At 34.7% G+C, this 45926-nt stretch carries 23 protein-coding genes and 1 pseudogene; 9 read left to right on the top strand and 15 right to left on the bottom strand.

The window, feature by feature from the left end; all coding sequences use genetic code 11:
- Positions 1-396: 396 nt before the first annotated feature.
- Together pncA and BZARG_RS14820 are read right to left on the bottom strand one after the other, a co-directional pair.
- Complete coding sequence (gene pncA / locus BZARG_RS14815) at positions 397-1002, bottom strand: bifunctional nicotinamidase/pyrazinamidase (protein WP_008639864.1); 606 nt, start codon at positions 1000-1002, stop codon at positions 397-399.
- A 93-nt stretch (positions 1003-1095) separates the two neighbouring features.
- A complete protein-coding gene (locus BZARG_RS14820) occupies positions 1096-2496 on the bottom strand; it encodes a nicotinate phosphoribosyltransferase (RefSeq protein WP_008639866.1) in 1401 nt (466 codons plus the stop codon).
- A gap of 642 nt (positions 2497-3138) precedes the next feature.
- On the opposite strand from BZARG_RS14820, the gene nrfH reads away from it, so the two are divergent.
- The 3 genes from nrfH to ccsA are packed head-to-tail and all read left to right on the top strand — an operon-like array spanning position 3139 to position 8460.
- Positions 3139-3738, top strand: coding sequence for a cytochrome c nitrite reductase small subunit (nrfH, locus tag BZARG_RS14825; protein WP_008639839.1), 600 nt, complete (start codon positions 3139-3141; stop codon positions 3736-3738).
- A 12-nt stretch (positions 3739-3750) separates the two neighbouring features.
- On the top strand, positions 3751-5250 hold the full coding sequence (gene nrfA / locus BZARG_RS14830; RefSeq protein WP_040288943.1) for an ammonia-forming cytochrome c nitrite reductase: 1500 nt from the start codon (positions 3751-3753) through the stop codon (positions 5248-5250).
- Positions 5251-5310: 60 nt separating this feature from the next.
- Positions 5311-8460 carry a cytochrome c biogenesis protein gene (gene ccsA, locus BZARG_RS14835; RefSeq protein WP_040288944.1) on the top strand — a complete coding sequence of 1050 codons (3150 nt, stop codon included), beginning with the start codon at positions 5311-5313 and terminating at the stop codon, positions 8458-8460.
- Positions 8461-8552: 92 nt separating this feature from the next.
- Here the strand turns inward: ccsA and BZARG_RS14840 are convergent, their stop codons facing one another.
- Positions 8553-9338 carry an alpha/beta fold hydrolase gene (locus BZARG_RS14840; protein WP_008639855.1) on the bottom strand — a complete coding sequence of 262 codons (786 nt, stop codon included), beginning with the start codon at positions 9336-9338 and terminating at the stop codon, positions 8553-8555.
- 331 nt (positions 9339-9669) lie between these two features.
- On the bottom strand, positions 9670-10119 hold the full coding sequence (locus BZARG_RS14845) for a KTSC domain-containing protein (protein WP_008639848.1): 450 nt from the start codon (positions 10117-10119) through the stop codon (positions 9670-9672).
- A gap of 234 nt (positions 10120-10353) precedes the next feature.
- Here BZARG_RS14845 and BZARG_RS14850 point away from each other — a divergent pair, with 234 nt between their 5' ends.
- The 5 genes from BZARG_RS14850 to BZARG_RS14870 all read left to right on the top strand — a co-directional run bounded on the left by BZARG_RS14850 (position 10354) and on the right by BZARG_RS14870 (position 16737).
- A complete protein-coding gene (locus BZARG_RS14850) occupies positions 10354-11664 on the top strand; it encodes a TolC family protein (RefSeq protein ID WP_008639867.1) in 1311 nt (436 codons plus the stop codon).
- A 59-nt stretch (positions 11665-11723) separates the two neighbouring features.
- The gene (locus BZARG_RS14855) at positions 11724-12803 is read left to right on the top strand and encodes an efflux RND transporter periplasmic adaptor subunit (protein WP_008639849.1); all 1080 of its coding nucleotides are present in this window, start codon (positions 11724-11726) and stop codon (positions 12801-12803) included.
- A 113-nt stretch (positions 12804-12916) separates the two neighbouring features.
- Positions 12917-16111, top strand: a complete 3195-nt coding sequence (locus BZARG_RS14860; RefSeq protein WP_008639871.1) for an efflux RND transporter permease subunit — start codon at positions 12917-12919, stop codon at positions 16109-16111.
- Positions 16112-16185: 74 nt separating this feature from the next.
- The gene (locus BZARG_RS14865) at positions 16186-16491 is read left to right on the top strand and encodes a hypothetical protein (protein ID WP_008639846.1); all 306 of its coding nucleotides are present in this window, start codon (positions 16186-16188) and stop codon (positions 16489-16491) included.
- Positions 16492-16509: 18 nt separating this feature from the next.
- Positions 16510-16737, top strand: coding sequence for a YgaP family membrane protein (locus BZARG_RS14870; protein ID WP_008639860.1), 228 nt, complete (start codon positions 16510-16512; stop codon positions 16735-16737).
- An 88-nt stretch (positions 16738-16825) separates the two neighbouring features.
- Here BZARG_RS14870 and nhaA read toward each other — a convergent pair whose 3' ends face one another.
- The 7 genes from nhaA to BZARG_RS14905 form a co-directional block, all read right to left on the bottom strand.
- A complete protein-coding gene (gene nhaA, locus BZARG_RS14875) occupies positions 16826-18154 on the bottom strand; it encodes a Na+/H+ antiporter NhaA (RefSeq protein ID WP_008639835.1) in 1329 nt (442 codons plus the stop codon).
- 182 nt (positions 18155-18336) lie between these two features.
- Positions 18337-19500, bottom strand: coding sequence for an MFS transporter (locus tag BZARG_RS14880; protein WP_008639870.1), 1164 nt, complete (start codon positions 19498-19500; stop codon positions 18337-18339).
- Positions 19501-19557: 57 nt separating this feature from the next.
- Positions 19558-20472 carry a YeiH family protein gene (locus BZARG_RS14885; RefSeq protein WP_008639836.1) on the bottom strand — a complete coding sequence of 305 codons (915 nt, stop codon included), beginning with the start codon at positions 20470-20472 and terminating at the stop codon, positions 19558-19560.
- 280 nt (positions 20473-20752) lie between these two features.
- A complete protein-coding gene (locus tag BZARG_RS14890) occupies positions 20753-21787 on the bottom strand; it encodes a TlpA family protein disulfide reductase (protein WP_008639868.1) in 1035 nt (344 codons plus the stop codon).
- A gap of 28 nt (positions 21788-21815) precedes the next feature.
- Positions 21816-23225, bottom strand: coding sequence for a RagB/SusD family nutrient uptake outer membrane protein (locus BZARG_RS14895; protein WP_008639840.1), 1410 nt, complete (start codon positions 23223-23225; stop codon positions 21816-21818).
- A gap of 12 nt (positions 23226-23237) precedes the next feature.
- Entirely contained in the window at positions 23238-26759 is a 3522-nt protein-coding gene (locus BZARG_RS14900; RefSeq protein ID WP_008639853.1) for a TonB-dependent receptor, read from the bottom strand.
- 92 nt (positions 26760-26851) lie between these two features.
- Positions 26852-27985 carry a FecR family protein gene (locus tag BZARG_RS14905; RefSeq protein WP_008639857.1) on the bottom strand — a complete coding sequence of 378 codons (1134 nt, stop codon included), beginning with the start codon at positions 27983-27985 and terminating at the stop codon, positions 26852-26854.
- A 110-nt stretch (positions 27986-28095) separates the two neighbouring features.
- On the opposite strand from BZARG_RS14905, the gene BZARG_RS14910 reads away from it, so the two are divergent.
- Positions 28096-28650: an RNA polymerase sigma factor gene (locus tag BZARG_RS14910; protein WP_123767004.1), complete on the top strand. Its 555-nt coding sequence runs from the start codon at positions 28096-28098 to the stop codon at positions 28648-28650.
- Here BZARG_RS14910 and BZARG_RS14915 read toward each other — a convergent pair.
- From BZARG_RS14915 to BZARG_RS14930, 4 genes and pseudogenes are all read right to left on the bottom strand, one after another.
- The gene (locus tag BZARG_RS14915; RefSeq protein WP_008639842.1) at positions 28647-29492 is read right to left on the bottom strand and encodes a universal stress protein; all 846 of its coding nucleotides are present in this window, start codon (positions 29490-29492) and stop codon (positions 28647-28649) included. The genes BZARG_RS14910 and BZARG_RS14915 overlap by 4 nt on opposite strands.
- A 338-nt stretch (positions 29493-29830) precedes the next feature.
- Positions 29831-30802, bottom strand: a complete 972-nt coding sequence (locus BZARG_RS14920) for a PorP/SprF family type IX secretion system membrane protein (RefSeq protein ID WP_008639862.1) — start codon at positions 30800-30802, stop codon at positions 29831-29833.
- A gap of 36 nt (positions 30803-30838) precedes the next feature.
- Positions 30839-44659 carry a T9SS type B sorting domain-containing protein gene (locus tag BZARG_RS14925; RefSeq protein WP_008639833.1) on the bottom strand — a complete coding sequence of 4607 codons (13821 nt, stop codon included), beginning with the start codon at positions 44657-44659 and terminating at the stop codon, positions 30839-30841.
- Between the two features lie 76 nt (positions 44660-44735).
- Positions 44736-45926, bottom strand: a pseudogene (locus tag BZARG_RS14930) (PorP/SprF family type IX secretion system membrane protein); the annotation flags it as partial.

The following is a 45926-nucleotide window of genomic DNA, read 5'->3' on the forward strand; positions in this document are numbered from 1 at the left end:
AGCGAAACTTATTAAAAAGAGTGAAATCCTAAATGAGTATTAAAACCAAGACACTGAAGCCAAATTAAGTAAGGTTTACATTTTAATTACAAAGTAAAAATATAGCAGGTTATGACACAAAGAATTTCAAAATATCAAAGATTTAAAATGATGAACCCAATCATCCAGTTTTTTAAATATATTTATTTAAGTATCAAAATAATGTTTGTTGTTGCTGGAGGACATGGTGGCACACGTAAAGTAAACTGATGTGATGGTCAGTGTTTATTGATTGATTAGTGGAAAAGCACTCTTTTAAGAAGAGTGCTTTTTTTGTTCAATTAAGTTTTCTACAAAATAAATGTTTACCACTTTTTTTGGATAAAATTCGCGCTAAAGATTCACTTTAAAACGGTATTAAATGGCTTCAGAAGAAATAATTTGGATTCCTAAATCTGTTATTTTCTTTTTAATATCTTTAAAACCCTCAGAGTCTAATGGCTGCGAGGCATCTTCTATAAAGAAACAAGCGAAACCTTCTTTAAAGGCATCATAAATAGAAAAGTACACACAGATATCTGCTGCTAGACCACAAAGAAATAGTTGAGACGTTCCTTTTTCTTTTAAATAACCTGAAAGTCCTGTCGATTTTAAATGGCCATTATCATAAAATGCACTATAACTATCAATTGTCTTATCGGTTCCTTTTCTGAAAACAGCTTCCCATCTCTGTGTATTAAGATCTGAATGAAACTCCGCTCCTTTTGTTCCTTGCACGCAATGATTTGGCCACAAAGTTTGTTTTTTACCTTGAATTTCAATCTCATCAAACGCAGATTTCCCGTCATGATTAGAAGCAAAACTTATATGATTTTTAGGATGCCAATCTTGTGCTGCAACGATCAAATCAAATTTGTGCTGCATGTTGTTAATCACTGGAACTATTTTATCGGCTTCGGGAACAGCAAGAGATCCACCAGGCATAAAATCGTTCTGTACATCGATTATAAGGAGTGTTTTCATGGTTTTTGTTTTTTAGAAACGAATTACATTAATTCACACTAATTTAAAAATTTGTGGCTATTCATGTAATTCGTGTCTCAATATTTCTTTAAACTATAATTTATGCTTAGCCACTAAAATATCACGCTCTTTCTTCAGCTTATTGCTCAATCCTATTTTATAAATATGTGCATTTTGAAAACGCTTATATTCTTCAGGAAGCTTTTCTAATCGCGATTGTGAATAGTTTGCAATCTCTTGAACCGTTCGCGGTGGATTTACTTTTGCACCATTTACCATTACCTTTTCAAGCAGAGGTTCCCGATCAAAATGCTCAAAATTCAAACTTTTTGTAGCATCGAAAGGATGTATCATTTCATTAACGGATTCTTCACTAAAAACGGCAATGGAATCTGCTCCATAAAACATTCCGTTTGTATCTAAAACTCTATAAACTTGTTTTTTATAAGGAAGAGAAACCTTGATTATATTTTCAGAAAGCTTTATTCTTGGATCACCGTTGTATTCTGACAATTTATAAACACCTCCTAAAGATGCATCTGGCTTTCCAGTAACCAAGTTTGTACCGACACCAAAAATATCAATAGGCGCACCTTGTTCTTTTAAACTTTTTATTACAAATTCATCCAACTGATTGGAAGCTACAATTTTTACATAACCCAAATTAGCATCGTCCAAAATCTTACGTGTTTGCTTGGATAAATAGGCTAAATCTCCGCTGTCTAAACGTACACCTAGGAGTTTCTCTCCTCGTTCTTCCATTTCCTTGGCAATTATAATTGCATTTGGCAACCCACTTCTTAAGGTGTTGTAAGTATCTACTAATAACACACAGTTTATAGGTCTAATTTTAGCGAAGTCACGAAATGCTTTTAATTCATCTTCATAGCTTTGAATAAATGAGTGAGCCATAGTTCCAGAACATGGAATATTATAATCTTCAGCGGCTTTTACATTACTCGTACTATCAAAACCTCCAATAGCGGCCGCTCTAGAGGCATAATAACCACCTGTTGCATGTGCGCGACGTAGTCCCATGTCCAATAAAGTACTTTCATTTCCGGCGCTATATCGAATACGACTCGCTTTTGTAGCGATTAAGGTTTGGAAATTTAGAATATTTAGCAAAAGTGTTTCAATTATCTGCGCTTCAATTATATTGGCTTCAACCTGTAAAATGGGACGATTAGGAAAAACAACATCCCCCTCTTTACTTGAATATATTGTTCCTTGAAAGCGAAAATCTTTTAAATATTCCAAAAACTCGCGCTCAAATCCATGCTGCTCCAAGTATGTGATATCGGACTCTGAAAACTTTAAGGTTTCAAGAATATCTAATACATCTTCTAATCCGGCAAAAACGGCATATCCGCCTTTAAAAGGATTGGTTCTATAGTAATAATCGAAAACCGCACGCCCATCAGGTTTGGTGATAAAATAGACTTGCGCCATAGTTAGTTGATAGAGATCGGTATAAGCAGCTGTAATATTCATGAAAGAATAATTTTATTTCAATAATTAAATTGGGTTATTAATTGCGAAAGCTGATATTTTGTTAATTGTATGTATTTTCAATAGCTCACAATGGGTATTGTTTTATATACTTTCATTCTAAATGCTTTCTGAAGTGATTCTTTTAAATATATCTTTTGCTATTGTTTATCACTTCAGATTAACAAATTAATTCAAAAGGTTATAAAATTAACCAAAATAATACAGTCTGTAGACTACCTTAACAGAACTTTTAACATAGGTTGTATTTAAAGTCCTTTTTAAAACTGAATTAATAGATTAAAAACGTAATCATCAATTTTTTATGTTTCATACGGAGTTAAAGAGGTTTTTAGAGCACGTTTCTTATTTTTAGAACCATTCCAAAATACTTTAGAACGTATTGAAAAATTACTAAACTTCATTCTTTTATACTAAATATGCATCACAGTTTGACTTATAAACATCAATATATGGGCGTATAAAACTAAAAAGGTGACGATCTTTAAAAACCTTTAAATTATTTGAATACTGTTATTAATTTGTCATTCTTCATCTAACTTTTGCTCTTCATTCCAAATATGATATATATCAGCTTACATCCATATTAAATTTGTTAATTTGTACCTTACAATTCATTGTATTATGAAGTTTAATTTTAAAATACTTCCCGAAAAAGGCACCTCTTGGCGCACATTTGCTGTTTTTGCAATTGCGTCTGTAATTGGCTTGGGCTTTTTCCTGATGCGTGAAGCTGAAGTGGTTTCCTATTTATCAGATAACCCACAAGCTTGCGTAAATTGTCATGTTATGACGCCAGTTTATAATAGTTGGATGCACAGTTCGCATAGAGAATGGGTTTCTTGTAATGGCTGCCACGTGCCGCAAGACAATATTTTCAACTCCTACTATTTTAAGGCTAAAGATGGTTTATACCACTCGGCGGTTTTTACAGCCAGAGCAGAACCAGATGTTATAACCATGCGCGAGGCTTCACAAGAAGTGGTACAAAACAATTGTATTAGGTGCCATATTCAACAAGTAACAGAGGTAAAGTATGATGGCTGGTTGGATAATCATAAAGAAAATAGAACTAATAGAAATTGCTGGGAGTGCCATCAAGAAGTGCCACATGGCAGGATTCATGGCTTATCAACAGTAAAATATAATATAGCGCCATTACCTACAGATAAAGAGGAAATGGTGATACCAGAATGGTTAGCGAAAGAAATGGATATAGAATAAACTACAAAAAATATGAAAAATAAAGTACTCTTCGTCGTGACAATTGTAGTCGTCTTTTTATTAGGACTACTGGCATCAAGTATAATTAACAGAAAAAGTGAGGCCAAATATAAATATGTACCTAATGTACAGATTGGCGAAAATGAACCAAGAAACGAGGAATGGGGTAAAAACTACCCTAGAGAATATCAATCTTACTTGCAAACAGCAGACACCTCGTTTACCTCATACCAAGGTGGTTCATCTTCCATTGATATGCTAGAAGAAGATCCTAGAATGGTTGTGCTTTGGGCAGGATATGCCTTCTCTAAAGATTACAATCAAGGTCGTGGTCACTTTTATGCTATTGACGATCTTCAGAATTCCTTGCGTTCTGGCGCTCCAGAAAGTAAAGAAGATGGCCCTATGCCCGCAACTTGCTGGGCTTGTAAGGGTCCAGATGTACCTCGCTTAATGGATGAGCATGGCGTGGGAGAATTCTATAGCGGTACTTGGGCAGAAAATGTATCGGAAGTAGTAAACCCAATTGGTTGTGCCGATTGTCACGATCCTACTAATATGAAATTGCTTATTACAAGACCCGCTTTAGTTGAAGCTTTTCAAGCTATGGGTAAAGATATAAACAAGTCAACTCATCAAGAAATGCGCTCTTTAGTCTGTGCACAATGTCACGTTGAGTATTATTTCAATACTAAAAAAGAAGGTCATGAAGGTACACCTTATCTCACCTTTCCTTGGGAAAATGGATTTGCAGTTGAGGATATGGAAAAATATTATGATGATATCGGATTTTCAGACTGGACACATGCTATTAGTAAAGCACCCATGCTGAAAGCCCAACATCCAGATTATGAAATTTTTCTTACCGGCGTTCATGCCGACCGTGGGGTTTCGTGCGCAGATTGCCATATGCCGTATAAGAGTGAAGGCGGACAAAAATTTACTGATCACCACTTACAATCGCCTTTAAATAACGTTGCAAATTCGTGTCAAGTATGCCACAGAGAAGAAACTGATAAGCTTATTACCAATGTTTACGACAGACAGCGAAAAGCAAATGAAAACAGAATTAAATTAGAAGACGTTTTAGTAAAAGCACACGTTGAAGCCGGAAAAGCCTGGGAACTGGGTGCAACTAATGAACAAATGAAAGACATCTTGATGAGTATTCGCCACGCACAGTGGCGTTGGGATTACACTGCTGCTTCACATGGCGCATCATTCCACTCACCTGTAGAAATTGGGCGCGTATTGGGTAGCGGGCTTGCAGAAGCCCAAGAAGCACGTGTTATGTTAGTGCGACTTTTAGCTAATTTGGGACATAATGACCCTGTAGCAATGCCAGATATTTCTACCAAAGCAAAAGCACAAAAATATATAGGTCTCGATATGGAGAAACTTAGAGAAGAGAAAGAGGCGTTTAAAACCAATGTATTACCAAAATGGCTGGAAGAAGCAAAACAGCGCGAAGCAAAAATGGATTCTAAAAAAGTAGTTAGCACTGATAATTAATAAACTTATAAAACAGTTTAAAAAAATTTATTAACGACTTTTTGAGTCAGAATATTCTTTATGAAATCTATTTTTCGCTTTTTTTCATCATCCGTTTTAGCCTTACTTTTACTATTGGTCTTTGCTGCAGCCATGGCAATTGCCACATTTATTGAAAATGATTTTGGCACCGATACCGCTTGGATTAAAATTTACGATGCGCTATGGTTTGAGCTCGTTATGGTTGGTTTAGCTCTATGCTTTTTGGCCAACACGTTTAAATATAATTTATGGCGAAAGGAAAAATGGGCTGTACTACTTTTTCATTTAGCATTTATCATTATTATAATAGGTGCTGGAATAACCCGTTATGATTCCTATGGTGGTATTATGCGTATTCGTGAAGGTGAAAAGTCTAGTACTATTATATCAGATAAAAACTATTTAAAAGTTCATATTTCTAACAGTAACAAAACGAGACATCTTCAGAAAAAAATGGAGTTTTCGCCATTAAATGACAATAGTTTCTCAATAGAAACGGACATTGAAGATACACCCGTAGTAATTTCTCTAAAAGAATTTGTTGCAGATGCCGTACCTGAAATTATTGATGATTCGGAAAAGGGAACTCCGATGTTGCAAATGGTTACCACTTCTGGAAACGGGAGAGAAACACTGTTTTTAACCAAAGGAGAAGTCGAAGTTATTGGCCTACAAAAACACAAAATCGGATTTGAAGCCCAAGAAAACGGCATTATAAATATTACAGAAGAAAACGGCGAATTTAAAATCTGGGCGCCTCACCCACTCGATTTCTTTGTAATGTCCGATCAAAAGGCCGGTGTTATAAAAGGCGATACAATTCAACCTATGACGCTTAAAACGCTTTATAGACAAGGTGATTTATCTTTTGTACCATTATCTTTTCACAAAAATGGTAGTATGCAATTAATTAGTACCTCTGAAAAACCACATAATAATGATCCAACCAAAGATGATGCTGTAGTACTCCATGTGAAAGTAGGCGATAAATCTGAAGATATAATGATCCTTTACAGAAAAGGATTTTTACCGACCACGCACGAAATTAATGTTGACGATATTACCTTAAGTTTTTCCTACGGTGCTATGCCTATAGAAATTCCGTTTGCCGTGAAACTAAATGAATTTCAACTGGAACGTTATCCCGGTTCTGAAAGTCCATCATCTTATGCCAGTGAAGTAACTGTTTTAGATGGCGACACAGAAATGCCTTTTCGAATTTACATGAATAATGTTTTAGATTATGGTGGATTTAGATTTTATCAAGCTAGTTATGACACCGATGAGAAAGGAACCTTATTGGCCGTAAATCATGATTTATTGGGAACAGTTACGTCATATATTGGTTATTCCTTGATGACAATAGGTATGTTTTTTACACTTTTTGGAAAACGAACACGATTTACAACAATTAGCAAAAAGTTGAAGAAAATTAAACAAATTGCACCTATACTTCTACTAATGCTTGCGAGTTCATTCGAAACATATGCACAATCACCCATGCAAAAGGACTCCATTCCTTCGGTGACGGAAATTGTAATTAATCAAGAAATTGAAAAACAGCATTCAGATTTGTTTGGTCGTATTATGGTTCAAGATATGGATGGACGTATAAAACCAATTAACACTTTGGCATCCGAGTTTTTACGGAAAATTTACGGTAAAACAACTTTCAACTATAAAGCAGACGGCAAAAATATAAAACTAGATGCAAATCAAGTATTTTTAGCCATGCATGTTTCTCCAGGCGCTTGGCAGAAAATACCGGTGATTAAAATTGATGCTATAAAAGGGGGCGATTATTTTAAGCCGCTTAAAATTACTGAAGATGGTTATATCTCTTTCGACCATTTAATTAATCCGGATGGCGATTATGTTCTTTCCAAATTGGCTGAAGATGCGAATGCCAAAAAACCTGCGGAACAAAATGAATTTGATAAGGAAGTCATCAAAGTAGATGAGCGCTTTAATATATTATTCAACATTTTTTCTGGTAACTATTTAAAAATCTTTCCTAATAGTTTAGATGAGAAGGATACATGGTTTAGTTATAACCACCATTTTAACGATTTCCCATCAGAAGACGGACACTTTGTTCAAAACATTACGAGAACTTATTTTAATGATTTAGCCTTTAAAAACTGGTCAGACGCAACAGATAAACTTTCTTATATAGACACTTACCAAAGTACATTAGGAGCAGCCATTATTCCAACACAAGAACGGGTTGAAGCCGAATTATGGTACAACCAAATGAATCTTAATTTTTGGCTCTTTCAAACATTTTTTACCATTGGTTTAATTATGTTGGTGCTTGCGCTTTCAAAAATATTTGTTCAAAAACGAATTATAAATTTCCTTTGGAATATTTTAATTATTATTTCACTCATTAGCTTTATAGTGTTTACTGGAAATATTCTATTACGCTGGTACATTGCTGGTCATCCACCATGGAGTAATGGCTATGAAATGATGGTTTTTGTAGCCTGGGTGTTAATGCTTTGCGGATTAATGACTTTTAGAAAATCTGATTTCGCTTTGCCATTGGCGACACTTTTTTCTGGTTCCCTACTATTTGTAAGTTATTTGGATTGGTTAAATCCAGAAATAACCAACCTAATGCCTGTACTAAAATCATCATTTTGGTTAAAGGTTCATGTCGCAACTATTGTAAGTAGTTACGCACCTTTGGCTCTATCGGCTGTATTAGGTTTTATGGCTTTGATATTAATAATTATACGAACAAAAAGCAGTGCTAAAATAATAGATCTACGCATAAAAGAGCTGACCTATATTAATGAAATTTCTATGACCATAGGCCTATTCGTTCTTACCATTGGAACTTTTTTGGGTGGTGTATGGGCAAACGAATCCTGGGGACGTTATTGGGCTTGGGATCCTAAAGAAACTTGGGCTTTAATATCTATAATAGTCTATGCTATTGTGTTGCATTTACGCATGGTTCCAGCACTAAACAATCGGTATACATTAAACGTAACAAGCGTATTTGCTTTCGCATCTATTATAATGACCTCGTATGGCGTGAATTATTACTTAACCGGTTTGCACAGTTATGCTGCTGGCGACCCCGTACCTATTCCAACGTTTATTTATATATTGACAATAGTCGTGATTATTATAGCTATAATCGCTTTTATAAGAAGTCGGAAACCTAAAACTATCAAATAGAAAGTTGTAGTCTAAATAAATTTAATTACTTAATAAGCCGCTAAATTCAGCAGTTTTTAATATGAAGATATAAGCAAATAAAGGTAAAATATTTATTTGCTTTGTAGTTTTAAAAAGGAGAGTACTTCACTATTAAACTCTAGTGGTTGCTCTACATTTACAACATGACCACAGTTTTTTATTACGTGTAGTTTGGCGCTTACATGTTTGGAAATAACTTCTTTAATTGAAGGTAAAAATAAATGATCTTGTTCTCCCATCACGTAAAGCGTTGGGATATTAATATCTTTCATTCTGAACAATCTTAGCATTGGCGTTAATTCCGCAGTTAGTTTATACCACCTTTTAAATTCTTTTTGGTACAATTTCTTGGCTTCTTTTACGAATAAGGATCGTGATTCTTTATGATTCTTTTTAGGCATTATTATAAAAGCAAACAACTTATATAAAAAGATATATGGAACCACAGATTTAAAAATATTTCCAAAACCTATTAAAAACTTGGATCGTGCATTCAGTTTTAAAATAGCGCCGCCCATAACCATACTTTCTACTTTTTCAGGATTTCTTTCGGCTAAATCTCGAATTAAAATGGTTCCTAAAGAAATTCCTATAAAGTGCGATTTTTGAATTTTAAGATGATTTAAAACTTCCAAAACATCATTAGTTACCACTTCAAATGTATATTTCTGAATGTTTTTCTGCTTAAATACAGATTGGCTATTTCCATGTCCGCGAAGATCAATCAATAAAATATTAAATTGTTCTTTAAAAGCTCTAATCTGGCGAAACCAAATGGAACTACTTCCTCCTGCGCCATGGATAAAGGTTACCCATTTAGAAGTATTTTCATTTCGATAAACTGAATAACTCAACATAGATTTTAAATGTGCTATTTTTCATACAACATTTGGAGTGTTATATATTTCTTGCAAGATACGTGAAAGTAATGACTCGATTTCTAGGTTTTCTCAGTATTAACCGAATAATACTTTAAATAAATTTTAAAAACGCGACATTTAACTTGTTTTATATAAATTGAAACATCAATAATTTTATTTAGAAAACTAATTAAAGCACGTTTAGCAAGTAATTATTTTCCATTTATCCACTAAAAAAGGGAACACGTTTATAAGCTTGTCCCCCTTTATATAATACATATTGTTATCTGATAAAACACTTTACCAAATTATCAGCATAATCTATTAATTATGCTTGCTCCATCGTTCTTTTCGATTTTCTATATAGATAATTAGGATAAATACTACGTTTTGCAAAACGGTTAAGCTTATCACTATTAATCATTTTAATATATACAGGTTTGGTTACACCAAAATATTCATAAGTAGATCCATCTAAAAAGGTGATTTCCAATAACAATCCTTTATGAACATAATCTTCAATACCAGAATTGGTAATGGTCTCTGTATAACTCTCTAAATTAGCTTCAATAGTTTCTGGCGCTATACTTACCAAAAAGTGATAGCCATCGATAATTTTTCGACTTTGAATTTCAGCTTCTTCCTGCTTTTCATCGCCATTTTGAAACTTATCTGGATGCCATTCTTTAACTAAATCTCGGTAACTCTTTTTTAAAGTCTTTAATTCAACTTCACTTTCCACTCCAAAGAGTTTCTTATATTCATTTATACGCTTCATATCAAATTTTATTTGAGGGCGCAAAAGTACGTTTTATTAGTTTATAAATTACAAAAGTTTCATATTTCATTAGTTAGAATATAATCCTCTCTTCTTTTTTTAGATTATATAAAACAATAGCTCATCTAAATGGACTAAAAAAAATGTTTTATTAGACTGATTTATGCTTGGTAACATTGGTTACTGACTAGCATGAATTAAGAGACTACTTTTGCTACAGAAATATAAATACACATGAAAAGAATAACATATACAGCTATACTATTTAGTTTGTTTTGGAATTACAACATTCAGGCACAAGCTTTGGTTCCAATTACAAAAAAAGAAGTCTTAACTAAGGTCTCTGAAAACAATACAGCTATTAAAATTTCAGAAAAAGAATTTAATGTAGCTAAAGCTGACTTCAGACAAACCAATGCTGTGTTCTTACCCAATATTACGGCTAGTCATACAGGAATTTCAACTACCAACCCATTAATGGCTTTTGGTTCTAAATTGAATCAAGAAATTTTAACGGCGAGTGATTTTAGTCCAGCATTATTAAATAATCCCTCGCAGATTCAAAATTTTGCTACTAAACTTGAAATTCAGCAGCCATTGATAAATGTGGATGGTATATATCAACGTAGAGCTGCTAAATCTAAAATGGGTGCTATGGCTTTAAAAATCGAGCGCACTACGGATTATATGGCTTTTGAAGTTGAAAAAGCTTATATGCAATTACAACTGGCTTATAAAGGTGTTGATGTTTTGGAAGAAGCATTAAATGCCGCAAATGCGAACAAAAAATTAGCTGACAATAGTTTAAAGCAAGGTTATTTACAACGTGCTGATGTGTTGAATGTAGAAGTTCGCGTTACAGAAGTACAAAACCAATTGCAAATGGCAAAAAGTAATGTGCAAAATGCATCTAACTACTTATCATTTTTAATGAACGATGACACTTATGTGGTTTACACACCAACGGATAGTTTAACGGTTACGACTTTAACTATAGAAGGTAAAAGCATTTCAGAAGACCGTTCAGATATTAAAGCGATGCAACTGGCAACAGATGCTTATGAAGCTATGAATAAAGCTGATAAGATGGCATTTTTACCACGTTTAAATGCTTTTGGTAGTTATGAGTTATATGATGATCAAATTTTTCAAGGTGATGCTAGCGGCTATTTATTTGGCGCACAATTAAGCTGGGATATTTTTCAAGGTTCTAAGCGATTTGGTAAAGCTCAAAAAAGTAAAGCCCAATTAGAAAAATCTAAATTAGAATACACGCAATATGTATCTCAAAGTAATTTAGAATTGAATAAAGCAAAACGCGCTTTTATAGATGCTGAAAATAAATTAACCCTTACCGCTTTGGCTTTAGAACAGTCAGAAGAAGCTTTAAGAATTAGAACTAACAGATTTACCGAAGGTTTAGAAAAAACATCTGATTTATTAACAGCCGAGACACAATATTCACAAAAACAGTTAGAACACTATCAAACCATTTTTGAATATAATTACGCGCAAGCATATTTACAATTTTTAACTAAACAATAGACCATCCTTAATAATTTCCTTTCGAATACATGAGGAATAGTAAAATAAACACTTATATCATGAAAAAACACATATACATATTCAGCCTAATAACAGCTTCACTTTTTATGGCAAGTTGCGGTAGTAAAGACCAAAAAGAAGAGATTGATAATACACCAGCAATTCCTGTAACGGTTAATCAAGTAACCACAGATAGCAGCAATCCGTTTTTATTTGTAAGTGGTAAAATACAAGCTACAAATAGTGCCGATTTAAGTACGAGAATGATGGGTTACGTCAATAAAGTACATGTTAACGTGGGCGATAAAGTTAATAAAGGTCAATTATTAGTGTCTATTAATAATGCCGATTTACAAGCCAAACAAGCGCAAGTAAATGCCGGTATTACAGAAGCAACAGCAGCTTTTAATAATGCACAAAAGGATTACAACCGTTACCAGAGTTTATTTGCAAGTTCAAGTGCATCACAAAAGGAAATGGATGATATGACGGCCAATTTTGAAATGGCCAAAGCACGTTTAGAAGGTGCCAAACAAATGAAAAATGAAGTTAATGCACAATTCGCTTACAGTAATATTACCGCGCCTTTTAGCGGAATTGTTACGAGTAAAACAATTGAAACTGGCGATATGGCAAATCCAGGCGTTCCATTAATAAGTATTGAAACGCCAGGTAATTTTGAAGTGATGGCTATGGTTCCTGAAACAGAAATTTCACAAATAAAAAAAAACACTGAAGTTCGTGTTTTAGTAAAATCTATTAACGAAGCGCTAAAAGGAAATGTTGTAGAAGTCAGTTCTTCAGCCAAAAATACAGGCGGACAATATTTAGTAAAAATTGCTTTAAACAAAACTGAAGCTAATATTCTTTCAGGCATGTTTGTAAGTGTTCAATTTCCAGTTGAAAAACAAGGAACAACCGAATTGGTATTAATACCAACGGAAGCGATCATTACTCAAGGGCAATTATCTGGAGTTTATACGGTAAGTCAAAGTAATACAGCCTTATTGCGTTGGTTGCGATTAGGTAGAAACTATGGCGACCAAGTTGAAGTTTTATCAGGATTATCTGCTGATGAAGCGTATATAGTTTCGGCAGAAGGAAAATTGTTTAATGGTGCGAAAATTAGTGTTCAATAGACAGTTGCAGTCCCAGCATTTAAAAAAAAGTATTAACTAAAAATAACCCGTAAAAGTTCCCTTTTGAAGCCTGTGCTCTGCACAGTCGAAGTAGAAAGGGTTAGGGATAGGATATGAAAGAAGGAATCGCAGGAAAAATTGCCAAAGTATTTATGCAATCCAAGTTAACGATACTGTTAATGATTGTATTTATGGTTGTTGGCGTATATAGTTCGTTTTTAATTCCACGTGAGGAAGAACCACAAATTGATGTGCCTATGGCCGATATATTTGTAGGCTACCCAGGTGCCAGTCCGGCAGAAGTAGAAGCGCGCGTTATCAAACCTTTAGAGCAATTAATTTCAAATATTAAAGGTGTAGAATATGTGTATTCTACGTCCATGAAAGAGCAAGGTATGGTAATTGTCCAATTTTATGTGGGCGAAGATATTGAGCGTTCATTTGTAAAATTATATAACGAAATCAATAAGCACATGGATCAAATGCCAGAAGGCGTTACATTTCCATTAGTTAAAACACGTGCTATTGATGATGTTCCTATGTTAGGTTTAACATTATGGAGTGAAAATTATGACGATTACCAATTAAGCCAAATGGCGCAAGAATTGGAAGATGAAATTAAAAAAGTAAATGATGTTGCTATTACCCATAAAATTGGTGGTAGAGATCGTCAGTTACGTGTTGTTTTAGATAAGGATAAATTGGCTGCTAGCGGCTTGGATTTCTTATCGGTTTCTGAAATGATTAAGGCAAATAACAGTCAATTAAGTTCAGGAAGTTTCGACAAAAACGATACCGAATTTCTTATAAATACAGGTAAATTTTTAGAATCGGCTACAGATGTTGAAAACCTAGTAGTTGGTGTTCAACAAAATCAACCGATTTATTTAAAGCAAATTGCAGAAATTTTGGATGGTCCTGAAGTGCCACAAAACTATGTAAGTTTAGGTTTTGGTAAAGGGAGTGAAAAATCGAGCGATTTTAGATCTGATTATCCAGCTGTAACCATATCTGTTGCCAAAAGAAAAGGTGCAGATGCTATGAAAATTGCAGAAGTTATTATTGCTAAAGTTGAGCATTTACGTACCACATTAATTCCAGATGATGTTAATGTAGAGATTACTAGAAACTACGGTGAAACAGCTTCACAAAAAGTTTCTGAACTGTTATGGCATTTAATAGGGTCTATTTTTGCTGTTACTCTTGTGGTTATGTTAGCCATGGGATGGCGTGGTGGTTTGGTCGTGTTTTTATCCGTGCCAATTACCTTTGCTTTGACTTTATTGAGTTATTACATGATGGATTATACACTGAACCGAATTACACTTTTCGCTTTAGTGTTTGTTACAGGTATTGTAGTGGATGACTCCATTATTATTGCAGAAAATATGCATAGGCATTTTAAAATGAAACGCCTCCCCTTTAAACAGGCTGCATTATATGCCATTAATGAAGTTGGAAACCCAACCATTTTAGCAACATTTACAGTAATTGCTTCGGTTTTACCAATGGCTTTTGTTTCTGGATTAATGGGACCTTATATGGCTCCTATGCCAATTGGCGCATCTATTGCCATGATTTTATCGCTATTTGTAGCTTTAACGGTTACACCTTATCTGGGATATATTTTCTTAAGAGAAAAAACTAAAAAAGGCGAACCAGAAAAAGTTGAAAAACCTTTAGAAGAAACATTAATTTACCGCTTATACAATAAATTTGAGCGTCCATTAATAGAAAGCACAGCCAAACGTTGGATATTTTTAGGTGTTACATTTAGTGTTTTATTAGGTACTATGGTATTGTTTTTTACGAAATCGGTTGCAGTTAAAATGCTTCCTTTTGATAATAAAAATGAATTCCAAGTAGTTATTGATATGCCAGAAGGCACGACTTTGGAGCGTACAGGTGTTGTTACGCAAGAAATTGCCCAATACTTATCTACTAGACCAGAGGTTGTAAATTACCAGAACTATGTAGGTACTTCAGCACCTATTACCTTTAACGGGTTAGTACGTCATTATGATTTACGTGGCGGTAGTAATATGGCCGATATTCAAGTGAATTTGATTGATAAAAATGAACGTAAAGCACAAAGTCATGATATAGCTAAATTGTTACGTCCAGATATTCAAAAAATTGCAGCCAAATACAATGCGAATGTGAAATTAGTAGAAGTTCCACCAGGACCTCCTGTACTTTCAACTATTGTTGCTGAAGTTTATGGACCTGATTATAACGAGCAAATAAAAATTGCCGACCATATTCAAGATATTTTAAGAAATACCGATGATGTGGTTGATATTGACTGGATGGTTGAAGATGATCAAACGGAATATCAGTTTGAAATCAATAAGGAAAAAGCCATGTTATACGGTGTAGCGCCACAGCAAATTGCTTACACCATGAATTTGGCATTGTCTAACAGAGCCATCACAACACTATATGATGAAAATGTAAGTAAGCAAGTAGGATTGGTATTAGCTTTAGATGAAAAAGAAAAATCGACTATTTCAGATATTTCCCAACTTAAAGTTAAGTCTAATCAAGGAAATATGGTACCGATTGCCGATTTGGTAACTATTAATAAAACTATAGCTGCAAAAAGCATTTACCGTAAAAATCAAAAACGAGTGGTTTATGTATTAGCCGATATGGCTGGCGATTTGGAAAGTCCTGCATATGCTATTTTAGGCATGGAAGACAAGTTAAAAGAAATTCCATTACCACAAGGCTATGAACTTATCGAAATGTACTTGGGTCAGCCAGATTTTGAAGATAATTACACCGTTAAATGGGATGGTGAATGGCAAATTACATTGGAAGTATTTAGAGATTTAGGAATTGCCTTTTTAGGTGCCATAATCTTGATATATATTTTAATTGTAGGTTGGTTCCAGAACTTTAAAGCACCAATTGTGATGATGGTGGCGATTCCTTTATCCTTAATAGGTATTATATTAGGACACTGGATTATGGGTGCGTTTTTTACGGCAACTTCATTTATAGGAATGATTGCATTAGCGGGAATTATGGTGCGGAACTCGGTTCTATTAATTGACTTTATCAATTTACGAACTGCAGAAGGTGTCCCATTAAAACAGGCCGTTATTGAAGCTGGAGCGGTACGAACGACTCCTATCCTACTTACGGCAGGAACAGTTGTTATTGGAGCGTTTGTAATATTATTTGATCCAATTTTTCAAGGATTAGCTATATCGCTTATGGGTGGAACCATTGTATCAACGGTATTAACTTTATTGGTTGTACCATTGGTTTATTATATGATTGAGAAAAAAAATTATAAATAATTAAACAAATAACCTATTGTATAGGGATAGCTCACGAGCTATCCCTATACAATAGGTTTTAAAAGAAAGATATAATGAAATTAGTAATTGTAACATCAGTCGAAGAGTTTCAGAAAGATGTTTTGAGACTCTTTAAAAAAGCCAATATAGAGAACTTAAGCAGTTCTGAAATTGATGGTCATAAAAATTCCGAAGCGGTAGTAATGACATCAAGTTGGTTTCCAGGTAAAAAATTTGGTAATGAATCGAGCTTGTTTTTTTCCTTCACACAAGATGAAAACATTGATACATTATTCGATTTAATAAAAGAATTTAATACAACTTTAGAAACAAACAACCCATTAAAAGCGGTAGTTGTTCCGATAGAAAGATTTATATAACCTTAAAATTAATTAAACATGTTAAATACATATTTTAGAATTATTGTTGGCTTTATGGTACTACTAAGCGTTGGACTTACGCAATATGTAGATCCTAATTGGATGTGGTTCACCATTTTTATTGGTGTTAATTTAATCCAATCAGCTTTTACCAGATGGTGCTTATTAGAAACTATTTTAATGAAATTAGGACTTAAAAAAGGAGGTGATACCAGTTGTTCTGCCCCCATAAAAAGTAAGAACTAAATTTAATAGAGAATAAAACTAAAAAAAAACCTTAATATCTTTATGATAAAGATATTAAGGTTTTTTTATGTTCAATACTTAAATTATTTTATTCCTCTAATACTATTTCATCTCCCGAATTTTCTTTTGGAAGGCTATATCGAAGAATTATATACCCTGAAATAGCAGCTATTACGGAGGCAATAAGAATTCCTATTTTAGCAGAGTCAATGTATTGTGGTGTTGTCATAAAAGCTAAACTAGTAATGAAGATAGCCATAGTAAAACCAATACCTGCCAAAAATGATACACCAATTATTTGCATTTTTGTTATACTATCAGGCACTGTAATAATTTTAAGTTTTTTCGCTACAAACACAATTAGCGGTATACCAATACCTTTACCAAGAACTAAAGCAATAATAATATGTACGGTTAAAGCTAAATCTATTTCAACATCGCTACTAATCATCACACCGGCATTTGCTAAAGCAAAAACAGGAATAACTAGATAGGCAACCCAGCCATGTAACTTATGTTCTAAAAGTTGTAAAGGCGATTTGAATTTTTTAGACCAATTATCTAAAGATCCTATTTGCGCAAGCTGTTGTTTAGATAGAATTGGTTCATTTAATACGTCAGCCTTTTTCATATTCTCATAAACCACTTCTAAATTATTTAAAAATGCTTCTGTTTGAATTTTTTGCCTGACCGGTACTGAAAAAGCTAATAAAATTCCTGCAACCGTAGGATGTATTCCTGATTTTAAAAATAAAACCCAAACAGCACAAGCAACAATAAACAAAAAGATTGGAGAGTATTGCCCCTTGTAAGAAAGATAATAAACCAAACCTAGTAATAATGCTGCAATAAGCAATAAGGTAAGGTTAATAGTTCCACTATAAAAAACAGCAATTACTAAAACGGCACCTATATCATCTACAATAGCGAAAGCCGTTAAAAATATTTTTAAACTCAATGGTACGCGATTTCCAAGTACATTTAAAACGGCCAGTGAGAACGCAATATCTGTAGCCATTGGAATACCCCAACCCTTTAAGGTTTCAGGGTTTTCATTTAACAAGATGAAAAATAATACAGGAACAATCATACCTCCCAATGCACCAAATAACGGGAAAGCCAATTTTTTCATGGAGTTTAATTCACCAATAATCAATTCCCGTTTAATTTCTAAACCAATTAGGAAAAAGAAAATAGCCATTAAACCATCGTTAACCCAAAGTATCAAGGGTTTTTTAAATTCAAAGGAGTCCGTAACGATTCCAAGTTCGTATTGCCAAAGCGCTTGATAACTCCCTGCAAATCCAGAGTTAGCCCAAACAATTGCGGTTATAGTTGCTAGTAGGAGTAAAATACCACTAAAACTTTCTATTTTAATAAATTTTTGAAGGGGTGTAAGTAATACTTTTTTTAGCATAGATAGGGTTTCGGTCAATAATTAGATAATATCAAATATAAAGTATTGAAGTTTCAAAAGTGAATAAAAACGTCTATTTTAATATATATTTAAGAAATCGCTATTCAAAAGCCTTTAAATGTTAAAAAAAACATAATTATTGTGCTATTAACTGTTATAGTTAATTTTAAAACATATAACACTTAACTAACTTTTTTGCTATATAACACTTGAGTAATAGCCATAGCGCCTGTAATTCCAAGACCTAATAATGAAACACCAGTCCAATTATAGTATTGCCAAGCAACTGCCCCCAAAGTTGTACCTAGTGAACCTCCGATAAAAAAACTTACCATATAGATGGTATTTACCCGATTTCTAGCTTCTTCATTTTTAGAGAAAATAATATTCTGATTGGTAATATGTATTCCTTGCATTCCTAAATCGATAAGAATAACGCCTATAATTAACCCAACAAGAGATTGTGCAGAAAATAAGAATATAGACCAAGAAATAATAAGTAGAACAATACCAAAAGCAATTAGTTTATTTTTACTGACTTTATTATTTAATTTCCCTATAACAGTTGCACCCAAAGCTCCTGCAATACCAAACAAACCAAATAATCCTGTTATACTGCTTCCGTAGCCAAAGGAATCTTCCATTAAAAATACCAAGGTCGTCCAAAACACACTTAAACCTCCAAATGCTAATGCACCACGTAAGGAGGCTAATCGTAAAGCTGGTTCTGTTTTGAAGTAAAACCATATGGATTTCATGAGACTTGAATAAGTGCCAGTATAGGTTGGCGTAATTTTTGGTAACTTAACGGTTAGAATAACAAACAGAACAATCATTACAACAGCTGCTCCGAAATAAACATAGCGCCAGCCAAATTGTTCACCAATAAAACCGCTTAAAACGCGACTACCTAAAATACCAATAAGCAAACCACTCATAACAATTCCAATGGCTCTACCTCTTCCAGCATCATTAGATAATTGCGCAGCCATAGGAACAAAGAGCTGCGGGATAGACGATGTAAAGCCTACTATAAAACTACTAATTATTAACAGCGTTAGAGAGCTTGACATTGCAACTGCGAACAAAGCAATAATCAGGATTGTAAAGTCGATTTTAAGTATTTTATGATTAGCAATTTTATCACCTAAAGGAATAATAAAAAGCAAACCGAAAGCGAATCCCAATTGTGTAGATAATGCCACATTACTAACTGCAGATTCCGTGACATCAAAGGTTACAGAAATTAAATGCAATAATGGTTGATTATAATACAAGTTGGCAACAACAAGTCCTGCCGAAATACTCATTAAATATAATACAGAGTTAGATAAGGGTGTTTTCATTTAGTTTTAAGTGGATTTCCGCAATACAGTTTTACTTGTAATTTATTTCCTGAATTATTATGTATTCATAATAAATGTGAGGGATCCAATTGAAATAAATACCCAAAGAATAATACCAAGTGCAAAGGGTTTAAAACCAGTTTCCTTAATTTGTTTAACCGATAAGGTTGTTCCTACTAAAAATAGTGTAACAATTAATAAACGTTTAGATATGGTAGTAATAGTTCCTGTTAACAATTCTGGTAAGGGTAAATAACTATTCATTAGGATTGCGATTACAAAATATAAAATAAACCATGGAATTTTTATTTTACCATCTTTAGATTTAAACATGAACATAGATAAAATAGACACGGGAATAATCCAAAGTGTTCGTGCTAATTTTACGGTAGTTGCCACGCGTAAAGCTTCATCCCCAAAAGTTAAAGCTGCACCAACAACCGAACTGGTATCATGAATAGCGATTGCTGCCCATAAACCAAATTGTTCTTGGGTGAGTGCGAAAAATTCGCCGATACTTGGAAATATAAATAATGCAATGGAGTTTAATAAAAATACAACGCCCAAAGCAACCGAAATAATTTTAGGTTTAGCTTGAATTACTGGTGCAACGGCTGCAATAGCACTACCCCCACAAATAGAGGTTCCTGATGAAATTAAATGCCCCAACTTTAAATCTATATTTAAAAGGCGCGTTAAAAGCCATCCTAAACTCAATGTAGCAACAATAGATAGGAAGGTTAAAAGTAACCCTTCCCTACCCGTTTTTAATGTTTCCATGAAAAACATACCAAAACCTAAACCAACAATGGAAATTTTTAATAAGTGCTGAATCCCTAATTGACGTATTTTCTCGAAAACATCACCAAAAACAAGCGTAAAAACAAAGCCTAATATTAATGCAACTGGACTGCTAACATATCCGCTTAAACATAGTGCTACGCATAAAACGAAAAGTACTTTTTTAATCATTTCTACCTCCTATTTATATGGTTACAAAGATATCACGTTTTTCAAGTTTTAAAATTGATTTAAGGCAACGTTTTGTTAAAGTTTGGCTCATTCAGCACTGTAATGCGACCGATGAAATATTTAAATAAGCTGGCGTTATATTAAGGCCTATTTTAAGCAGTATTTAGGTTTTTTTTTTAAAATAGCTTCACATTATGAAATCTCAAAAAAAATAAAAAAACCAGAGCGATAATTTGCTCTGGCTTTTCTAGTAATTGCTATTAATTATTAAAACGACAAATTAAAGATCTAACGTGTTTAATAATGTTGTTAACTTCTCTTCAGAAGGTCTTGGTGCATCATAAGTGACAATATTCCCTTCAGGATCTAATAAAATAAATCTTGGAATTCCGTAAATATAATAATCAACAAAAAACTGGGATTCAATAGCGTTATCGGCTAATAGCTGAACACCATGTAAATTTTTATCGACAATCATTTTACGCCACTTATCTTCATCCTTCATCTGATCGGCAGAGATACTTAAAAATGTGATGTTTTTTCCTTCAAACTCCTTTTCTACTTTTTGTAAAAATGGAATTTCATAAATACAAGGCACACACCATGTTGCCCAAACATCAATGTATACGTAGCTTCCTTTAAAGTCTGCTAAAGAAGAGGTTCCACCTGCATAATTTTTAAAATCTAAAAAATTCGGTGAAGGGTTTCCTTTTCCTAATTTGCTATTAATTTCTAATTGCTCTTTGTGCTGCGCAATCATATTCGTTTCAAACTCTTCCATGCCCGCTTTTTCTTCCGCTACAAATGAAGAATCTAACGTTGCCGATTTACTTTCTAATTCAGAATTAAAATCAGCAAGAAACTTATCAGTTGTTGTTTTAAACTCGTCTTCAGGTAATCCTAAATAGTTTTTATAATCTTTACCAAAAAGACCACTAATATGCTTGCCTTTATATTTTAGAAAGTTATTTTCTTCTTCACCTTTCCCTGAAAATGTAATGGTTTTCTGAATTTCTTCAGCATCAAAATCTATCTTAAGGTCCATATCATTTTTAAGGTACAATGTAAAAACGTTTCCATAGACCGCATTAAACATGTTTGGCTCTTCCAATTTTAGTGTATCTCTAAAGTTTCCTTTATCATCCAGTTCAAGCATCATAGATAATGACGTTTCCGGATTGTACAATCTTAAACTGATACTATCCTTTGCATTTTTAACTGAACCGTGAATGACTGCGTAATCTTTAGGCGGTTGTTCGTTTTTACCACATGATGCAACTAAGCAAACTAGGGCTATTATTAATAGTTTTTTCATAATTATAGTGTTTTAACAATTTTTAAAATTAATATCCTGGATTTTGTGTAACGGTTGAATTTCCAATAATAACTTGGGCTGGAATTGGTAATACAAACTGATTATTATTGATAATTGATGGTTTTATAACAGTAGCATCTATATTCCCAAGAATATCATAACGCACCACATCAAACCAAGACTCGCCATTTTCGAAAAACAATTCTAAAAGTTTTTCTTGACGGATATCTTCTAATAAAGTTGGTGCATCTGTTAATGTTTTAGCCGTTACAGTAGCACGAGAACGAATAGCGTTTAAGCTTGTTAAAGCTAATGTTAAATCACCTCCAACCCGTCTGGCTTCTGCTTCTGCATGAATTAAATACATTTCGCCTAAACGCAAGTGATACATGGTGTTATTTCTTGATGTTGAGAAATTAGCAAACGGATATTTTCCTTGTTGATTAGCGCCTTTTGTTCCTGTAGAATAAGCGAAGCTAAAACGCGGATCGTAATTTGCACCGTTACCATTTAAATCACCATCTGTAGCGGTTCCTACTTGCGCATCAGCTACAGCTTCTAAATTAGTACTGTAAGAAGTTTGATTTATTAAATTCATATTAGTACCACCTTCAGAACCTGTACCAGAAAATGGTGCATATATAACTTCAGTGGAATTAAAACTATTGGTGAAAATATCGCTATAACTTAATTCAAGTGAATAGCCTTCGCTGTTATTAATAACCTGATCAGCCAATGTTGCAGCTAATTCATACTCATTCATATATAAATATACTTTCGCTAATAAGGCTTTAGAGGCCAAACTACCTGTAATAAAGTGATCGACAAACTGTGCCCCGTTATCTATTCCAAACTGTAAATCGGAAACAATTACGTTATAAACATCTTGAACCGAATTTCTAGGGTTTGCTTCAATCTCCGCGGCAAATGTGGTACGAACAACTATACCATTTGATGAGTTTACATCATAGAATTCTCCAAAATACCTTAACAGGTTAAAATGCGCAAAGGCACGTTGAAATTTAGTTTGCGCTAAAATCTCATTTTTACGTGATTCAGAAATACCAATGGCTTTCCCAGCTTCCAGCTCTTGAATTATAAAATTACTTAAATTAATAATTTTATAATGTCCATTATAAACACCTGATAAAAAATCGTTTTCTACAGGTACTTCATTGGTATTAAAACCACGATTTCCTGTTAAAAAACCGGTTATGCGTCCTTCATTTCCATATGCTGCTAAATGCAACGGAAAGAAGTTGACATCGAAAGCGCGACCTAAATCATACACCCCATTTAATGCTAACTGTGCTGTAGCTTCATTAGCAATAGCATCTTCAGTTGTTAACTGATTTACAGGTTGAATATCATCAATACTACAACTAAAAACCGTGACGGCGAGTATTGAAAAAACAATTGTTTTTATATATATTTTCATCTTTATTATCTTTTAGAATTGCATTTGAATACCTAATGAAACTGATTTTGCTAATGGATACGGATCTTCGTTTGAAGTTTGATCTGAAATAGTACCACGTTCTGATAATGCTTCTGGATCTATACCTGGAAACTTTGTCCATGTAAATAAGTTAGTTCCTGTAATCATTAATCGCGCACTTTCTACACCGACTTTCTTCATTAAATCACGATCAAAACTGTAGCTTAACTGTAAACTTTTTAATCGTAAATAAGACGTATCGTATAAATAACGATCAGACATACGTGAGCTTTCTGATGGATCAAAATATAAGGCTCTTGCATAACGTGCATCAGTATTTTCTGGTGTCCACGTATTTAAAGCATACTCGCTATATTTGTTTTCACCTAGAGAGTTAAATACGCCGCGTCCAATAGCATTCCACGATGCTTCTGCTCCAACTGAATATTGAAAGAAAGCAGATACTGAAAAGTTTTTGTAAACAAACGTATTAGAAAAACCTCCGAAGAAATCTGGCTCAATATTACCAATTATCGTTCTATCAGCCGATGTAATTTCACCATCGCCATTTGTATCTTCAAACATATAATCTCCTGCGCCTGTTGATTGCTGGTCGTAAAAACCATTTGGTGAAGACGCATTAAGTGCATCTACTTCATCTTGCGATTGGAAGATTTTTGCTACTTTATAACCTTTAATAGTTCCAACAGGTTCACCTTCTATGAAATAATCCAATAAAAATTGATTAATATTAGAACCGTTTATTTTAGTCAATTCATTTCTATTAAATGCCCAGTTTACATTGGCAGACCACGTAAAATCTTCTGTTCTAATAATATCACCCCCTAAACTAACTTCAATACCTTTATTGGTTACATCAATAAAGTTAGTATAGAACGTGCTTGGTCCCAATTCTAAAGGAATAGGAGTTTTCACCAAGGCATCCGATGTTTTACGTGAATACGCATCAATATTACCACGTAAACGCGAATTAAATAATGCAAAGTCTAAACCAAGATTCACCTCTTCAGTTGTTTCCCAACCAATATTTTCATTCGGAAAAATATCAGATAAAGTAATAGCAGATTCACCATTATAAACATCACTAGCTGAAGTTGACAGGAACTGGATGTAAGCGAAATCAGCTACATTTGTAGATCCTACACGACCAACACTGGCACGTAATCTCAACGTATTTATAAAATCTGAATCCGTTAAAAATTCTTCGTTTGATGCATTCCAACTAGCGGAAAGCGATGGGAAATAAGCTGTTTGATTATCCGGACTGAATTTAGAAGACGTATCTGCTCTCCAGTTGATCGTAGCGTTATAACGATTTTTATAACTGTACGTTAAACGCGAGAAAAGTGAGTTTAAACCAGATTCCAATCGGCTATTAGAATATCCTAGTACATTGGATGCTGATGTGGCATTAATTAAAATTTCTTCATCCGGAAAACCTGAATAAAAACCACTAGAGTTATCAAAATTTGTTCGATCCCAAGCAGTACCACCCATAATACTAAAATCATGATTACCAAAATTCCATTTATAGTTAGCGGTTAAGTTAGTCGTTACGTTTGACACTAATCCTTTAGACTCTAGTAAGTAAGATTCTACTGGTGCAAACACTAAATCTGCTTGACTAATTTTAGGAATAAAAGAACTATTATCCGTGTAAAAAACAGCAGCATTTACATCGGCCTTTATTTTTAAATCTTTTAATGGTTCAATTTCTATATAGGTGTTTCCAATAAAATTGTATGATTTCTCATTTGTTTTATTTTGTAAACGCATTAGTGGATTTGGCTCATACGTTTCAGCAAAACCATAAGCAAAATCTGGTTGCGCATATAATTGACCATTTTCATCATAAACCGGTAAATCTGGTCTGGCACGGGCAATAGATGAATTTACGGTGTATTCGCCAAATAAATTATCTTGTCCTGATTCCGATTTCACATGACTTAAGTTAACGGTACCACCAACGGTTACATAGTCGGAAACATCGGTATCTAAAGATAAACTCGTCGTGTACTGCTCTAATCCATCTCTAACCGTTAACCCCTCTTGATCAACAAATGCCAAGCTGAAGTTATAATTAGTATTTTCACTTCCACCAGTTAAACCAACGTTGGCTTGCTTGGTTACGGCAGCACTTCTAAATACAACATCGCTCCAATCTGTATTAGATTTTCCGAAGTAATCTTCACGTAAACCTGTATAATTAACTGTAAACGTATTAAAATCTAAATCTACGTTACCAATATTATCTAAATCGAATGCGAAAAATGGATCTAACTGACCAGCATTCATAGCATTTACACTATTGTTAATTAATAAACTGTAATAGTCACGATATTGATTAGCATCTAAAACATTACTTGTATTTATAGGCTTAGCAAAGGTTGTGGTATAAGAGAAATTAATCTTTGGATCATTATTACGTTTTCCTTTTTTGGTTTGAATGATAATAACACCATTCGCACCACGTGAACCGTAAATAGACGTTGACGCCGCATCCTTTAGGATATCAAAACTTTCAATATCGTTTGGATTAATTGTTAACAAAGGACTAGCACCTTGAAGCGTTTCCTGATTAAAAGGAACACCATCAATAACATATAACGGTTGGTTTAATCCACCTGTCAAGCCTGCCGAAAGCGGCGAAGTAACCCCACGAATGTTTAAACGAACTGGAGAACCTGGACGTCCTGAAGGTTGCGATACTTGAACACCTTTAACAAGGCCACCAAGTGCGCGATCAAAACCAACAGATCCAGTTGCTGCTTGAACAATATCGTCCGATTTAATAGAAGAAACAGCGCCAGTAACATTTTCACGTTTTTGTTTCCCGTAACCTATTAAAACAATTTCCTCTAATTGACTCAAATCTTCTTTTAAAGTAACATTAATAACAGTTTGAGAGCCAATAACTATGCGTTCTGTTTGGTATGCTAAAGAGGAAACCACTATAACTTTATGTTCAGGGTCCAGTAAAAGCTTATAGATTCCTTCAAAATTAGTAACGGTTCCTTTTTGCGTTCCTTCAATAATAACACTAACACCCGGAATTGGAAATCCATTAGAGTCTAATATCGAACCTTCCAACTCACGTTGTTGTATTAGCGGTTTTTTTGAATTGTTTGAAGTCTGAATAGGATTTTGAACTTCAAGTTTTTTTAGAACAATCTGACTTCCGAAAAACTGAAAAGAAATGCCTTTTTCTAGGAATAGTTGTTCTAATAAATCAATAACAGGCATTTTTTCAACATGTAAAGAAACGGTCTGATTTACATTTAACTCTGTACTGTTGTAAAAGAAATGTAAATCGGTTTGCGTTTCAATTTCTTGAAAAACTTGGGTTAAAGAGGCGTTGTCGGCTGATAAAGTCACTTTCTGTTTCTGTCCATAACTCGTATGCGCACTAATTTGCGCAAGACTAATAAATACAAAGAGTATCGTAAATTTCATCTTAAGATGTGATTGGTTTAAAATGCACGTTAGTACATTTCTAATTCGTTGTTTTTTCATAAGTTTACATCGATTTAATTGGTTAACAAACGGTTGAATCATTATTGATTAAAGGGAAGGTGTTGGCGCATCTTCCTTTTTTTTATATCCTATTATTTGGTGTCGGGTTTGGATATTTTAACAACACCATTATTAATCTGATATTTAAATGTTTTATATGTTTGAAAGGTTTTTAAAACCTCATTTATAGTTTCATTTCTAAACGTAGCAGTAATCATCATGGCATCTAATTCTTTATAATCATTAATGATGGTCACGTTAAATTTACGTTCTAATTTATTCGTTATAACCTTAAAGGAATCATCTATAAATAGTAACTCTCCTTTAACCCAGGCTACATATTTTTGCACATTCACCATTTCCGTAACAAGTGAGTCGCTTTCAAAGAAAACACGCTCATTAGGTTGTAATATTTTAGAATTTTCTGAAACTAGCTTACTGTAAGCTTCCACTTTTCCTTCAACTAAAACTGTAAATGTTTTGTTATCTGATTTATAGGAAGTTACATTGAATTTAGTCCCTAAAACCTTAATATCCATATCGTTACTAGAAACAATAAACGGATGTTCTTTATTTGGTGTCACTTCAAAATAAGCTTCTCCATTTAAGAAAACTGTTCTGTTTTTCTCATTTTCTATAAATTCAACTGGGTAGGTTAATTCAGAGCCGGCATTTAGGGTTACTTTGGTACCGTCTGATAAACTAACGGCAAAAGTCTTACCGTAAGGTACCATTAAAGTGTTAAAGCGCAGCGTTTTAGATTCAGAATTTGCATTTTTATAAACTAATTGTTTGTTTTTCTGCTCCGTAACGGTGTTTCCTATAGAATCGGTAATAATTGTATTTTGAACTTCATCTATAGTTTTTATTGTACCATCTTCCAATTGCAACGTAATTTTTGGAGCATCAGCCATTGGGTTTGTACTGATGAAATTGTTATAAACACCAAAACCTATTATGGAAACACCCACTAAAATAGCAGCGTATTTTAAAAGATGAGTAACACCACCAAATCGGTTGTTAGATTTTTGGTTAATTTGCTTTGAAACTTTTTCAAAGGCTAATTCTGAATTAAAATCACTTTGTAAAGCGTTTAATTCATTATTAAGTTTCACGTATGATTTAAACGTTTCCTGATTTTTAGGATTTTCTAACCACATCTTTAAGCGTTGTAAATCCGCTTCAGAAATAGAATCGTTTATGTAACTTGTAATAATTGTTTTCAAATCTTTTTTACTTATTTGTAGTTATGATGCAAAAAAAGTAATTTACCCTTAAGAAATATCAAAATTATTTTTAATATTACCAACTTCAATAAAAATTCACAATGTCCATAATGGATGAAACCCTTATAATTAATCAAATAAAGGCAGGCAACAAGATTGCTTTCAAGCAGTTGTTCGATATGCACTATGCTGCTATTTGTCTATATCTGGTGAATTTTACGAAAAATAGACCTGCAGCCGAAGATATGGCGCAAATGGTTTTTATAGATTTGTGGAATAAACGTGAAAGTATTATAATCCACACCGCTTTAAAAAGTTACTTATATAAAATGGCTTATAACCATTTTTTAATGAGTTTGCGTAAAAAGAATAAGGAAGCAACGCTTTTGGAGCAATTAAAATATGAAGCGCTTCAAACTATTGAGGCACCAACGGAATTAGAGCTAGAAAATAAAGCAAAGCGCCTACAGGCTATTATTGCCCAATTGCCAGAACGTTGTCAAGAAATTTTAAAATTGAAGATGGCTGGTTTAAAATATAAAGAGATTGCCGAAAGACTAGATTTATCTATAAAAACTGTTGAATCGCAAATGCGAATTGCTTTTATAAAAATCAGAGAAAACTATAAAGACGATATCATGCTGTTTTTATTACTGATGGATTAAGCTTTATAAGCTAACATTAAAAATGGTATCTCCAAATTATAAGCAATTTGTTGTGTTTTATGATTTAAAATGAGATGCTCTAAAAAAGTATGTTTCTTGCGCATCATGCTAAACATTTCAATATTATGCTCTTTTATATATAGTAAAACGGTTTCTAAAAATTTTGCTTCGGAGTTAGAAGAAACAAATTGATGATTAATATTTCTAAAAAAGCCTTCCAATTCTTGCTGAACACCTTTTTTATTATCATTTAAACCATCTTCTTCTGAAATATGAAGAACATCCAGTTTATAGTCATAATGTTCCGCTAGCCCTATTAAAATACTTAAATCTTCATGCTTATAAGCCGATTCGTATTTCGTAGTAAAAAGTACATCTTTAATACGTTTAATTGGCGCTCCACTAGGGACTGCTAAAACCGAAACTTGGCAACGCTGAAAAACACGTAAGGTGTTACTCCCAAAAACTATTTTCTCAAAATTAGAAGCACCTTTAGTTCCCATGATAATTAATTCTATTTGATACAATTCTACCACATTATTTATGGAAGCTACCAAATTATCATAATCTATAATAGATGCAAATGTGTGTAATAAATTATGGTTTTTGCTTTTAATATCTTCAACAAGATTTTCTAGTTTATCTTTAGAAGATTTTAGAACGGTTTCATTTAAAGAGGCCGATGTTGAACTCGACATCAATTCACCTGAAATATAATTTGATGATTTAACAACGTGCAATAAATGAAACCGGCATTCCGTGTGCATAAACAACGCCACAGCGTAATTTATAGCGTCGATGGAGTTTTTTGAAAAATCTGTTGTCAATAATATATGTCTCATTATATTGTCTGTTTTAATAAAGATACAATATAGGTTTTGAGCTTCACATTTAAACTGACAATTATCATTTTTTAATTAACTTCAATAAAGTTTTCTATTTAGTCCTCCTTTAATCTAAAAGATGTTTATTTAAAATACATTAAAATCAATTTGTCCGCTTTCCTAAAATAGTCAGCAGAAGTATTTTTAATCTTATTTACCTATAATTGGAGCTGTGGGCTTAATTTGATTTAATAATATTTAAGTGATTTAAAAAAGGATGTAAAACAAAAATCCCTAAGGCAATTGCCATCAGGGATTTTTTAGGTTGGTTGGTTAATTTTTAATTATACATTCAACTATCGAAGATAAGATTGCGTACATGGACAGTTGCTTATTCCTTGTAAAAAGTCAAAACCTATCGTTATCATGTGTGTTCCGGAATTATATCCTACCATATCGTTGAGCGTTACTTGATAAGCATAAGCAAAATAAAAATTGGATTGCTTAAGGCCAATCATAGGACCCAAATTTAAAGGGTCAAAAAACTGATCATTAAGAAAACGGTATGAGACGCCTCCCCAAAAATAGTTATCTCGCTTGTCAAACTTTCTAATTTTTATATTGACATCTGTACTAGAACGGGTATCACTGGCAAAGTATTGAAAAAAGACAGATGGTTCAAATTCTAACAGTTTATTGGCTTTACTTTGAATAATTAATCCTGAATAAGCCTGGTAGTTTAAAAGTAAATCTGGCTCTATTCCTGTAAAATTATCAATATCTTTAGGTAAAATATTATTGACATTTAAGCTAAAATAAAATCCTTTATTTCTGTATAAAGCACCTACATCAAAGTTATTATTTGAAATAGCCCTGTCGTCAGTAACCCGCGGGTCAATTATTGGGGATTCATAATTAGTTTCAAAATCTTCAATCTTAATTCTAAAACTATTCAAGTTATAAGTAAGCCCAAATGACAAGTACTGCTTCGAGTAATGATCCAAAGTAAGGTGATGTGCAAAAGAAACTCTCGCTCCTTGTTGAACTGTAAGTCCATTGCTATCATTATACAATGAAATTCCAACACCAGAGCGACTTGCTATTCTAAAATCAGCATAAACAGATTGATTATCTGGTGCACCTTTTATTCCAACCCATTGTGTTAAACCATTAGCTCTAATTCTAAGGTTGTCACCAATTCCCGCATAAGTTGGAGAAATAACAAAAGGATTATCCGCCAAATATTGTGTGAAAACAGGCAAATTTAATTCCTGGCTATAACCTTGAGCTAGGACTAAAAAAAGAGAATATATAATTAGTTTTTTCATTTAAAATCGTATTAAAATTTATAACTCTTTTTCAGTTTATCTGTACAGTGTAAAGTGACCAACAAAATCTCTATCTTCTTTAGGATCATTTAATCTAACAACATACCAGTAATCTCCAGTAGGTAGTTCTTTTCCTTTATACAAACCATACCATTTTTCACCTAAACCTAAAGTTGCAATCTTACGACCATATCGATCGAAAATATCAAATTCAAGATTTGGAAAATGTATAGCACATCCTGGTCCCCATCCATCTAAAACACCATCGCCATTTGGCGTAAAGTAATTTGGAATACACACATCAATAAAATCAAAATACCTAGATGCAATAGCCACACATCCATTACTGTCTGTAACAGTTACTGTGTACGTTCCAGATTCCGAAATAATAAACGTGCTGGTACTTCCATAATCTACACCGTTAAGCGTATAAATATAGTCTCCAGAACCTCCTGTTGCTGTTGCAATGATTTCATTAATAACACCATCACTTATTACTAAAGTTAATGGATCAAAATGTTCTACATTGAAAAGTGGTGTTCTTTGAATACAACCATTAGTATGTCTCACATCAATATAATGATCGTTTCCAGACAGTACATCTATAAATACATTGCTTGCTTGATATGGCGCTCCGTTTAAAGAATAGTCTAATTGACTAGGATCAGTACTATCATCAACAAGTACCGTTACGACATTTCCTTGTGCATTGTTTACACAACCATACTCGACTTCAACTGTAGGATCGATATTAATAGAATCCTCCATATCTGTCACATCCAGTTCGTACTCACAACCATTAGCATCTCGCACAAAAACTATGTGATCTCCGCCAGCTAATCCTGTAAAAGTATAATCTGTTACGCCGGGAGCTAAAGTTGTATAAGGACCATTATAGTCGTCTAAACTTACTGAATAAGGTGCTGTTCCTCCCGTTATATCAACTTGAAATTCACCATTTAAATCACCCGAACAAATTTCATCAAGAATAGATAGCGGATCAACCGTTATGAATACTGGATCTGGTTCGGTAATTGTATGTGTCAGGTTTATAAAACATAGTCCGTCATCTACAGTAACTATGTAGGTTCCAGCTGCCAAGCCATTAAACTCACCACTATCGAAAAACTGATTCGATTGCGGCGATATTGCATATCTAATATCACCAGAACCTCCTGTTGCAGCTACTACTATACTTCCATCTCTTCCTCCAAAACACGACACATTTGTAAATGTATACGGAGCAGTTAAAGGGGTATCTGGTTCATCTATTTCAAAAGGTGCTGATGTTTCTGCACAGTCTACACCGCTTTCCACATAAACTAAATATGTTCCTGCTGCTAGATTAGAGAATACACCCGGGTTAGTTTGGGTTGGAGCAGGAATTATATTATTTCCAGCACTATCTTGTAAGGTGTAAGTATAGTTCCCTAAACCACCCTGTGCCACAGCATTAACTGCGCCTGTGGTTTCTCCGGTACAAACAAAACCATTAATTACGTCTATATCTATTTCTAAAGCTGGTAGTGGATCGATAGTTATCTGATTAGATATTACAGATATACAACCATTAGCATCTTCTACATAATATTGATACGTTCCAACAGGGACTGCAAATGGTCCTGTAGTTGTTGTAAATGGTCCAAAAACCGTTGTGAAATTAGGATCATCACTATACGTATATGGTCCTGTTCCTCCAGAAGCCGTTAACTCTAACGTGGCTTCAGTTAAACAAGTTTGAGATGTTACTTTCACCAAATCAGCTTCTATTGCTGTTGGTTCAAAAATTACAATTTGCGCGGTCGTGAAACTACAGTTATAGCCATCTTTAATAAGTACTTCATAAGTTCCAGCACCTAAACCTGTAAATACAGGATTCGTTGTTGGTCCAGACTCTGTATTTGTTGGCGTAAGTACATTTATTAAGGTATATGTATAATTACTGCCTTGACCTCCTGTAACATTAGACACTGTAATGGTGGCATTGGTATCACCAAAGCACAATAAGGTCGTTATGTCTGCTGAAACTACCGCGTTTATTGGATCTGGAATTGCTAATGATACCGTTGTTGTAGCTATACAACCACTGCTATCTCTAACGCTAACTATATAATCTCCAGCTACTAATCCTGTAAATTCAAAAACAGGGCTAAACGGCGTTATAATAGCACCACTTGTAAGTTCCAGTTGGTATTCATAACCACCTGGCCATCCACCAGAAGCACTTGCCGAAATTGTACCATCATTGTTTCCACTCACACAGGTAATTTCTGTATGGGTTGCAGTAACACCTAGAATATTAGGTGGTCCTGTAATTGTAAAGTTTTTAGTTATAGTACAAAAAGGCGTGTTCACTAAAGTCGCATTTATTGTATAGGTACCAGAAGCCAATCCTGTAACCGCAATAGGCCCTGCATTTGGCGTTGTTCCTGTTGCAACAACATTTCCAAGCGCATCAAGAACATCATAACTGAAAGGACCAGATTCATCTGTTGGGTTTGGCGATCTATCAATAAATGTCATATTAACACTACCATCAAGCGCATCCGAACAGGTAACATCTACTACAGAATCCACTGTAAGATCGAATGTGTTTGGTTCGTTTATATAGTGAACCGTTTGTAAACTACATCCGGTATTTAAATTTGTAACTGTGATGATGTAGTTTTCGACTGGTAAGCCTGTAAAAACACCTGTTGTATTTGTTTGAATAGATCCAGTAGAATCTTCTAATTCAAATTCTAAATCGGGTGTGCCACCAGTACTTGAAACTGTAACCGTTATGTCTTGATTATTTGTACAAGTAATACCCGTATCTACGGTTACCGTTAAATCATCTATAGATACAAAAGGTAAAATAGTAGCCGATGTACTTCCTACACAGCCATTATCATCATAAACATTAATATCGTAAGTACCACCTGCTAAATCAGTTTCGGTGTACACGTTATTTGTGCCAGATTGAACCGGAACACCAGCCGCATTAATAAACTCATATACGGTATATGTTCCTGAACCTCCTGTTACTGGATCTATAGTAATTGTGGCGTAGTTTGTAGCATTTGTTCCTGCTGTACAGCCATACTCAACAACTGAATCTACAGTAACTACTATTTGATTTGGCTCACCTACCGTAATAGTTTGTGTTGCAAAGCAATTTCTACCCGAATTAACTTGAACGGTATATGTTCCTTCTTCTAATCCTGTGAATACATTTGAGTTTTGAACTGGTGCCGTGCTTGGTCCAGCAATAATTTCATACGTATATATTGGATTATCATCGTTACCTGGTATTAAGTCTACCGTAATTAAACCATCATAACCTCCAAAGCATGTTGCATCGGTTGGTGTTAATGTAAAGTCGACTGGCGTTGGTGCTTCTAATGTAACCGAAGCATCATTTGTACATCCTGTAACCGTATCTTCTACTGTTATCGTATAGGTTCCTGAAGGCACCCCAGAGAATACATTTCCTGTTAAAGTGATTCCTGCATTTGGATTAATACTATATGTATATGTTCCGCTACCGCCTGTTGCTGAAACAGTAATTATACCGTCATCATCCGCACAACTTGCTAATGCCGTAACATTAGGTGTTTGATCTAAAGCTGGATAAATTTCAAAGGTAATAGGCACTGCATTAGTACAACCATTTCCATCTTTAATAGTAACGGTATAAGTTCCCGCTGAAGCCACTGTAAATGTTGGACTAGCTTGGAAGCCATTTCCTATAGAATAGCTAAATGGTGCTATTCCCGTCGGATTTGTTACCGTAAATTCAAATCCAGTTGTAACCGTACATTGGTTTATGGCGAATGCTGGAACCGTTGCTGTTGGCAAAGGGTCTGTATCTATAACAACATCAATTTGAGCTGTACAACCTTGACTATCCATAACCCAAACATCCCAATCGGTGCTCGTTGCTGGATCTAAAACAGCAGATGCACTACTAGAATAACCTGCTGCAAGAGGTGCTGAACCATCTAATACAAAAGCGTATTGATACGGTGCTGTACCCCCTGAAGCTTCAACTGTTACTTGCGCACCAAAATTACAATTGGCGTTAATATTAATTGTTTCTACTAAAGAAACAGCCGTAGGTTGGGTAACTTCAACTGTAGATGTTGCAGTACAACCAGTGGTTTCATCTGTAATAACAATTGTATAAGTACCTGCTGGCAAACCAGCTTCAGTAATAGTTGTATTAGTTTGACCAGTAACTGCTATGCCTCCATTAAATTCATAAGTAAATAAGTTAGAAAAATTAGCAACTTCAAATGTAACTTCACCATCACTAACTCCAAAACAACTTACATTGTCTACTACGAATCCTGAAACCGTAATATTCGTAACAGGAATCACTGTATAATCCTCAGTATAATAACAGCCATTAGCATCGCTAACTGTAAACACATACGTATCTGGTGCTAAACCTGTAAATATACCGGTTGTTAGGCCTGTTATGTTTCCAGTAGCTGTTGCTGGAGCAATTATTTCATAAGTTAAAGGACCTACACCATTAGTCGTGGTTAAAGTAACATCACTTTCCGTATTTATACATGTTACAGTTGTTGCTGTAAAGTCTAAATCTGTTGGTATGCTTAAAGCTGGAACAATAACATTTATTGGCGTACCTATAATACAACCGTTTGCATCTTTTACATGAGCCGTTACAGTCCCATCAACTGTTGTAGAATATGTGTTGGTTGTTGTATAATTAATACCATCAAAACTATAAGTATATGGAGCTGTACCGCCACTACCTGTAATAGTTATAATTGCAGGTTGGGTTGCGTTTCCGGCTCCACAAGTTAAGCCTTGCGTTAAATCTCCAGTACCAGTTACAAGAGTTGGTTCTGTAATAGTTACAGGTAATGTGCCATCACAATTTTTACCATCTCGAACGATAATCGTATACGTACCCGCAGCTAAACCTTCAAACAAGTTTGATGTTTGGAAAGTAGTTCCACCATCAATACTGTATTGGTAAGGAACTAAACCATTTGCTGGTGTTACGGTAATACTTCCATCGCTACCACCATTACAACTAACATTCGTATGAATTTCGGTAAGTGTTGGTGCTGTATTTGGCGTTACTACTACGCCACTTGAAATAGCTGTACAACCTTGTGAATCTGTAACCTGGAATATATAAGTTCCATCTATAGTCGCAGTATAAGTTGGACCAGCCAAAACAGTGTAAGTAGTTCCGCCATCAGTACTTACTTCATAGGTGTTGTACGTTCCTGTTCCACCAGAAGGTGTTAAAGTAATTGTAGCATCGGCTGTACATGTTAAATCGACATCTAAAACCGCATCTAATAATACTGGTGGCTCTACTAAAAGTGTATCGGTTGCAATACACCCATTCGCATCTTGAATACTTAATGTATACGTACCTGCTGCTGTAATTGTAAATGTTGGATCTGCTTGAAATGCACCTCCCATACTATAGGTTACACCTGAAGGATCAAATGTTGTTCCTGATAAAGTGATGTTAAATGGCGTACCGTCAAAACACACTTGAGGAACTGGGTCTATTGTAGGATCTGCGTCTCTTATAATTGTAACTGTATCAAACTTTTCACATCCATACGCGTCTTTTACATAAACATCGTAAGTACCTGCCGCTAAATCGAAGGTGTTTGGATTACCCCAATTTGCAAGAACTGGTGCGTTTCCAGAAGTAACTACTTGATATTGATACGGTGACGTACCATCAGTTGCAGTGGCACTAACACTACCAAGCTCGTTACAATTTTCGTTTGTAGGCGTTGATAAGGTTATACCTAATTCAATTGCAGATTCTGTAATATTAAAAGGTATGGTTACTGCACCACAACCCGCATTAGGACCAGATGTTTCCGTAATAACAACCACATAGTTACCAAAAGGTAATGGCCCTAGATTTACAACATCAAAAGTTCCATTTGCAGGAATAACAGCCGTTCCGTTGGTTCCTACTATTGGTGCTAAAGTGAAAGCATCAATTACTTCATAACTTACGTCTACATCTGTTCCATATACACTATTAATAGTAAATGAAACATTTCCATCGGCAGCTCCTGTACAGGTAATATTATTTTCTGTTACAGCGCTTGTTGTTAATGTTGAATTTGTTGGAATTGGAAGTAAAGCCGTTTCATAATAATAACATTTAGTATCATCATCATACACTATAAATGTATACGTTACACCAGGAATCAAACCTGTAAACGTAGTTGAAATTGGCGTGCCAGCACCTAACTGCCAAATAGCCGAACCTCCAGGTATACCATCCCATGTCATTCCTGACCCTGTATATATAGCAAAATAAAATGGCCCAACACCTGTCATAGTTGACGCCGCACCGATAGTCACATCTGCCGAACCGCCAGTGGCACAATCAACAGTAGGAGAAATATCTATATCCAAATCATCTGGCGGTGATGCCACCATAATATTTTGTTCTATAAGTGTACATCCGTTTGCATCGGTAATGATAATTTCATAAAGGCCGAAATCAACAACTTCAAAAACTTGAGTCGTACCGGTTTGATTGAGTATTTCTTCATCATAACCATTCGCACCTGTAACATGATAGGTATAATTAGGTGTGCCACCTATAACACTGTTTATTATAATTCTTCCTAAAGACACACCAGTTGAACTACATGTGATTGGGTCTACATTAAAATCTAAAACTATTGGATCCGGTTCGATAATAGTAATCGTTTCCGTATCCTCACAGCCTTTAGCATCGGTTACTGTAATAGTATAATCACCAGCAGCTAAGCCAGAGGTTTGTGTACCGTAATTAGTTCCTGTCGTGTCATTATTAACATTAATAACGAAAGGTGCTAAACCAAGTGTAGTATTAATTGTGATATCTAACGCGCCGGTTTCTTCGCCATTACAATTAATATCTTGTGATACTGTTACCGCTGTAATGTCTGGAATAGTAGCAGGATTAACGGTAACAGGTGCTGTTGTTTGAGTACAACCATTGGCATCGGTAATTAAAAATTGGTAAGTACCTGCAACAGTTGTTGTAAACGGTGATCCGGCAATAGGTGTATATGTTGTACCACCATCATCACTAACCTGATATGTATAAGCTGCATTACCACCTGAAACTGTAATATCAATAGAGGCAGCTTCGGGTAGAGAACACGTAATATCTTTAGTTAAAAGTGCACTTACACTTAAAGGAGCAAATACCTCAATATCTGTTGGGCTAACAGCTGTACAACCATTAGCATCCATTATGGTCACCGTGTAAGTTCCTGGTGTATTTACGGTAAACGTACCATTATTTTGGTAAGAAGCACCGCCATTAATACTGTATTGTAAAGGCGCTGTTCCTGTTCCTGTAGCTGTAAATGTAAAGCCTGATGCTACTGAACATTGGTTTGTAGGAATGCTTGGTACTGAAACTGTTGGCGCAGCTTCTGCTACTATAGTAACCGTTGTCATTTCCGTACATCCATTAGCATCTAGTACATAAACATCCCAAACTAAATCGGCACCTGAATTGGTATTAACTACAATCGGGTTAGCCGATGCGTAATCAGCAACAACTGGTGCTGTAGCGCCAGATAAAACTGCTGCATAGTTATAATTTGGTGTTCCATCTGTAGCCGATACTGAAATTTGAGAATTATAGTCATTACAATGTACATTGGTTGCTGTTGCTGTAAGAGCTAAAGCATCCGTTGGTTCCGTAATTGTAATGGTTTCTGTAGCTGTACAACCTGTGGCTGTATCGGTTACTTCAATAATATAGGTGTCATTATCTAAACCAGTAAGGTCTATTGGAGACGTTCCTGTTGTAACTGCTCCACCATTTATGGTGTATGTAAACCCTGTGGTATTAGTTACATTAAACTGTATTGCTCCGGTACTATCGCCAAAACATAACACATCGCTCAACTTCACTGCTGAAACTGTAATATTAATTACGGGATCAATAGTTAAAGATTCTGTGTGATAACAGCCATTTTCATCAGTTACAGTAAAGACATAGGTATCTGGTGTTAAACCTGTAAAGATACCTGATGTTGCGCCTGTTATATTTCCTGTAGCTGCTGCAGGTGAAATAATTTCGTAAGTTAATACGCCTACGCCATCTGTAGCGGTTAAGGTTACTTCACTATCCGTAACTAAACAGGTAACAGCTGTTGCTGAAAACGTTAAATCTGTTGGTCCGTTTAATTGTAAAATAATAATAGAATCGCCCGCCGTACAACCATTAGCATCTTGTACCGAATAGTTTATGGTCTGGTCTGTACCATTATCATTTACGTTTAATGTATTTGTTGCCGTGTAAGCAGATCCATTAAAACTATACGTGTATGGTGCTGTTCCTGTTGTTGGTGTATCAATAGTTACTACTGCTACTTGTGGTGTATTAGTGGCACTACAAGTAAAAGTTGTTGCCGAAGCAGAAACAACTAAAGCCGTTGGTTCTGTAATCGTAACCGAACCATCAAAAATACAGTCTTTAGCATCTTGAACTTGATAGTTATAAGTTCCTGCTACTAATCCAGTATATAATGACGTTGCAGTAAATGCACTACCATCAAAACTATAGGTATAAGGTCCAACGCCTCCTGAAGGGATAATTTGAACCGATCCTGTAGCATCCCCAAAACAAAGAACATTTACTACAGTTTCAGTAGCAGTTGGATTTACTATAGGATTAATCGTTATAACATCAGATAATGAGGTACAACCTCTATCATCCGTAATTTGGAATTGATACGTTCCATCTGCATTTGCAATATGCGTGAATGGTGATGTAACGGTTCCTAAATCGGTAAAAGCTCCGCCGTTATAAGATACTTCATAAGTATATGGTGCATAACCTCCCGAAATAGTTCCTGTAATTTCACCATCTGGCGAAACTGTACAATCTAATTCTTTAGTTATAGATGTGTTTATTGTTAACTGATCTTCAATGGTTTCAGTGGCTAAAATAACGGTACAACCATTAGCATCTCTAACTATAATATCATAACTGCCCGGTGTTAAACCAGCGAATGTATTATTTGTTGTAAATGCTCCGCCGTTAATATTATATTCATAAGGAGCTAAACCATCGGCAGCAGTAACTTCAATAGTTGCGCCATTGGTGGCATCATAACAATAGTCTGATGTTGTTGCAATACTTGCTGTTGGTGTTAAAGGTGCCAATATTTCAAGTGGGAAAGTATCCGAACAACCATTAATATCTGTTGCGCGAACAATATAATTTCCTTCAGGAACATTAGTTAAGATCCCATTACTTGGGAAAGTATTAATTAAAACCGATGCAGCATCTAATAATTCATAAGTAAATGCTGGCGAACCTCCCGTTGCTGTTGCTGTAACTGTAGAACCTACAAGACATGTAACTGGTGTCGCGGTTGCAGTTACTTCTAAAACTGAAGGAGCTTCAATAAGTTGCGTAAATGGCACACTACAACCTGCTGTAGCACCACCATCATAACTAACAAGAACATTATATGTTTGGGCTCCCAATCCTGTAATAATATAAGGTGATGTCATTTGCGTATTCCATGTAACACCGTTATCTATAGAATATTGATAGCCTATTGCAGGGTCATAATTTTGAGCAGATATAGTAATCGTTCCATCTTCTTCACCAGCACAAGTTACATTCGCTGTATTTAACACTTGAGCGCTAAAAGCATTTCCAGTTGCTACTACAAAAGGGAACTCAACTTCTGTTACACATACTTTAGGTAATTGGAATACCTTAATATCATCTATCGCAACATCGTTACCGTCTACTTGTTGCACATTGGATCTAACAATAAACTTTAAACTCGAGTTTGCACCAGGATCCAACGTCATAGGTGTTAACGGAAATTGAATCCAATTTTCTGTTTTAGGAATTTCTCCTGTACTAAAAGATGATATCTCATTTCCTCCTGCATCCACTAAAGCAACCGTTAAATCGGGGTTAGCTCCACTTCTACCCGTTCTGAGTAAGTTGATGGCAAAAAATTCGACATTAATAGGTTGATTAGGAATAATATCATTAATCTCCTTCTCATATAAAGATGCTGTTACTGGAATTTTATCACCAATATTAACAACTAAAGATCTCCCTTTCGGTATATTAGTAGGGTTTGGCGTATGATCTCCTGGTTGCAACCAAGTTCCAAATGGATGCATAACTTGAGAGGTTACCGAATAATCGCCGTCGTTGATATTTGGTGCACCATTACATTGTGTTGCTGCAACTTGTCTTTCAAAGCAGTAGTATGTTGTATTTATACCAGGCGACGTGGTGTCTTCACCATAGCCAAATGTTTCGTATAATAAATTACTAAATGTTGGCACAGAATTTAGCCCATACTCCACAGTAATTGTATGTGGGCCATCAGGCACATTTATAAATGTAGTTGGATCGGCTGTGTTTGTATTTTCAACACCATCTAAATAATACGTGTAGTCAAAATTACTAGTTCCTGGATTTGTTACCGTAACTGTTGCATTGGCAGAGCCATCACAATTATAATCTGGTTCGTTAACAGTAATTGTTGGTGCTACCGGTTCAGGGTCTAAAATAATTTCTGGCATAGCAAAAATACAACCATTGCTATCTCTTATATATAATGTATAAGTTCCAGGGGTAACATAAGCTTCATTTGTAGTAACCCATGTGTTCTGATTATCAAAACTATATTCATAAAGAGGTGTTCCACCTTGTGGATTGGTAATTCTAACCATTCCTTCTCCCGAAGGACCACATCCCGCCAATTCCGAAACGCCAGCGGAAGCTGTTAAAGCTGTATCTGGTTGCGATATAATTACGTCAACAGAATCTGTAAAACACTCAACCCCATTAATTTCGTATTTAATTCTCGTAGCATATGTTCCTTCAGTAAGATTTGAAAATGTAGAATTTGCGCTATATGAAACACCACCATCAATACTATAAGTAATAGTATAACCATTAGCATTTGTAACATCAAATTCAATGCTTCCTGAATTATAGCCATAACACAAAATATCGGTATGATCTACTGTAAAAACGGGTTGTGGAAGCGCTTCAACTGTAATTGTTGTTGTTGCTCTACAATTATTGAAATCTTGTACAACTATATCGTAAACACCTGGAGTTGTAACATCAATTTCTGCTGGCGTTTGAAATTGCGGATCTCCGTTAACAAAGTATATATATGGAGGCGTCCCTCCAACAGGATAAACTGTAATTTCACCATCTTCACAAGTTAATGGCGTTGTTAAAGCAGATGTAGCCACTAATAAATCAGGCTCAACTATTGATATATTTACCGTTTCAGTACAACCATCTTCCGTTGTTACAAGCCCGGAATAATCTCCTGGATTTAGATTTGGAAACAGATAATTATTTTCTGTAATTGGCCCTACACTATTAACTTCCGTCCCTGCATCATCGTACAACGTGAAGAAGTATTGTGGACGTACATCATTAGCTGCTAAACGAATACTCCCTTTATCGCCAAAACAAAGTGGTTGGTTTACTGTAGTTGAAACCGTAAAATTTCTATCTCTAATGGTAACATCTGGCACTGTAAAAACACATGGGTTCAGGTCAACAACATCTTGTCTAACATATACGGTATACGTACCACCTGTAACTATTTCAAAACTATTACTTGATTGAAAGTTTACATTATCAATACTGTATTCATATCCATTTGGTACGCCACCGACTGTTATTTGTCCTGGAGTTGTACATATTATGTCATTACTTGTAACTGTAGGGTTTAATATGTTTTGATAAACATTAAAGTAAAATTGACTAAAACATCCGTCATAATTAATGGTTATTCTAAATTCTCCCGCAGAATTAGCATTAAATGATCTACCTTGACCTACTTCACTCCATGTACAAGATACATTTTCATTAGCACAATTTATATTACCAACTGGGTCACAGCTTCCTTCATCCAATTGCTCCCAAATTATAGAATCTGCATCCGTAATATTTGTATCAATAAAATGCGAATCGTTTGCGCCACATAAAAATATATTGGGCAAATCTTTACCATTATTTGGGCAGGTAACAACTTGGTCCGCACCTTCACCTGCTGCAATAACTGGATTTACTAAAATTGCGTCATTAAAGTTAGTAACCTCAAATATTTGATCTATTGATTGGCAAGGAGCCCTCGCGTCATTATGAACATAGTATGTTCCCACTTCCGATACTGTAATCGTTTGACCTGTACCAATTACTGGTGTTCCAGTAGGACTGCTTGACCACGTATAACCATCGTAGTCATCTGCTGCTGTTAATTCTACAGTGTTTCCACAAAGAATAACACTTTCTCTAAAAATACAACCATCAACATCTGCTAAAAAATTGGTTGCTTGAGGAATTAATAAACAACCTGTATTAGTATTTACACTAGGATCGTCTGAGATTTCGAAACTAGGGTTTTGTATACCACTATAAGTAGCAAAAGCTTGATTTTGTATTATGTTAGAACACATATCACTTAATTCGTTACAGTTTTCAACTACCGAAACATGAATTCTAATTTCACTGATAGGGTCCTCTTGCTCTACAACAGAGTTATCAATATTGAATATGAGTTCTCTTATTGTTGGATCATATGTATGAGTTACACCTGGAGGTAGCGTACCTAAATCTGCTGGGTAATCAAAGTTTACATTAATAGGAAGGATATCTCTAATAACGAGATTATTGGCATCATCGTTTCCAACATTCTCAAAACCAATAACATAATTTAAGGAAGTTGATAAACCAACGGTTTGGTTACCAATATCATTTCCGGCATCATCTTGAACAACTTTAGTAAGTACTATTTTAGGTTCAATAACATCGACTGCAAAAGCAAAGAAATATGCAAAATATTGATCTTGTCTACTTTCCATAGTTATATTAGCGGAATTAGCGCTATTTCCTATAAGACTAGTGGCATTTGGAACAGGCATAATACCCGTATCAAAGCCTAAAGTATTGTAACTATCAGGTATTCTATTATTAACCAAACCATTAAGATCCGTAACTTTGGAGTTAAAAAAGTTGTTCCAACCTCTGTCGGCAGTAGACATATAAGATCCATTTATTAATAAACGATCTCGACTAATTTGTTGATCCCCTTCTAAAGCAGCAAATGCAAAATTGGCACGTACTGGAATTGGACCTGGAGGCGTGGTAAAGCCAGTAATTGGAACCGTAACATCATTAGCCGCATTTACAGAACTAAAACCATCAAAACTCGTAATATATTTACCTGGTAAGGATGGATCTTCATAAACCACAAATAAGGACCATCCTGCAGATTGTCCAGTTCCATTCCCATAATTTTGAGTCCTCCCCTGTTCTGTAGAAACATTTGCAACCGTATAATAGCCTAAATTATTACCCAAACCCGAAACAATGGCTGTTACATCCGCATAACAAGCATACGGTAAACTATTTCCAGTAACTGTTCCATTAGCATCATAAATGATTGTCCCAGTAATATCATTGTACCCACCTGTTGGTCCTTTAAATTTAACCTGTGTCTTCGGGGTACTCCCTGCATTTACCGCGCCCCAATATAATCCCGCATGAACTATTTGATAACAATCAATATTAGGCACTTCGAGTTCCGCACTACTTGAATTGAAGGTAGTAGAATCACCATCAATATCAACATAAATCATATTTACTGAAGCATTGGAAGTACTTCCACTGTAGGGATTTGAAGCATGTTCACTTAAAAGGTTATTACCAATAAGGCGAATATCTCCTTTTAAGGTTTGATCAAATCTAGGCGTAAATGGCACATAATTTTGAGCAAAAGATTGCAAGCTCAAAAGAAGTATGGTTACAATAAAGCCAATCTTAAAAAAAGTAGGTTTTTTCATGGTAATTATATTTTAAACCATTTCATCAACATTAGGGGTGTAATGAAGCGTAATTTGGTCAAATTGGTTGGTTTATTTAATTTTCAATTTTAACAACAGACATATTGCCATTGTATGGCTTATCGCCTTTTGTTTGTAATTTATTCATTGCTTCTTCTACATAATCAAACTTCTCATAATAAATATAATATTTACTTGAATTGACATCAAAGAAGAAATTAATGTTTTTCTGTCCAGTAGAAACGACTTTTTCCAAAAAGGCATCTCTATCTATAACATTGTCATGCACGGCAATGATCATATAAAAACCATTGTCCACATTTTGTACACTCTTTAAAATTTGCACATTACTGCTTTGTTTTTCACCAAAGTTAAAATCTTCAACAGCTAATGGAACAGAACTTATAGGCGTATTTTGTTTAATTCGTTGTAAAGAAGACTTGTCCTTTAAGAATCTATCTTTTTCATTATCGAATTGAGCACGTTTAATTCGTCGTTTTCTTTCTATTTCTGTTTGAATATTAATAGTTTCTAAAGTTGTAATTAGTCTAGCTTTAGCTTTCTCTAATTGCTGTTGTTCAGTTTTTATGTCTTGAATAGTTTCTAAATAATACTTACTAGTAGCATCACCTCTATTAGAACCTATTTTAATTCTTTGAATATATAAACTCTCCAACTCTTTTATTCTTTTATTACTTTCCGCTATCGCTGTATCTAAATCCGCTTGCAATGCTCCCAAAGCTCTATTTTCTGCTGAAATACTCTTAAATGGTTTTGGTTCTAAATAAATACCCTGCTCACTTAAGTCATTTTCCTCCTTAAGATCTTTCAGGTCTTTATTTTTAGAAATTACAATTTCATTTAATTTAACTAATAAAGCTTCTTGTTCTTTTCTAGTATCTTTAGTTGACTCTGCAATAGCAAACATTGATTTAGCCAATTCATCTTTTTGGGCTATTTGAAAATTTGCTTTAGCTTTTGCCTCCTCTAATAATCTTGCTTGTTCTTCTGCTCGAGCTTGCGCGGCTATCCCTGCTAATCTAGCTTCTTCATCCGCTTGAGCTTGAGCTGCTGCTTCCGCTGCTAGTCTCGCTTCTTCATCTGGTTCAGCTAGGGCCGTTACTTCCGCTGCTAATCTAGCTTCTTCATCCGCTTGAGCTTGAGCTGCTGCTTGTCCTGCTAATCTAGCTTCTTCATCCGCTTGAGCTTGAGCTGCTGCTTGCGCTACCAATCTTGCCTCTTCATCTGCTTGAGCTTGAGCCGCTTC

This window comes from Bizionia argentinensis JUB59, from assembly GCF_000224335.1.
In the GTDB taxonomy this organism is placed as follows: Bacteria; Bacteroidota; Bacteroidia; order Flavobacteriales; family Flavobacteriaceae; genus Algorimicrobium; species Algorimicrobium argentinense.

Coding starts and splice junctions, on each gene's coding strand:
- BZARG_RS14820 (WP_008639866.1), bottom strand. CDS start 2,496: ATGAATATTACAGCTGCTTATACCGATCTCTATCAACTAACTATGGCG.
- BZARG_RS14900 (WP_008639853.1), bottom strand. CDS start 26,759: ATGAAAAAACAACGAATTAGAAATGTACTAACGTGCATTTTAAACCAA.
- BZARG_RS14865 (WP_008639846.1), top strand. CDS start 16,186: ATGAAATTAGTAATTGTAACATCAGTCGAAGAGTTTCAGAAAGATGTT.
- BZARG_RS14880 (WP_008639870.1), bottom strand. CDS start 19,500: ATGAAAACACCCTTATCTAACTCTGTATTATATTTAATGAGTATTTCG.
- BZARG_RS14870 (WP_008639860.1), top strand. CDS start 16,510: ATGTTAAATACATATTTTAGAATTATTGTTGGCTTTATGGTACTACTA.
- nhaA (WP_008639835.1), bottom strand. CDS start 18,154: ATGCTAAAAAAAGTATTACTTACACCCCTTCAAAAATTTATTAAAATA.
- BZARG_RS14910 (WP_123767004.1), top strand. CDS start 28,096: ATGGATGAAACCCTTATAATTAATCAAATAAAGGCAGGCAACAAGATT.
- BZARG_RS14885 (WP_008639836.1), bottom strand. CDS start 20,472: ATGATTAAAAAAGTACTTTTCGTTTTATGCGTAGCACTATGTTTAAGC.
- nrfA (WP_040288943.1), top strand. CDS start 3,751: ATGAAAAATAAAGTACTCTTCGTCGTGACAATTGTAGTCGTCTTTTTA.
- BZARG_RS14840 (WP_008639855.1), bottom strand. CDS start 9,338: ATGTTGAGTTATTCAGTTTATCGAAATGAAAATACTTCTAAATGGGTA.
- BZARG_RS14915 (WP_008639842.1), bottom strand. CDS start 29,492: ATGAGACATATATTATTGACAACAGATTTTTCAAAAAACTCCATCGAC.
- BZARG_RS14890 (WP_008639868.1), bottom strand. CDS start 21,787: ATGAAAAAACTATTAATAATAGCCCTAGTTTGCTTAGTTGCATCATGT.
- BZARG_RS14855 (WP_008639849.1), top strand. CDS start 11,724: ATGAAAAAACACATATACATATTCAGCCTAATAACAGCTTCACTTTTT.
- pncA (WP_008639864.1), bottom strand. CDS start 1,002: ATGAAAACACTCCTTATAATCGATGTACAGAACGATTTTATGCCTGGT.
- BZARG_RS14845 (WP_008639848.1), bottom strand. CDS start 10,119: ATGAAGCGTATAAATGAATATAAGAAACTCTTTGGAGTGGAAAGTGAA.
- BZARG_RS14895 (WP_008639840.1), bottom strand. CDS start 23,225: ATGAAAATATATATAAAAACAATTGTTTTTTCAATACTCGCCGTCACG.
- BZARG_RS14860 (WP_008639871.1), top strand. CDS start 12,917: ATGAAAGAAGGAATCGCAGGAAAAATTGCCAAAGTATTTATGCAATCC.
- BZARG_RS14925 (WP_008639833.1), bottom strand. CDS start 44,659: ATGAAAAAACCTACTTTTTTTAAGATTGGCTTTATTGTAACCATACTT.
- ccsA (WP_040288944.1), top strand. CDS start 5,311: ATGAAATCTATTTTTCGCTTTTTTTCATCATCCGTTTTAGCCTTACTT.
- BZARG_RS14850 (WP_008639867.1), top strand. CDS start 10,354: ATGAAAAGAATAACATATACAGCTATACTATTTAGTTTGTTTTGGAAT.
- BZARG_RS14920 (WP_008639862.1), bottom strand. CDS start 30,802: ATGAAAAAACTAATTATATATTCTCTTTTTTTAGTCCTAGCTCAAGGT.
- nrfH (WP_008639839.1), top strand. CDS start 3,139: ATGAAGTTTAATTTTAAAATACTTCCCGAAAAAGGCACCTCTTGGCGC.